A 57,671-nucleotide genomic window follows, 5' to 3' on the forward strand; every position below is an offset into this window, starting at 1 on the left:
ACCTGATTTCAGCGTCATAACAGCATCGCGGCTATCATTAAAAGAGCCCGAAAGCCTTGCAAACAAAGACTTTCGGGCTTTCTTCCATTTATTCCCACTCAATCGTTGCCGTTGGTTTGGGCGATAGATCAACGCAAACACGATTTACACCTTTCACCTCGTGCAGAATACGCGAAGTAATCGTCTGCAACAACGCCCAATCCAATTGCGGAACTTGTGCTGTCATTGCATCAATGGTATTTACTGCACGAATAATAACTGGCCAATCAAAACAACGCGCATTATCGCGTACACCCACTGATTTAAAGTCCGGAACAATTGTAAAATACTGCCAAACTTTTCCCTCCAAACCGGCTTTAGCAAATTCTTCCCGGAGGATGGCATCGGATTCGCGTACTGCCTCCAAGCGATCGCGCGTAATCGCCCCCAAACAACGCACCCCTAATCCAGGTCCTGGAAACGGCTGCCGATATACCATGCTAGCAGGCAATCCTAACGCCACCCCACAGGCACGAACTTCATCTTTAAACAACATTTTAAGTGGCTCTACAAGCTCAAACTGCAAATCCTCAGGCAAACCGCCCACATTGTGATGACTCTTAACCATTTTAGCAGTCTTTGTGCCGCTTTCCACGATGTCCGGATAAATCGTTCCTTGTGCAAGGAACTCTATACCATCCAGCTTACGAGCCTCTTCTTCAAAGACACGAATAAATTCTGCTCCAATAATTTTTCTCTTCTGCTCTGGATCGGCCACTCCTTCCAGCTTCCCCAAAAAACGATCGGTTGCATCTACATAGATCAAGTTGGCTGACAATTCGTCCTGAAATACACGAACAACTTGCTCCGGCTCTCCTTTCCGCAAAAGGCCGTGATTGACATGCACGCAAGTCAACTGACTACCAATTGCTTTTAACAAGAGCGCCGCAACTACAGACGAATCAACACCGCCGGACAATGCTAATAATACTTTTTTATTCCCCACCTGCTGGCGAATTAGATCAATTTGGTCAGCGATGAAATTATCCATGTTCCAATTGGCTTGGGCTTTGCAAGTATTAAAAACAAAGTCACGTAAAGCTTCTTGAATGGCTTGATCTTCTTCTGGCATCGGATTTAGGATTCCATTCCATTCATAATCAAATGTATAAATGGGTAGACCAGATTTTACAATCGCTTCGGAAAGCCCAATCTTTTCACCGTCTACCACATCATTTGGACCGCCATTTGCAACAATGCCCTTCACATTCGGCAACTTACAAATCTCTTCTATGGTTACATCGTAATTACAAATTTCGCTGTATACCCCCAGTGCACGAATTGCCCGTGCAACATCGGTATTTCGTGTACTACCCAGATCCAAAACTACAATCATATCTTGTCTCATCGTATACCCTCCTTTTTTAATCGATTTTATCGTAGCATATTCCCAATAATACCGTCAACTCTGATCGACAAATTTTTTCATATTCGCTCGAAATTTGTCGTTCCAACGGATACAAATATTCCGCTTGCATACCATTTTGTATCTGTCAGTTTATGTCTTTAAAAAAGTCGAATTCACGGCTTAGGTTGTGTTTTCTTACTCAATATCCGTGTATCCCTATTGATATCGTGGGTGACGCATTCTTTATATAGGTTCCCATCTGCTTTTAAAAAGAATTTTAATTCTTATACTATAATGCTATACAATTACTCTTTTAAACCACACAGAATTACAAAACTCACGTATTCTTTTACATATCCTACGGAAGTAGCTATTCCTTGGGCCACTTTCCTTCACTGACAAACTACTCACCCAAAGTATCCACTGGCCATCCCCATATTCTTACTAACTTCAACGATACAACGAACTAGATCGTAGAGCCGGACAGCGTGCTACCCTCTAGTATGTTTTACAACTGGATATACCTATCGACATCCTCAAAATAACTTCATCATTCAGCAAATGTATCGAATACATTCTTTTCAAAATGAAGATCTGTCATTCACCCTTCAAAATGCAAATTCTCTTTAGAATCCTGGTATAAACGCCAGCCAACTTTCTTCTGTCTGCAAACAGGTACAGTCTTCCAGGACACTCTCCCCAAAATCTTTCATCACATATCATCTAAGATCGTCTCGATAAACTGTTAGAAACTTTTTAATGAACTTCACAACTAATCGTAAATTATTGGATCGTATTTGCGATCATACCCTTTAAAATCGTATTTTTATTTAAGACCAATTAAATAAGGCCCCGCCAGTTAGCTAAGGGTATTCTATCTTTAGCTAACTGGCAGGGCTAAAAGGCATCATGCTAAAAATTCATTGACAACTCATTCATATTCAATCGTAGCTGGCGGCTTACTTGTAATATCATAAACCACCCGATTCACATTCTCAACTTCATTGACAATCCGGGTGCTGACAATCTCCAAAGTCTCGTACGGAATACGCGCCCAGTCCGCTGTCATAAAATCCGTTGTTGTTACTGCACGCAACGCAATGGTATTGTCATAGGTACGTCCATCACCCATAACACCGACACTCTTCATTCCAGTCAATACCGCAAAGTACTGATTGATTTGGCGGTCCAACCCTGCTTTTGCGATTTCTTCTCGGAAAATTGCATCAGCATCCTTCAAAATTTCCAATTTTTCCGGTGTAACTTCTCCCATGATCCGAATTCCGAGTCCCGGTCCGGGAAACGGCTGACGCCAAACCAGATGTGCTGGAATTCCCAACTCGATACCGACACGACGGACCTCATCCTTAAATAAATCACGCAAGGGCTCGATGATTCCTTCAAACCCTACATCTTCGGGCAAACCACCCACATTGTGGTGGCTTTTAATGGTCGCTGCATCTCCAGAACCGCTCTCAACCACATCCGGGTATATGGTTCCCTGACAAAGGAATTCCATCTTCCCAAGCTTACTGGATTCTTCTTCGAATACACGGATAAATTCTTCTCCGATAATCTTTCGTTTCTGCTCCGGCTCTACAGCGCCTGCCAATTTTTGCAAGAACCGATCCTGCGCATTGACACGAATTAAGTTCATATCGAACTGCTTACGGAATACGCGCTCTACCTCATCTCCCTCATTTTTCCGCAGCATTCCATGGTCTACAAAAATGCAGGTCAGATTTTTCCCAACCGCTTTGTGAACCAGCACCGCAGCCACTGAGGAATCCACTCCGCCGGATAGCGCACAAAGAACGCGCTTCCCACCTACTTTTTCTCGGATATGACGGATAGTTTCTTCCGCAAACGAATCCATCTTCCAACTGCCGGAACAACCACACACATCGTATAAAAAATTCTTTAACATTTCGGTACCATAGACAGTATGTTCCACCTCTGGATGGAACTGAAATGCATAGAGGCGGCGTATGTCATCTGCCATTGCTGCCACGGGACAGGCGTCACTTTCCGCTGTGACGGCAAAGCCAGCCGGAGGCTGAGCAATATAATCTGTATGACTCATCCAGCAGACGGACTCCGCTGGTAAATTATGAAACAATGCCGCATTTGCCTGCACCCGTATGGGCGTCTTTCCATATTCGCGCACCTCGGAACGGCTGACTGTTCCGCCCAACAAATGCGCCATCAATTGCGCCCCATAGCAAATTCCCAAAACGGGTATCCCCAAAGTAAATATTGCTTTGTCGCATACCGGGGCATCCTTTGTATAGACGGAATTTGGACCTCCGGAAAAGATAATCCCCTTATATCCCGCCTCGGCAATCTGATGCGCCGGGGTCTTACAAGATTTGATTTCACAGTACACATTGCAGTCGCGGACCCTGCGCGCAATCAATTGGCTGTACTGTCCGCCGAAGTCTAAGATTAAGACTGCCTCATTTTTCAGCATGATTTCTTTCCCTTCCTTGTCTTTTGAGAACTATTCTACAGTTACCGACTTTGCCAAATTCCGCGGCTTATCGATGTCGCATCCCTTCATGGACGCCACATAGTAGGCAAACAGCTGTAACGGAATCACGGTCAGAGAGGGCAGCATGACATCGCAGGTCTGAGGTATATAAAACACATCATCTGTCACTTGCTCAATCTGCGTATTGTTTTCTGTCGTCATGCCAAGCACTATGGCGCCGCGCGCTTTAACCTCCTTGACATTACTCACCATTTTGTCAAACAAATTTTGGTGGGTCGCCAACGCAATTACCAGGGTCCCATCCTCAACCAATGAAATGGTTCCATGCTTCAATTCGCCCGCTGCATAAGCATCCGAATGGATATAGGAGATCTCTTTGAGCTTCAGAGACCCCTCTAAAGACATTGCATAATCCAGATTCCGTCCGATGAAGAATACATCCTTCGCATTGAAATGTTGGGACGCTAAATACTGGATATTCTCACGATTCTGCAAAATTTTCTCAATCTTGTCCGGCAACGCCTGTAACTCTGTCAGATAGGCCGAATATTCTTTCACAGAAAGGCGTCCCAATTGATCCGCCATATAAATCGCCAACAGATAAACCACCGCCAGCTGGGTGCTGTACGCTTTTGTGGTCGCTACCGCAATTTCCGGTCCCGCCCATGTATAGATTACATCGTCAGATTCATTGGCGATCGAACTTCCAACCACATTGACAATCGAAAGCGTACGCGCTCCAAGCCGCTTTGCCTCACGCATAGCGGCCAATGTATCCGCTGTCTCGCCGGATTGGCTGATTACCAGAACCAGAACCTCTTCATCAATAATCGGCTCCCTGTATCGGAATTCAGACGCCAAATCCACCTCGACCGGAATCCGAGTCATCTTTTCCAATACATATTTTGCAACCATCCCCACATGATAAGCAGAACCGCACGCAACAATAAAAATCTTTTTAAACGTTTTTAGCTGTTCCGCTGTAAGTGTGATATTGTCCAAAACAATGCGTCCGTTTTGAATGCGCGGCGATAAGGTATCGCGCACTGCCTTCGGCTGCTCCATGATTTCTTTTGCCATAAAATGTTCATAGCCACCCTTTTCGGCAGCAGATACATCCCACTCTACATGAACCGGTTCTTTAGGAACCAGCTCTTTATCCATATCGTAGATACGCACGCCTTCCCGTCGAATGACGGCAATTTCATTGTCATTTAGGCGATAGATGTCACGCGTTTTGCTGAGAATCGCAGGGACATCGGAAGCAATAAAGTTCTCCCCATGCCCCAGACCGATAATCAACGGACTATCCTTACGCACCGCAACCAATTGGTCAGGTGCATCCGCACAGATAATTCCGAGCGCATAAGAGCCTTCTACCTTTTGCAGTACCTTGATGACTGCATCCATAATATCGCCTTTATAATAATGCTCCAATAGCTGCGCGATCACTTCTGTATCCGTTTCGGAGACAAAGGAGACCCCGCGGCGAATCAAATGTTGTTTCAATGCGAGATAATTTTCAATGATGCCGTTGTGTACCACCGCGAATTTCCCTGAATCGCTCACCTGGGGATGTGAATTGATGTCCGAAGGAGCGCCGTGCGTCGCCCAACGAGTGTGGCCGATGCCCACCGTTCCCGGGACGTCTTTTCCTCCATGAATCAAGTCTTTTAGGACCTGAAGACGGCCTTTCGCCTTGACTACGCGAAGCGAGGTCCCGTCATAAACAGCGACTCCGGCCGAATCATAGCCGCGGTATTCCAGTTTTTCCAAGCCCTGCAAAAGAATCGGCGCCGCTTGATCGTCACCGATATAGCCCACAATTCCACACATACTGTTACCCCCTTATGCGCGGGAATATCCCGCAGTCTGCGGAATTACCGATAAATAATGTCCTCGCGAGCCGGACCATTCGATACAATTTTGACCGGCACGCCGATTTCTTTTTCCGCAAACTCAATATATTTGCGGGTGTTTTCCGGGAGGTCCTCATACGTTTTGATGCCACGGATGTCACATTTCCAGCCGGGCAATGTTTCAAGAATTGGCTTACAACGCTTCAGCTGTGCAGTGGGCGGGAAGAAATCAATCCGCTTTCCATCCAACTCATAGGCCACACAGACCGGGATCTCATCCAAATATCCCAAAGCGTCCAAAACCGTAAATGCCACGCTGGTAGCGCCCTGTGCCTGGCAGCCATAGCGAGTAGCCACCAGGTCCAACCAACCCATTCTGCGCGGCCGGCCGGTGGTAGCGCCATATTCGCCGCCATCTCCGCCCCTACGGCGTAACTCATCAGCCTCTTCTCCAAAGATTTCGCTGACAAACTCTCCCGCGCCCACTGCGCTGGAATATGCTTTCACGACTGTAATGACTTCCTGAATTGCATACGGCGGCACTCCCGCGCCCACAGCACCGTAGCCTGCCAGCGTGGAACTGGAGGTTACCATCGGATAGATACCGAAATCCGGGTCCTTTAAGGCACCCAACTGGCCTTCCAGAAGGATGTGCTTTCCATCCCGTACTGCTTGATGCAAAAGCGTAAAGGTATCCGCCACATAAGGTGCCAGCAGTTCTTTATATTCCATCAACTTTTCGTAGACATCTTCCGCCTTCAACTCCGGCTGATGGTACAAATCTCTATATAATACGTTTTTCAGATCCAGAACATGCGCGATTTTCTCCATGATGCTTTCCTGATCGTCATAGAGCTCACTGACCTGAAATCCAATCTTGGCAAATTTATCGGAATAAAACGGTGCAATACCGGATTTTGTGGAACCAAAGGATTTGGAAGAAAGGCGTGCTTCCTCCAAAGAGTCCAGCTCCACATGGTATGGCATAACCACCTGCGCACGGTCAGAAACCAAGATCTTTGGCTTTGGTACCCCGCGCTCTTCCAGCGAATGCAACTCCTTGATAAAGTTCTCTACGCTCAGCGCAACGCCATTGCCAATGATATTGGTAATATGCTCGTAAAACACACCGGATGGCAGCTGATGCAGAGCAAATTTTCCATAGTTGTTGATAATGGTATGTCCCGCATTGCTTCCGCCCTGGAACCGGACAACGATATCCGATTCAGCAGCCTTTACATCGGTAATTTTCCCCTTGCCTTCGTCACCCCAGTTAGCACCCACAATTGCTGTTACCATTTAAAACACCTGCCTTTTCAATCTAAAAACCTCCGTGCAAAACCAAGTCCGCCGCCTCCCGGGAAGATCCCGCAAGGGGGCGGCGGCCATATTCCGCACATTGGTGGATTAAACGTTGATTTCCGCTTTCTCCGTTGGAACAAACGAATATTTATCCAAAAGCGGACGAACTGTATTCTGAATAAACTCCTCCGTCTGCATTGGCGCACAGCCCACATATTTCTCTGGGCTGACAATCGCATGCAATTCCTCCAGTGTAACGCCAAAGATCGAGTCTCCAGCAATACGCGCAAGCAAATCGTTCTCGCCGCCCTCTTCCTTAATCACCTTGGAAGCGGCCATGGAGTGCACACGGATGCGCTCATGCAGCTGCTGACGGTCGGCACCGCGCTTGACGGCGTCCATCATAATATTCTCCGTGGCCATGAAGGGCAATTCCCGACGCAGATGCTGCTCAATCACCTTAGGATATACCACCAAACCATCTGCAACATTGTTGTACAGATTCAAAATGCTATCCACCGCCAAGAAACCTTCTGGAACGCTCAGACGCTTATTTGCAGAATCGTCCAGAGTACGCTCAAACCACTGTGTCGCCTCTGTAATTGCCGGATTCAAGCTGTCTGCGATTACATAACGGGCCAAAGAGGCAATTCGTTCAGAGCGCATGGGATTGCGCTTATAAGCCATGGCCGAAGAACCAATCTGATTCTTTTCAAACGGTTCCTCCACCTCTTTTAAATGCTGCAACAAGCGGATATCATTGGAAAATTTAGCAGCGCTCTGTGCAATACCACTCAGGATGGACAAAATCTGACTATCCAGCTTACGGGAATAGGTTTGGCCAGAAACTGCAAAACAAGCGCGATAGCCCATCTTTTCTGCAATCTTTTGATCCAGCTGTTTGACTTTCTCATAGTCGCCATCAAAAAGCTCCAAGAAACTAGCCTGGGTACCTGTTGTTCCCTTAGAGCCCAACAGCTTTGCCTTGCTCAGCTGATATTCCACATCTTCAAGATCCATCATCAAATCCTGAATCCATAGAGTGGCACGCTTACCAACGGTCGTCGGCTGTGCGGGCTGAAAATGTGTAAACGCCAGTGTGGGCAGGTCTTTATATTCCATAGCAAAATCTGCTAGAACGCGAATAACCCCTACCAACTTTTGGCGTACCAACTGTAACGCTTCTGTCATCACAATGACATCGGTATTATCCCCTACATAACAGGAGGTTGCTCCCAAATGGATGATTGCACGCGCCTTGGGGCACTGTTCTCCATATGCGTAGACATGCGACATAACATCGTGACGGACCACCTTTTCGCGCGCCTCCGCCACCTCGTAGTTGATGTCCTCCGCATGTGCTTTCAGCTCGTCAATCTGCTCCTGCGTGATGGGAAGCCCCAGCTCCTTCTCCGTCTCCGCCAAGGCAATCCAGAGCTTGCGCCAAGTGCGGAACTTCTTGTCCGGTGAAAACAAAAACTTCATCTCAGCATCCGCATAGCGCGCAGAGAGGGGTGATTCATACGAATTTTTCACGTTGACAACCTCCATCAATCTCTTCTGATCGGCACACAATATTTGTTTTCTTTTGACGCCATCGAATGGCTGGGAACAGAAGCCGGATAGTTTCCAGAGAAGCAAGCATCACAATAATGACCGCAGGCACCCTCAACCCCCAACATCTTCGGGAGATTTTCCAGCGCAAGGAACTCGATCGAATCCGCAAAGCTCATCTTTCCGATCTCCTCCACAGTATGCTTACAGGCGATCAACTCATCCTTGGAAGGGATGTCCGTCCCATAGTAACAGGGCCACAGGAAAGGCGGAGAGCTGATACGCAGATGTACTTCTTTGGCGCCGGCATCTTTCAGCATGGACACAATCCGCGCACAGGTTGTGCCGCGCACAAGGGAGTCGTCCAACATAACAACGCGCTTGCCCTTCACCGCTGTCCCCAGGGCATTTAGTTTAATACGCACACTGCGCTCACGGGAGGCCTGATCCGGCTTGATAAACGTACGGCCAATGTAGCTATTCTTGACAATTCCCTTTTGGTACGGAATCCCGGATTCCTCACTGTATCCAATCGCCGCGTCGATCCCGGATTCCGGGACACCGATCACCATATCCGCGTCTACCGGATGCTGGCGCGCCAACAGGCGGCCGGCTTCTTTGCGCGCCTCATACACGCTGATACCGTCTATTACGCTGTCCGTACGGGCAAAATAAATATATTCAAACACGCAGAGGGACTTTTTGGCCGCGTTTGGCAGCATCATCGAACGCAGGCCGTTCTCATCCGCAACGACAATCTCTCCGGGCTCTACATCGCGCACATAGTCCGCACCGCACGCATCCAGAGCGCAGGTTTCGGATGCAAATACATAGCTGTCCCCGGCACGGCCAATGCAGAGCGGACGGAATCCATTGGGATCACGCACAGCAATTAACTTCTGCGGGCTCATCACAATCATGGAATAGGAGCCTTGGACCTTCGGCATTGCACGGTAAACCGCCTCCTCAATCGAGGCAGCGTCTACGCGCTCCCGAGCGATGATATAGGCGATTACTTCGGAATCAATCGTCGTCTGGAAAATGCAGCCGCGGTGCTCCAGCTCATGCCGCAGCTCATAGGCATTGCTCAGGTTTCCATTGTGCGCAATCGCTAATGTTCCCTTGATGTAGCGCATAACCAACGGCTGGGAATTCTCCCGAACGCTTGCGCCCGCCGTGGAATAGCGCACATGGCCCACGGCAATCTGGCCCTTCAATTCCCGCAAAATCTTGTCGTTGAAGGTTTCTGTCACCAGCCCCATGTCCTTGTAACAGGAAATGACGCCTTGATCGTTTACTGCGATTCCACAGCTCTCCTGGCCTCTGTGTTGCAGGGCCAACAGGCCGTTGTATGTAGCATATGCAGGGTTTAGCGTACCATCCATTGCATAGACGCCAAACACGCCGCACTCCTCATGTGGTTTTGCAAAATCAAACTCCATTACAGAACCGTTCAAAAGCTCACCATCCTAATCAAACTATGGATTGTCAAACGAATCGGTTGAAAAGGACTTTACAGTCCGATGCGCTTCATCATCTCGGCATAGGCCTCTTCTACACCGCCCAAGTCTCTGCGGAAGCGGTCCTTGTCCAACTTCTCATGGGTGTGAACATCCCAGAAGCGGCAGGTATCCGGCGAGATCTCATCAGCCAGGAGAATTTCGCCGTCCGGCGTTTTTCCGAACTCCAGCTTGAAGTCCACCAAAATAACATCGAGCTGCTTGAAGTATTCCTTCATCACCTCATTGACCTTGAACGCCATTGCCTTGATGGTATCAATCTCTTCCTGGGTTGCCAGGCCAAGCGCCATTGCATGATAGTCGTTAATCAACGGATCGCCAAGGTCGTCGTTCTTATAGGAAAACTCGATGGTCGGCTGTGCGAACTCGATGCCTTCCTCCACTCCGAAGCGCTTTGCAAAGGAACCAGCGGAAAGGTTGCGGATAATCACTTCCAGCGGGACAATCTCTACCTTTTTAACGACCGTTTCGCGGTCGCTCAGCTCCTCGACGAAGTGCGTCTTTACCCCGTGCTTCTCCAAAAGCTGGAACATAAAGTTGGACATACGGTTGTTCACAACGCCTTTCCCCGCAATGGTTCCCTTTTTCTGCCCATTAAATGCTGTCGCGTCGTCCTTATAGTCGACAATGCAGAGGTTCGGATCTTCTGTTGCAAATACCTTCTTGGCTTTTCCCTCATAGAGCTGTTCACATTTTTTCATGATTAAAATCCTCCTAATCGATTTCATCTGGCAAGGATGGGAAACAGGCATTGCCGGGGGCATACACCCCCGGCGCAGACCGGTTTAAATAAAGTTCAGGAAGCTGGATACCGTTGTGATGTCGATGACCGAAAGCTGTGTGGTTTCCACATGCTGTGCACAGGTCAAAAACGCATTGGCGGTGTCCAACGAAGTCAGACAGGGAATGCCTGCCTCAACCGCATTGCGGCGGATCAGATAGCCGTCGCGATTGTGCGACACGCCCTTGGACGGCGTGTTGATAACCAAGTCGATCTTCCCGGATAGGATCACATCGAGAATGTCCGGCTTGCCCGCGCCGATTTTATTTGTACGGATGGTGGGAATACCGTTGTCGTTCAGGAACGTAGACGTCCCGGCCGTGGCATAGATCGTCCATCCCAATTCGTACAAACCGCGTGCGATCGGCAGGACCTCCTGCTTGTCGCTGTTCTTAACTGTAATGATGACATGGCCCTTTTTAATCATATGGGTTCCCGCGCCATAGAACGCCTTAATCATCGCCTCGTCAAAGGTCCGGGCTACACCCAAAACTTCGCCGGTGGACTTCATCTCCGGTCCGAGGTTGACGTCGGCGCCATACAGCTTTTCAAAGGAGAATACCGGCATCTTAATGGCGATGAGCTCCTTTTCTGGCTGCAAACCATACTCATAACCCATCTCCGGCAAAGTCTTGCCAAAGAACGTTCCAACAGCCAACGGGACGATCGGAATATCCGTCACCTTGCTGATATATGGGACCGTACGGGATGAACGCGGGTTGGCCTCAATGACATAAACTTGATTGTCTTTCACAATAAACTGGATATTCAGCAGGCCCTTAACCTTGAGCGCCTTTGCCAAACGGCGGGTATATTCCACGATGATGTCCTGCATATCCTTGCTCACACCAACTGCTGGATAGACCGAAATACTGTCCCCGGAGTGAACGCCAGCGCGCTCAATATGCTGCATAATCCCCGGAATCACCGAATCAATCCCGTCACACACAGCGTCAACTTCGACCTCTGTACCCATGATGTATTTGTCCACCAGAATCGGATGTTCCTGTGCAATCTGGTTAATCACACCGATGTCCTCTATGACATCCTCATCGCTGTAGGCGATATGCATTCCCTGGCCGCCGAGCACATAGGACGGACGCACCAGAACTGGATAACCAAGCTCGTTCGCCGCAGCAAGCGCCTCCGCACAGGTGAACACCGTACGGCCTGCGGCGCGTGGGATTTCACATTCGTTCAAAATCGCGTCGAAACGTTCACGGTCCTCTGCGGCGTCGATGCTGTCAAAAGAGGTTCCCAAAATCGGAATTCCCATTTTTTCGATGGCACCGGCCAACTTAATCGCCGTCTGGCCGCCAAATTGTACCACTGCGCCATCGGGTTTTTCCAACTGAACAACATGGAGGACATCCTCCGGCGTAAGCGGTTCAAAGTAGAGCTTATCCGCAATATCAAAGTCCGTACTAACCGTCTCCGGATTGTTGTTCATGATGATGGTCTCGTATCCCAAATCCCGCAAGGCCCAAACACTGTGAACCGAGCAGAAATCGAATTCAATTCCCTGTCCAATGCGGATAGGACCGGACCCGATAACTAAAACCTTCTTGCGGTCCGTCTGGCAGACGGACTCATTTTCCGTGCCATAGCTGGAATAGTAGTATGGCGTCGCCGCATCAAATTCCGCTGCACAGGTGTCCACCATCTTATAGACGGGCCTGATATTCCACTCATCCTCCAGGCGGCGAATCTCCTCCACACTCTTTCCACTGAGTTCCGCGACGGTTTCATCCAGGAAGCCATAATCCTTCGCCTTAAGCAACAGTGCACGATCCAGCTCTTCGGTCGCAAGCGCTTTCTCCACATTGACGATGGAAACAAGCTTGTCCAAGAACCACAGATCGATTTTGGTGATGTCGTGGATTTCTTGCGCTGTAAATCCGCGGCGCAATGCCTCTGCCAGTACAAACAGACGGCGGTCATCGACCACATGCAGGCGCTCGCCGATTGCATCATCGCTGAGGCCTTTGAGATTCTTGTCGATCAGGCTCATCATATTGACTTCCAGGCAACGGACCGATTTCATCAACGCGCCCTCAAAGTTCGGCGCAATGCCCATGACCTCGCCGGTCGCTTTCATCTGGGTTCCCAGAAGCCGCTTGGCGTTCTGGAATTTATCAAACGGCCACTTCGGAATCTTCACAACACAATAGTCCAATGTCGGTTCAAAGCAGGCGTATGTCTTTTTCGTAATTGCATTTGGGATCTCATCCAACGTATATCCCAGTGCAATTTTTGAGGCTACTTTAGCAATCGGGTAACCGGTCGCCTTAGAAGCGAGCGCCGAAGAGCGGCTGACGCGCGGGTTCACCTCAATGACACAGTATTCAAAGCTGTTGGGGTTTAGTGCAAACTGTACATTGCAGCCGCCTTCCACCCCCAATTCCGTGATGATGTCCAATGCCGCACTGCGCAACATCTGCGTCTCTTTATCCGCCAATGTCTGACACGGCGCTACAACGATCGAGTCGCCGGTGTGTACGCCGACCGGGTCGAAGTTCTCCATATTACAGACGGTAATACAGTTGCCGTTCTTATCACGCATCACTTCGTATTCGATTTCCTTCCAGCCGGAGATGCAGCGCTCAATCAATACCTGGTGTACGCGGCTGCGGTGCAACCCGAGGGATGCGATCGAAAGCAAATGCTCGCGGTCATAGGCAATGCCACCGCCGCTGCCGCCCAAGGTATATGCCGGACGAACAACCACCGGGTAACCAATCCGTTCCGCCACCTGCAAAGCCCGGTCCAAGTCCTCGGCGATTTCGCTTTCCGCACAGGGCTGATGAATGCGCTCCATCGCCTCTTTAAAGAGCTCGCGGTCCTCCGCCATCCGGATTGTATCGGCGCTCGTGCCGATCATGGTAACATTGTGCTCCTTCAGGAAACCGGATTCCTCCAACTCCACCGCAAGATTCAAGGCATTCTGTCCGCCCAGAGTCGGCAAAATACTGTCCGGTTTTTCTTTGATGATGACCTTTTTGATGGTTTCCACGGTCAGCGGTTCGATATAAACCTTGTCCGCAATCTGCTTATCCGTCATAATTGTCGCCGGGTTGGAATTGATGAGGACGACTTCAACGCCCTCTTCGCGAATTGCACGACACGCTTGCGTTCCAGCATAGTCGAATTCTGCCGCCTGTCCGATGATGATCGGGCCGGAACCGATGATGACAACCTTTTTGATCTTTGGATTCTTGCTCATATGCGGCTCCCTCCCATCAAATTGATAAACTTATCAAACAGGAATCCAGTATCCAACGGGCCTGAGGAAGCCTCTGGATGGAACTGTACAGTAAAGACCCTGCCATTTTTATAGTTTAAACCTTCTACACTTCCGTCGTTCATGCTGACAAAACTGACGTCTGCAACCGAAGGATCGATCGTGTCCGCATTGACGACAAAACCATGGTTTTGAGAGGTAATATATACACGGTTGGCCGCAAGATCCTTGACCGGGTGGTTGATCCCTCTATGGCCATATTTCAACTTATAGGTATCAAATCCCTGGGCCAGTGCCATCAGCTGATGGCCCAGGCAAATGCCAAAGATCGGAAGTCCGTGGTCATAGAGACGTTTTAACTCTTGAATGGATTTTACACACGCCTGCGGGTCGCCCGGGCCGTTGCTCAACATGATGCCATCGGGGGAAAATGCCAAAAAGTCCTCCATCGAGGCGTCATACGGGAAACACTTGACCGTACAGCCACGCTTGACAAGGCAGCGGATGATATTGTGTTTGACGCCGTAGTCCGCCAGCGCCACGCGAATCGGTCCGTCGCCGTAGACTTTCCCTTCGCGGTCGCTAACCGTCGGCACATAGGACTTCAATACAAAGTCCTCTATCTGCTTTTTCATAGCCGCCGGGTCGATCGCCTCCCCATAGGAAATCATGCCGCGCATAGTGCCGCTTTCGCGCAGAACACGGGTGAGCGCGCGGGTGTCAATGCCGTACATACCGGGAACTTTGTTTTGTTTTAAATAGGTATCCAGATCCACGTCACAGCGAAAATTGCTCGGGATACCGGAGACAGACCGCACGATAAACGCGCCCAGCCACGGTTTTGTAGATTCCGCATCGTCGTAGCAGATGCCATAGTTTCCAATCAGCGGAAAGGTCATGACAACGCCTTGACCTGCGTAGGATGGGTCCGTGAGCAGCTCGGTGTAGCCGCACATGGCCGAATTGAACACGACTTCGCACAGCACATCGTGCTCATAGCCGAAACCCGTGCCCTCAAATGTCATGCCATTTTCGAGCATAAGGAGTGCTTTCATTCAATCACCAACCGTTTCTAAATAATAAAATTCCCAAATCCCTACATTTGTATGTTTACAGTCAAACGGCCCCGACTTAAAAAGGCGGGGCTATTGACCAGGAAACAACCATTCAACCGGCAAAGGCCTCTACAATTTTTGCAAGCGCCTTTTCCGTATTTTCTTTTGTATTGAAGGAGGTCAAGCGGAAGAAACCCTCTCCGCCAGCGCCAAATCCGGAGCCCGGCGTCCCAACTACCCCGCACTTTTCCAGCAACAGATCGAAAAATTCCCATGAGGAAACGCCTTGCGGTGTTTTGAGCCATACATAAGGGGAATTCTCACCGCCATAAACGGTAAAGCCCGCCTTCTTCAGCCCCTCACGGATGATTCTGGCATTGTTGAGGTAATAGGCAATATTGGCCCGAACCTCTTTTTTGCCTTCTTCCGAATAGACCGCCTCTGCGCCGCGCTGCACCACATAAGACACACCGTTCATCTTGGTGGATTGACGGCGGTCCCAAAGTCTATTCAGCGATACGCCATCGTATTCAAGTTCTTTCGGAATCACGCTAAACGCACAGCGAGTTCCGGTGAATCCAGCTGTCTTGGAGAAGCTGCGGAACTCAATCGCACACTTCTTAGCGCCTTCGATCTCAAAAATGCTGTGGGGCATGTCCGGATCGGTGATAAATGCTTCATATGCTGCGTCATAGAGAAGGATGGCTTTGTGTTCCAATGCATAATCCACCCACTTCTTCAATGCTTCCTTAGTGATTCCCACGCCGGATGGATTGTTTGGGAAGCACAGGTAGATCATGTCCACAGGCTGCTGGGGGAGCTCCGGCAAAAAGCCGTTTTCTTCTTTACAGGGCATATAAACGATTTTGCTCCAACCCTTGCCTTCCACATAATCGCCAGCGCGTCCTGCCATAACATTGGTATCAACATAGACTGGATAAACCGGGTCGCAGACGGCGACAACATTGTCCACGCCAAAAATATCGCCGATGCTGCCCGTGTCGCTTTTCGCGCCATCGCTTACGAAAATTTCGTCCGCAGAAATGTCAACTCCACGGTCCTGAAAATCATTCTTTGCAATCGCTTCGCGCAGGAACCCATACCCCGCTTCCGGTCCATACCCGTGGAAGCTTTCCGCCTGGCCCATTTCTTTTGCGGCCGCGCACATGGCGTCTACCACCGCTTTCGGCAGTGGGCGGGTCACATCCCCGATTCCCAGACGGATAATCTCCTGATCCGGGTGTTTTTTCATGAAGGCGTTTACCTTATTATTGATGTCCACAAACAGATAGCTGGCAGGAAGCTTCACAAAATTCTCATTGACTTTCAGCAAATCAAAAAACCTCCTTAAGTTTGTTTTTTATTCTGGAATGTCCAATACCATATTATATCAGATTTCGACGGTTCCGTCAAAAACAAAAGCAGCTGGCCCTTCCATAAAAACCTCGTCCGTATTCGGGTCCCAGAAAATATGCAGATCGCCGCCGCGTAGATGGACGGTCACATCTCGATCTGTTTTTGCATTCAGCACAGAGGCCACCGCACAGGCACACGCTCCCGTGCCGCAAGCCCAAGTTTCACCAGAACCACGTTCCCAGACACGCATCCGAATCTCATGCGGTCCAAGCACCTGAACGAATTCAATATTGGCGCGTTCTGGGAAGATCGGGAGATTCTCCATCTCCGGCCCGATCGCAGGCAAGTCCAGTCCGCCGACCTCATCCACAAACGCCACCGCATGGGGATTTCCAACGGAAACACATGTAATTCTCCATACTCTGCCTGAAGCGGTCTGAACTTCCTCGTCCACAATGCGCTCTTTGTTAAAATGCGCCGGAATCTCTTCCGGCTTGAGTGCCGGCCGCCCCATATTGACACGCACAGAGGAAACTTTTCCATCCTCGATACGCAGCTGTAGGGTCTTTATACCGCTGCGCGTTTCTACCCGCAGGACATCCTTTTGGACGATCCCGCGGTCATAGACGTATTTTGCGACACAACGAATGCCATTGCCGCACATCTTGCCGATCGAACCGTCCGCATTGAACATCTCCATGCGGCAATCCGCTACATCGGAGGGAAGAATTAAAATCAGGCCGTCCGCGCCAATGCCAAACCGCCGGTCGCTCAACCGGATTGCCACCTCCGAGGGATTTTGAACCGTCTCCTCAAACCCATTGACATAGATATAATCGTTGCCAATGCCATGCATTTTGGTAAATTTCATGAGGCCATCCTCCTTTACAAATCAAACGCCGCACGCACGGAGCCGCATCCCACCGATTGTACGGCTGCCTCTTTCCTGGAAGCGTCTCTCTTCTTTACTGAACAATAAACTTTCGTCCTTTATCATCTTTATGCCCTTTAGACGGTTCTATTCAAAGTATCCAGCACAAGTATTGCTATTTCGCACAGCCTTTTGCCGGAATCCATACTTCGCTTTTGCAAGAACCGGTGGGCGGACGGTTCACTCATATTGCATTGCACCATCAGCTGCTCTTTTGCGCGCACGAGAATTTCTTTCTCCTCCATTCCACTGTTGGCTATGCGCTGTTTCAAGGCTTGCCCAGAACTCTCCGAGATCTGGATCAGCATATGAACACAAGCGGCCAACCGCCCGCGGTTCAGCGGCATCACCAGACAGGGGTCGTCCAAGGCCTCCGGCGGCAGTCCTCTCACAATATAAAGAAACAGGTAGTCCGCCCGCATATTGCGCAACTGCTGAATGGCAGGCATTTCGGAGAGGGTAACGCCGCATACCACCACACCCCAACGGCTATATTCCATCAAGCGCAATAACTGTGCAGCCGTAGTGCACACAGCCGCCACCGGTATTCCTGCCGATCGTAGAACTGCGCTGATCTGTTTCGCATGATTTAGGTTCGTATTTGCAACAATTACATTGCCCACAATTCTCGTCCCTAACCTATCGACTAAAAGTGCATTTTAGAACTTATTTAAGTACCGTTCAATCTCCCATTGTGAGACGCGGGTGGTATATTCCTTCCACTCCTGACGCTTTGCTTCCACATATTTTGTATAAACATGCTCTCCCAGCGCTTTGCGGATAAACGGGTCAGCCTCCATACATTCCACCGCCTCGATCAGATCTGCCGGCAGATTTTCAATCCCCTGTTTCTCTCGTTCTGTTTCCTTCATATCGTAAATATTGGCGCTCACCGGCGGCGGTGGAGTCATCCCCTCTCGGATTCCTTCCAAGCCTGCTTGAAGCAACAGAGAAAAGACCAGATAAGGGTTACACGCTGGGTCTGGAGACCGCAATTCCACACGTGTTCCAACCCCGCGGGTGTCCGGTACACGGATCAGCGCGCTGCGGTTACAGGTTGTCCAAGCGATATAACACGGGGCTTCGTAACCGGGAACCAAGCGTTTGTAGGAGTTGACTAATGGATTGGTAATCGCACTGATGCTCTTGACATGCTTACAGATGCCTGCAATAAACTGATGAGCAATTTCGCTCAAGCCAGACTCGGAATCCGGGTCATAAAAAGCATTCTTACCATCTTTAAAGAGGGACATGTTGGTGTGCATCCCCGAGCCGCATTGCCCATAGACCGGTTTGGGCATGAATGTAGCGCACAGGCCGTGAGAATCCGCCGCAGATTTCACCACCATCTTAAAAGTGAGGATGTTGTCCGCTGCCGAAAGTGCTTCGCTGTATTTGAAATCGATCTCATGCTGCGCGATTGCCACCTCATGATGGGAAGCTTCTATCTCAAATCCCATATCTTCCAAGGTCAGGCAGATGTCGCGGCGGCAGCTTTCCCCCAAATCGGATGGGCCCATGTCAAAATATCCTGCCGTATCATGGGTAATGGTAGTGGGGTGGCCGTACTCATCGGTATTGAACAGGAAGAATTCACATTCCGGCCCCACATTGAAACTATACCCCATATCCGCCGCTTCCCGAAGCGCTTTTCGCAGGATATAGCGTGGGTCTCCTTCAAAGGGCGTGCCGTCCGGCTTATAGACATCGCAGATCAGCCTGGCAATTTTTCCATGCTGGGTATGCCAAGGTAAAATGACAAAGGTATCTAAATCCGGCCAAAGGTACATATCGGATTCCTCAATCCGCACAAAACCTTCAATGGAAGACCCGTCGAACATACACTTATTATCCAGCGCTTTTTCCACTTGGCTTGTCGTGATGGCCACATTCTTCAAAGTGCCGAAAATGTCCGTAAATTGCAGCCTGACAAACTTCACGTCATTTTCCCGGATAATCCGGATGATGTCCTCCTTGGTGTATTTGCTCAAAGCCATATCCCCCTAAAAATAAAAATAACAAGGCTGCCCCTGTTTACAGAACCTCCTTGTCCCTCTTTTTCAGCCGCAGTACAGCCGAACAATATTGTCTTTATTTTATTCGATTTGTAAAGTTGTGTCAATCCTTTTCGTCGTGATGGCTTCGATTCATATTTATGCACAAATTTCCAGATGGATTCGGACGCTTTCCGGTGAAACAGCATCGATTTTGCAATATTTTCTCCGACTTCCTGCAAAACCAGCAAAAAAATTTGATTTTTTCAGCGGTAAAATCTTGAAATGTCGGCATTCCTATGCTAAACTGTTGAAGTAAAAATTGTGCGTGCAGGCCAGTGCCGTTTTCTGTCATTCAAAACGGCTGGGGGTTCCCCTGTGCTCCGCCGCATGATCGCAAAAGCTTACAGATATTCTTAGTATAGGAGGCTTATGTATCATGTCCTATGTCAGTGAACAGTTGGAAAACGTCATCCGTCTCAACCAAAGCGAGCCGGAATTCATCCAGGCCGTTACAGAGGTTCTCAAATCCCTCGAGCCTGTGATTGAGCAAAATCCTCAGTATCAGAAGGCTGGCATTCTCGAGCGCATCACCGAGCCGGAGCGCCAGATCAAGTTCCGCGTGGCTTGGGTGGATGACAACGGCAAGGTGCAGGTCAACCGCGGCTATCGCGTACAGTTTAACTCCGCAATCGGACCCTACAAGGGTGGCCTGCGTTTCCATCCGTCCGTAAACCTCGGCATCATCAAGTTCCTTGGCTTTGAGCAGATCTTTAAGAATTCCCTGACGGGCCTGCCGATCGGCGGCGGCAAAGGCGGTTCCGACTTTGATCCGAAGGGCAAGTCCGACCGCGAGATCATGGCTTTCTGCCAGAGCTTCATGACAGAGTTGTACCGCCACATTGGTCCGGACACCGACGTGCCGGCCGGCGACATCGGCGTAGGCGGCCGTGAGATTGGTTATTTGTTTGGCCAGTATAAGAGAATTCGCAATGCCTATGAGGGTGTGCTCACCGGCAAGGGTCTGAACTTCGGCGGTTCTTTGGCCCGCACAGAGGCTACTGGTTACGGCCTTCTGTATTTCACAGACGCAATGTTAAAGGCCAACGGCAAGAGCATCGCTGGTTCTACCATCGCCATCTCCGGCGCTGGCAATGTCGCCATCTATGCCTGCCAGAAGGCACAGCAGCTCGGCGGCAAGGTAGTCACCATGAGCGATTCCACCGGCTGGATCTACGATCCGGAAGGCATTGATCTGGCTGCTATTAAGGAGATCAAAGAAGTGAAGCGCGCTCGTTTGACGGAATACAAGAATTATCGTCCGAACTCCGAGTATCATGAAGGGAAAGGTGTTTGGTCGGTCAAGTGTGACATCGCTCTTCCGTGCGCAACACAGAACGAGCTGCTGATCGACGACGCAAAGGCGCTTGTTGCAAACGGTGTCTTTGCGGTTGCGGAGGGTGCAAACATGCCGACCTCCATTGAAGCAACGGAATATTTGCAAGCAAACGGCGTTTTGTTTGCACCGGGCAAGGCCAGCAATGCCGGCGGCGTAGCGACCTCTGCGCTGGAAATGAGCCAGAACAGCATGCGTCTCTCCTGGAGCTTCGAAGAAGTCGATGCAAAGCTCAAGGGAATCATGGAGAACATCTTCAAGAATGCTGCCGATGCAGCTGAGAAGTACGGCTATCCGAAGAATTACGTGGTTGGCGCCAACATTGCAGGCTTTGTTAAGGTCGCAGATGCTATGATGGCAGAAGGCGTCATCTGATCAAATTCGGACAAGTTCTATTTGAACAGACAAGTGCCGTGTCGCTGGCGAGGCGGCATGGCTTGATCGGCCAACAATATCCGATATTGTAGAAGAAATAGCGGTATGTGGGTTAGGAAATAAGCGCTGAATATTTCAGCGTTACATCCCTCTCACAACCGCTATTTTTTGTCTATTTGGGGGATATCGCCCTAATCGGACCAAAAAGAAATGGAGTAGGTGTAGAAACATGGAAAATACAACGGACAACAAGGCGCGTACCCTGTTAAAGAGATTTTTTCAACGGTATTTTGTAGACGCCATGAGTGCGATGGCACTCGGCCTGTTCTCTTCTCTCATTATCGGCCTCATCATGTCTCAGCTGAGTATGGTTCCCTTTCTAACCTTTTTGGCCCCTTATTCGGAGATGGCAGCGGCTTCCTCTCCCGTGGTAGGTTCAGCGATTGGCGCTGCAATCGCCTGGGGACTGAAAGCGAAACCGCTGGTGGTATTCTCCTGTGTCGTCTGCGGCGCGTTCGGCTACCAGGCGGGTGGACCGGTGGGAGCTTATGTGGCTGCTGTTGTAGGCGCGGAACTCGGGCGTCTGGTCAGTGGAAAAACCAAGGTCGACATTGTGGTGACGCCGATGGTTACCATCATTACCGGCAGTATTGCCGGGCAGTTTGTCGGCCCCTATATCCAGAACTTTATGAATGGGATCGGCGCAGTAATCAATCAGGCGACGGAACTCTCCCCTCTCCCGATGGGGATTCTTGTATCCGTCATTGTCGGCATGGTGCTCACTGCGCCGATCAGTTCTGCGGCTCTTTGTATCATGTTGGACTTGAGTGGACTTGCTGCAGGCGCTGCGGTTGTGGGGTGCTCCGCCCAGATGGTCGGTTTTGCAGTGGCCAGCTTCCGCGACAACCGATGGGGCGGCCTTCTCTCTCAGGGAATCGGAACATCCATGCTGCAATTCAGTAATATTATGAAAAAACCACAGATCTGGATTGCTCCCACTTTAGCCAGCGCTGTGCTTGGTCCAATTTCCACCTGTGTCTTTAAAATGACCAATACGGCTACCGGCGCGGGTATGGGAACCAGCGGTTTGGTTGGCCAGTTTGGCGCTTTTGCCGCCATGTCCGGCGCCGTCCCTCAATGGCAGATCCTCGCAGAGGTTCTCCTCCTTCACTTTATCGCTCCTGCCATTCTTACCTTTCTGTTTGACTTTGCTCTGCGCAAGGCAGGATGGATTAAAGCCGGGGACATGAAAATCAGCATTTGATCCTGGCCGGCGGCATGTTTTTTCACCTCTTCTCATACACCTATTAGGAGGATTGACAAGGAAGCAAAAAAGAGATAGAATAGTCTAACTTATTGTCAAATTCCGTATTTTACATAGCGAGGGGTTGCGCATGGACGTTGTTTCTTTGATCGGTATTGCCATCGGTCTTTCCATGGATGCATTCGCCGTCTCGATTACGAATGGAGCCGTGACGCGCAATGTGACAGTCGGTTTTGCAACAAAACTTGCGGCGAGCTTTGGACTGTTTCAGGCGGCCATGCCCATGATCGGTTGGACCATTGGAAAAGCTGGGGAAGGCCTGATTAGCAGCATCGACCATTGGATTGCCTTGATCCTGTTGGGGTATATCGGTATTCAAATGCTCTGGGAATCTCACAAAAAGGGGCATAAGGATTCGATCGATTGTCAGAAAGAACAGCCGGGACTAAAAACGATCCTTGCATTTGCTGTAGCGACCAGCATCGATGCGCTGGCAACCGGTATTATTCTTCCTACTGCGGTCGGTGCATCCACTCTCGCTCTGATGTTAGTCTCGGTGGTTTCCATCGGCGTCATCACGTTCCTCCTCTCCCTGGTTGGGGTAGCGATTGGAAAAAAGTTCGGTTCTCTCTGCTGTGGGAAAGCAGAAATTGTTGGTGGCGTTGTGCTCATCGCCATTGGTTTAAAAATTTTCCTGGAACATACCCTTTTTTCTTAAACGGTTGGATTTTCGCAAAGAAGGCGGCGTTTCTCTGTTTTGACGGAAAAGCGCCGCCTTCTTTGTTTGCCATGGCTGGGATTGTCCCTTGAAATTTCCAATCGGTATGATATAATATTAACAATTCAGTATCATGTATATAAATTGGAGGATTGCTCATGTCTGTAAAAGTATTAACTGCAAGAGAGGCGGCGGATCTCATTCCGAACGGCGTCAACCTTGCAACAAATGGTTTCATTGGCGCTTCCTTTCCGGAAGAAATCGCAATTGCAATCGAGCAGCGTTTTTTAGAGACCGGCGCACCAAACGATTTGACCTTGCTCTTCTGCGCCGCACAGGGCGATTCGAAAGATAAAGGACTTAACCATTTTGCGCACGACGGTATGGTTCGCCGTGCAATCGGTGGACACTGGGGCCTTGCACCGAAACTTGGTAAGATGGTAGCTGATAATAAGATTATCGCCTATGATTTCCCGCAGGGCGTTACGGCACACATGTTCCGCGATGCGGCTGCCCACAAGCCAGGCACCCTGACCCATGTGGGTCTCGGCACTTTTGTGGACCCACGCCGTTTGGGCGGCAAGCTCAACGATTTGACCCGTGAGCAGGAAGACCTGGTCGAGTTGATGGAAATCGGAGGCAAGGAGTACCTTTTCTATAAAAACCAGCCGGTCAATTTTGCCATTATCTCCGGTACATATGCGGATGAGGATGGAAACATCTCTATGGAACACCTCGGCGTCAAGGCGGAAGCGCTGGTCGTAGCGCAGGCTTGCAAAAACTCCGGTGGTACGGTCGTTGCACAGGTAGAACGTGTTGTGAAGTCCGGTTCCCTCGACCCACAAAAGGTAGAGGTTCCTGGCATTTTGGTGGATGCCGTTGTCGTTGTCAGCGATATGAAGAACCACATGCAGACGTTTGGCACTCAGTACAATCCTGGTTTTTCCGGTGAACACCGTATGGGCGCAGCAGAGTTTACCCCCGCCCCTATGTCTCCCAAAAAGATCATTGCGCGCCGTGCGGCTATGGAATTGAAAAAGAATGGAATCGTTAATCTGGGAATTGGAATTCCCGAATACATTTCTTCCGTTGCTACAGAAGAGGGAATCTTGGATCGCTTTACTCTGACTGTAGAGTCTGGTTTAACGGGAGGCAGCCCGCAAAGCGGCTTAGATTTCGGTGCGAGTCTGAACCCTCAGTGCATCATGTCTCAACCCTCGATGTTTGACTTCTACCAAGGCGGTGGTTTGGACCAAGCATTCCTCGGCTTTGCAGAAGGCGATGAAGAGGGAAATGTCAATGTATCCAAGTTTGGTGTGAAGCTTCCTGGATGCGGCGGGTTTATCGATATTTCCCAAAACGCAAAGCAGGTGTTTTTCTGCGGTACATTTACAGCAAAGGGCCTAAAAACGGAAGTTTCCGATGGGAAGCTGCACATTCTCTCGGATGGCAGTATCAGTAAATTTAAAACCGGGTTGGAGCATATCACCTTCAGCGCCGAGACGGCCAAGAAAAATCAGCAGCCCGTTATGTACATCACAGAACGCGCTGTATTCCAGCTCACTGAAAAAGGCTTGATTTTGATCGAGTATGCTCCAGGAGTCGATCTTGAAAAGGACATCTTCGCGCATATGCCGAAGAGGCCTCTGGTCTCCCCTGACCTCAAAGAGATGGATGCACGCATCTTCCGGGAGGAAATCATGGGGTTGGCTAAAGAATAATCCCTAGAAAAAGACAAGCTCCTTGGCAGGTATTTTTCCTGACCAAGGAGCTTTTTCTGATGGTTGGTTCCGACCCTCAAACCGTTCTACCAAAACCGCTATTGGCAAACGGGGATGTAAGCCATTCGCCGGAAACCGAAGTGCGCTTCCAAAACCTTTTGTAATCGTCCAAAAATATTTTTCCATTTGCCCGCTAATGGGGAAACTCTACAGGCATTACAAAATGTTGTGCCCCTACTTCATTCAAATGCCTTTGCTTGGAAAAAGATCTGCACGTCTTTATGAAGGCTTATAAAGGTATTCAATCGCTTTCCTATTCATCACATTGACATAAGGAGAACCCATTATGAGAAGAAAAGACCGGGAGAGAAGTCCCGAATTTGCAAAAGAAGTCCTCGATCATTGTAGCTATGCGGTCTTGGCAATGGTCAATACCGACGGTACCCCCTATTGTATACCGATTAGTACTGTACGTGAAGACGATTATCTCTATTTTCACTGTGCACTCCGGGGACAAAAGATTGAAAACCTCCGCGCCAATCCCGCTGTCTGCCTGACCGCAGTGGGACGTATTCGTATTCCGGAGGATGAATTCAGCGTTCAATACGAATCCGCTGTTGTCCATGGAACCGCACAGGAAGTTATCGAAGATGCTGAAAAGCTCCATGCCCTGCGTCTACTTTGTGAACATTATGTCCCTACAAATATGGCCCATTTTGATGCGGAGATCGCCAAGGATTTTCCTTATACAGGCGTCTGGAAAATCCATATAGAGCACATAACAGGCAAATCAAAGCCCATTACGGATGAATCGTAATGGGAACCATCCGATTCATCCTTCGGGAATTCACACCAGAAGATGTACAAAGGGTGTCCTCCCTGATATGCCGAAATTTACGGGAGATCAATTGTCACGATTATCCTCCCATAATAATTGAACAGCTTGTTCAGGAGCATACTCCAGAAAGAATTCTCCGCATGTCCACAGAAGGAAAAACGTTTCTCGCAGATGTAGCAGGGAATCCAGCTGGTATTCTTCGAGTTCTTCCATCTTGGAATGTAAGCGCAGAGTACTGGCTGCGTACAGTCTTTGTTCTACCCGATTACCACGGTTGCGGAATTGGCCGCCAATTGGTGGAGGCAGGCGAACGGTTCATCCAACAACAAGGGGGATTTTCTGTACGTCTTTGTGCTTCTCGGACAGCTCATCTATTCTATCAAAGACTCGGCTACTGCGACCTAGAGAAGTTTCCCGATCGCGAAGGCCTGTATCCAATGCAAAAACTGTTGTAAGTACAGTCATTTTTTGCCTATGACATCGAATGATAATTGTGAAACTTCCCCCTGCGAATTGTATGATATGTAATTAGAGTCTGTGGGAGATCACAACGCTCTTAAATCGCTCGCTGACAGCCGCAAAAGCAATTGAACCTTTCCGAATAATAAGAGGACTTCCGAAAGGCTCTTGTAGCTGCGAAGAATCTTTTAATCAATCGGAAATACCAGCCCAGCAAAAGTTCCGTACACAAAAAACGTTCTAAATCAAGGGATGATTGCTCTTCGCGAACTTCTTTCCAGAGACGTATTAAACAAATGGGTTGCCAAGATGGAGCAGATGGATTAGAAGAGCTATACCTGCCGAAGTATTGTAGAGCTGAGCCTTTCTATAGCTTGCAAAGGCCGTAGCAGCGCCCCAATACCACCTGCTCAGAAATACATTCTAACGCGCGCAAGGAACCATCGCAAACGGCAGAGCGCCCCTCCAAAAAATCCAAAGTCAGGCGTCAAAAAGGCTCCACTTCTTTCAATCCTATCAGCGTCTATGGTGCAGAGGGCAGAGCTTTTCCAGTCCTCATTTATAGCAGTAAACAACGTCACGACACAGGCATATGTGTGCAGCGATACCTGGTACCATTTTCTTTCACTTTATGCTACGGCGGTGTCTACTAATCCAGAGAACTGTAGTCCATAGGACAGGAGTAACTTCAGCAGTTGCTATTGGCCATAGCATTGTACTCCAGACACAATTTGTCGCAGAGATTGATTGGCAATGGCTGATGATAGAACCTATACGATGAAAAAGCTGCGTGATAGGCTCTGTATTTGCACACACCTCTATGATGAAGGAAGCTCTCGGAACCAATGTGTTGCAACCGTGGGAATAAAGTGTTTACTGCTCTCATTGCATAAGTTCTCATGAAAATATGCAACACTGTCATGCGTACCGCCCTGCACCGAAAGACAATTGTTTCCAAGGCTAAAAAGGCTGTCCCGAACCGCAGATATTCTGCTGAATTCGAGGCAGCCTTTTTGTTCCATTACAACTGTAACGATTTGGCCCCGCATCCGCTTTCATCCCGATGGAAAGCTCTTTTTCCTCACCCTTTTCCGGTTGGTCCGAAAAATAAGCGTAGCAACCTTTGAAGGAAAAAGTTCTATCATCCAATCTTTGTCCCTCTTTTGCACACAAGATAAACCGCATATAAGAAAGGCTATGGACGGTTCTTCCATAGCCTTTTTGCTGTTTGATGCTCTCACCTATGTAGAATTTCGTCAAACGTTTTCTCCTAGGGGAAAGCGTTGACCGCCGTCCCATGATCCCCAACGAGAATACAAACGTTATTCCACTCTTTACCGTGTGACACTCCATCTGTAGACTGGATTTCTACTTCGGTTCTTTTTACTGAAAAGAACCGTTTTATGCATAGGAACAACATCAACCGCCTATGCCAAGCCATGTCTGGAATTTCGGTAGGTATCCCATCACAAAGATAATCAGGATCAAAACTGGCAGAACATATTTTAAATAGACACGCGCCCACTTTGGAAACTTAACGCCACGGCCTGTGTCCGCTTCTTTGACAAAATTGTCCCAACCCCAGCCCCGCTTACAAACGCAGAAAAGCAGATAAATCAAACTGCCAATTGGTAAGATGTTATTGGAAACCACGAAATCCTCGATGGTCTGAATATCCCCAATTCCCGGCAATGTGACACCGCTCCAGATATTAAAGCCCAACGCACAAGGCAGAGACAGAACTGTAACGGCAATTCCGTTGACAATAACAGCCTTTTTGCGGTTCCAGCCCCAACGATCCATGCAGAAGCTGATGAGATTTTCAAACACAGCAATGATCGTGGATAACGCCGCAAAACTCATAAACAGGAAGAACAGCGTCCCCCACAGACGACCGCCCCACATCTGCCCAAAGACGCTTGGCAGAGTAACAAATACCAATCCTGGCCCCTCGCCCGGATTTACATTGAAAGCAAAGCACGCCGGGAAAATAATCAATCCCGCCATCAGGGCTACAATCGTATCAAGGATTCCAATATTCAGAGCCTCTCCAGTCAATGCACGGTCTTTGCCAATATAGGACCCAAAGATCGCCATAGCTGAAATTCCCAGGCTCAGAGTAAAGAACGATTGCCCCATTGCAGCATATACTGCCTCACCAAAACTGGACCAACCATTTTCAAACATTTTTCCAAAATCCGGAACAAGATAGAATTTCAAGCCCTCTGCTGCACCGTCCAGGGTAACGCTTCGCACACACAGGACAATCATAATGAGGAATAAACAGCTCATCATGACTTTGGTAATGCGCTCAACGCCTTTCTGCAATCCCATGCTGCACACCAAAAATCCCAAAATAATGGTCACCAGCATCCAACCGATCAACTCTCCAGGATTTGCAAGCATGTTGGAAAAAACGATGTCAGGGGTTGCCGTATCAAACACACCCGTCGCACTCTTGACAATATAACTGAGCATCCAACCGCCGACAGTTGTATAGAACATCATTAACAGATAACAGCCGCCAAACCCAAGCCAGCTGTACCAGTGCCATTTGGTTCCCTTAGGCTCCAAAATGTGAAAACTTTTCGCACAGCTCTTTTGACTGGCACGTCCCACTGCAAATTCCATCACCATGACTGGCAATCCTAAAATCACAAGAAATAGCAGATACAGAATGACAAACGCTGCACCGCCATATTTTCCTGTGATGTAGGGGAACCTCCAAACATTTCCGAGGCCGATGGCGCATCCAGCCGAAATCAGAATAAATCCCAGGCGAGATGCAAATTTTTCTCTTTGTTGCATGTAAACTCTCCTCTTTCTCAGCTGCACGCAAGGCCCCCTCAGCCCAAACCACAGCTTTTTTACTACTATTTTATCAAAAAGTGCTTATTTGGACAAGATCAACGTTCCAGAAAATGTGAAAAAAGCGGATATTTGGCCTAAAAAAATGAGGATGCTCCTAAACTACAACCCTTTCGATTCGTAGGAATGGGGCACCCTCTTTCTGTTTGGAAAAACATCTGCGTTTCTAAAAAAACGAGGGTATCCTTCAAGTCATTTCATGACTTTGAGGACACCCTTTTGGTTTCTTATTATTTTATAGCTCCGCGATGGAAACCTCACCCTGGATCTTGACCCAATCCGCATGAAAATCGTCCACAGCCTTTTTAATGGCAGCCATTCCAAATGCCTCATGCAGCAGGGAGGGTTGCAGGGTAGCTGTATGGGCACCCGCCATTAAAGCGTTTGTCACCTGTGCGATGTTCTTAAAGCTAGCGGCCAAAATCTTAGTTTCAGAGTCATTTTCATCGATCATCTGGCGGAATGCCGCTATGGTATCGCAGGAATCAATATCCAAATTTTCCATCCGGTTGTAATAAGGGGCAATAAAATCGGCACCGCACGCAATCGCCATAAATCCTTGGATTTTGCTATAGATGGCTGTCGCTGTCACATGAACTCCTTCGGCCTTAAGGGCACGCATCGCTTTAAGTCCCTCTTCCGTTGTGGGGACCTTGATATAGACCAAATCATCTACATTTTTCAATATCGCGCGTGCTTCCTTGAGAATTCCCTCGCAATCCTCCGCGATCACCTGCATGTGCAGCGTTTTCTCTGGACCAATGATCTGGCGGATCTTTCGCATGTGTGAAAATAGATCAATCTTTCCTTCTGCCTTTAAAATGCTCGGATTGCTCGTCACGCCGGTAATCGGAAAATAAGCGCTGTATTTTTCAATGGCCTCCAGATTCGCACTATCAAATAAAAATTCCATGACAACCGATTCCTTTCCTTTCAATTTTCACCACATTCAGATCACTTGCTCCGTGCGTTCGATGATGTCATCCTGCGTTTGACGGGACAGAACATTGAAGAAGGCACTATAGCCTGCCACACGCACAATCAGATCCCGATGGTTTTCCGGATGTACCTGGGCATCCTTTAAAGTCTCGCGCGAAACAACATTAAACTGCACATGGAACCCATGCAGGGTGTCAAAGAACACGCGCAGCATAGCAATCAACTTTTGCCGGTTCTCTTCTTTCTCCAACATCTGCGGGTTGACCTTTTGGTTCAGCAAAACGCCGCCGGTAATCTTATCGGTTGGCAGCTTAGAGATGGATTTAAATACCGCGGTAGGTCCGTGCTTATCCGCCGCATGGGACGGCGAGCATCCCTCCGCCAGTGGCTCTCCCGCTTTACGTCCATCCGGGGTTGCTGTGGTACCAGCTCCCTGAGGGACATTGGCAGAGATCGAAGAAGTCCCTGCATAGTATACCCCTCCGATAGGACCACGTCCATACCGAGTATTGTGATAATGGGACAGCTCATCGATGTAGATGTCATAAGAAGCGCGAGTCAGTGAATCCACATAGTCGTCATCGTTGCCATACTTCGGAGCAGCAATCAACAATTTGCGAATGTGTTCCCCCTCTTCCCCGGCAAAATTGTTCATCAGAGCGTCCCAAAGTTGTGCTGGAGTCATCGCGTGATCTTCAAACACACATTTCTTAATCGCCGCCAGGGAATCTCCCTGATTGGCGATTCCTACCTGCAGGTCGCTGATAAAATCGTAGACTGCACCGCCTTCTTTGAGATTCAGTCCACGTTCGATACAATCGTCACATAGGGCAGAACAAAGAATATCCGCTGTATCTTTCTCTAAAACCGTATCACAGCAGTTGTCGATGATCACGCACTGACGGGTGAACTCGCGGATGATTTTATCCCAAGCCGCCATGACCTGGTCAAAAGAGGTCATATCCTTGAAATGTCCCACACCCTCGCATACTTTGATTCCCGACTCAATGTCAACGCCATCATTCAACGCGATCATCAGGGATTTGGGGAAATTCAGAAAACTCATACCTGTACAGCGGTATCCCCACTTGCCCGGGACCGCCACTTCCACACAGCCAATCGCGCTGTAATCATACGCATCTTCCGGCTTCACGCCCTTCGCTATAAAAGACGGAATGATGATTTCATCGTTGTTAAACGCCGGCATGCCAAACCCCAAGCGCATAACCTCGATGGCTTCCTGCATAAAGTCTGCTGGCAGATTCTTGTGATAACGTACAGTTAAATTCGGTTGAGTCAGGCGGGTTTGAGCTACACTGCGCAAAATCAAGAAACTCAACGGATTGACTGCGTCTTTACCATCCGGCGTCTGTCCACCAACCGTAACATTCTGGTAGAGCGGGCTTCCAGCAGAAAAACGGGTGTGACTCCATGAACGAATCTTGTTGATTGTATAGGTCTTTAACCACAGATTGGCCAATAATTCACAGGCAGTTTCCTCTGTAATACGGCCTTCCTGTAAATCTTTTTCATAATATGGATCAAGATACTGGTCCATCCGGCCATAGGAGAGCGAATGGCCGTTGCTCTCAATTTGTAAACAGAGATGCACCAACCACAGAGCCTGCACCGCCTCATAAAAGGTTTCTGCGGGTTCATAAGGAACTTTATTGAGCACACGGCTCATTTCAAGTAGTTCTGCCCGGCGCCCCTCATCCGACTCCTCTTGCGCCATTTTAAACGCCAAATTCGCATACCGCTTCGCAAAAGCGACCGTCGCATCCACCACAATCAGAACGGCGCGATAAAAATACGATTTATGCAGGTTTTCCGCTTCCGTCAAGTCGAGTTCCCGGAGTTTTTGCTCGGCACGGGCGCGGTATTCCTTTAAACCCTTTTGCAGCATCCGGCGGTAATTGACCGCAACATGCGCATCGCCAGAAGTGATATTCCCTTCTGCCTTAATAATTCCCAAATCGTAGAATACCTTTGCCGATTCCGGCATCGCCGCTAGGCCGCGCTCTTTGGTGGTATTATGTTCCCAGAAAGGAGCGATGTCGCGCAATACCTGCTTATTCTCCTCTGTAATATAGAAACGGTCGCCATCACGCTGATCAAACTGGTCTAGCTCGTCGATCACCCAGTCCATTGCGTATTCTGGAAAAATGGGAGCAGCGCGGTTGCTGGACGCCTGATTTCCAGCCAGCAAGGTCTGCGGCTCGATAAAAATACTCATCCCGTTTAGGACGTTGCGATACATCAAGGCGCGACGAATAGCCAACGGCTGATCCATATTTTCGCGATAAGTCTGCGTGGTAATCTTTGCTCGCTCTACACAAACCATGGGCTTGGCATTTAAAAGCTCCTCACGGAAATCATGCATCCGGGTGGTCAATTCTCCAAAATGGCTCATAAGAAGTCCTCCTATATCATCCATATAAATCTAGATGGAACAACTGATAAAAATCATTAAGAAAACAGCAGCTCTGCTGCGCCAATGATTCCAAAATTGTCCCCCAACTCGGCGAATTTGAAATATACTGGCAAATCATTGCCGTTATATTGATCAAACAACTCCCGAATGCGTGGGAACAAGCGGTCTCCAAAATGGACCAGGCCGCCTCCAAAGACAAAACAATTGATGTTTAGCACCTGGTATAGATTATAAAGCCAAACTGCTAAATATTGTGCCATCTGTTCTACGGCCCATTTCGCCATGGAGTCCCCAAGATCGAAAGCCTGCTGGATATGTACAGCGGTGATCTGCTCAGGGCTACCCGCTAATTCCGTCATCAACGTCTGTTCTCCCGCGGCAATTCGATTGCGGATGTGTTTGACAATCATCGACCCTGAACAGTACGACATGAAGCATCCTTTGTTCCGGCAACCACACTCAATACCTTTTCCAGGTGTAATCAGCATATGGCCCGTCTCTCCAGCCCAACCATACCGGCCGCGGAAGAGCTGATTATTGATGATAATACCGCTGGCAATTCCAGTGCTAACTGCACAATACACCATGTGCTGAAAACCCCGTCCAGCCCCTTTTTTATGCTCTGCCAATGCTGCAACATGCGTATCGTTATCCAGAATAACCCGCATCCCATTGAGTTGCTTCATTAGGTATTCACGGGCCGGAAAATCGTGGATTTTTGTCAAATTGGTTGTTTTGATAATTTTTCCTTCTTCAAACAAGATGTAGGATGGCATCCCAATTCCGATTCCCCTCATCTGTTCCGCTTTTAGATTGTGTTCCTGTATAAGAGCCCAAATGTCCTTTGCCAGTGCATCAAAAAACGGCCCCGCTTCCAACTCTGGGTCCGATGGGACCTTTTTTCGAGCCACCAAGTTTTGCTCTCCATCGAATAAACCGTACGCAATTTTCGTCCCGCCAACATCCACGCCGATTGTGTACTGTTCCATTTCGAATGCCCCTTTCTGCCACAGAATGCATCTGCGGCCATTCCGTTTTTGTTACACCTATATTATAACACTGCGCCTTCAAATGTCAATACATAATTTACATTCGTAAGTGCTTTTGATTCAAACAGTTCTGTTTTTCTTTACAAATTGTCCTTGATTTGCTATAATCAAGAGGACAAAGGGGGAACTTTTATGGAAAGTAAAGGCTGTATTTTTAATATTCAGAAATTCAGCACCAACGATGGGCCCGGCATCCGCACGACGGTTTTTTTTAAGGGTTGCCCGCTGCACTGCGGCTGGTGTTCCAATCCCGAATCACAAGCTCAGAAGCCGCAAATTCTTTGGGATCTATCAAAATGTATACGTTGCCAACAATGTATTCAGGCATGCCCACAGGGCGCCATCCAATTTCATTCGGAAAAGAATTGTATCCATTTTGATCTTAAACGCTGCATCGGTTGTGGCACTTGTGTGGCTAAGTGTCCCCAGGAAGCTCTCACCCTGGAGGGGGAATGGAAAAGCGTCGACGAGGTGACCCGTATCTGTCTACAGGACCGTGTTTTTTATGAAGGTTCCGGTGGAGGAGTCACTCTTTCGGGCGGGGAACCAATGATGCAGGCCGACTTTGCCGCTGAATTGTTACACCGCCTCAAACAAGAAGGGATTTCCACGGCCATCGAAACGACTGGTTTTGCTCCTGCCTCTGTATTTCATCGGCTGATGCCGGATATCGATCTCTATTTATTTGATTGCAAACAGTATGACTGTCAAAAGCATCTCGCGGCAACCGGGGTTCCCAACGATCAAATTCTTCAGAATTTGAAAACAGCTCTACAAGCGGGAAAGGATGTAATCGTTCGAATTCCGGTGATTCCAGGCGTCAATAGTTCGTTAGAAGATGCAGAAGGTTTTTGTGCAGTTCTCAGACCCCTTGGCGCCAAACGGATCAACCTTTTGCCATTCCATCAATTTGGAGAGCGAAAGTATGACTTTTTAAATAGGAATTATCAGCTACGTGGAATTTCTGCGCTACATGAATCTGATTTAACAGCATTTCGCGATATTTTTGTGAAGAATGGCTTTGACTGTTATTTCTGACTTTCAGGTTTTGCATCCTATGTAGGTCTTACAGTCCCCTTCCCATACAGCTTTCTTTTCTATAAATTACAGAGAAGCGCCCCCAACATGGCACGAGCCATATTGGGGGCGCATTTTTCAGTTATTCTCCTCATTCGACTCTTCTCCAGGAACCTTACGAACTTCAATTCTTTGGAGCTGGAGAAAATCCTCTGCGTCTTTTGGGATTGCGTCATCCGTCTGAACCATTGCAACTTGTTTGGTTGGCAAAAGTGTGACTACCCCCTGCCTCGAAAACTTACTGGATTCCGTCAACACAATCACCTTGTCCGCCTGTCCAGCCATATCCCGCACGGTCTCTGCACGCAAAAGATCGTTACCTGTGAAACCGCTCTCCTTTCGGAAACCATCCGCCCCGATAAAAAGCTTCTCAACAAAAAAGTTCCGTGCACATTGGCGGGCAACCGGCCCCACCATCACCTGGGATTCATTTTGGTAGTCTCCCCCCAAAAGAATGATCTTTGCTGTGGGCAATCGCCGGACATATCCCGCAATAAAAGCGGAATTGGTCACAATGGTCACATCGCGCTTGCGTGTACAAAGCTCATCCGCAAGCAAGGCGCAACAAGAGCCAGACTCGATCATCACCGTTTCTCCGTCTCGGACGAGGCTAGCAGCGGCCTGTGCAATCCGGCGCTTTAACTCGTAGTGATAGGCAAGACGGTTATTGATGTCATCGTTCGAACATAGAAGCGCGTAACCATGTTCCCGTTTAATCAGGCCTTTGGCCTCCAGTTGATCCAAATCCTTGCGGGTGGTGACCTGGGATACTTGCAAAAGCTGTGCCAGTTTTGCCACCTCAATGCGGTTGTGCTCTGTTACGATCTCCAAAATTTTTGTCTGCCGGTTCGTCATGTGCCTCATCCTCTCTGAAAGAGATTTTAACACAAATTGATTACGAATACCAGATATATCTTTTCATTTGCAAGTCTATCAACCGTTTTTTAACTGCCAAAAAACAATGTGGCCCCGACAAACGTCGGGACCTACACCCATTATAAATATAACATCTTAAACCGCTATGATTGCGCTGTCTCATCGGCAGGGGATTCTTCGCTGATACGAAGCATCCGGTATCCCACTCCGATATGCGTCTGGATATACTTCGGCTGTGAAGGGTCACGTTCGATTTTCTTTCGCAAGGTTGCCATGAACACACGAAGGGAAGGCGTGTCGGTTTCGAGGGCGCTGCCCCAAATTTCCCGAAGGATAAAGTTATGGGTCAGTACTTTCCCAACATTCTTTGCCAACAGGCACAGTAGCTTATATTCAATGGGCGTCAAGTGTACCGTTTTTCCATCTACATTCGCACAGCCGGCTGCATAATCGATCTCCAATCCTCCGTTGCGAAAAACCGCCTCCTCCGGTTGGTGCATTCGCTCATAATTCACCCTCCGAAGAGAGACACGCAAACGTGCCAATAATTCCTCCACACTAAACGGTTTTGTCAGATAATCGTCTGCCCCGGCATCCAACGCGCCGATCTTATCCTGATCCTCACTGCGTGCACTGACCACTATAATCGGCAGATTGGACCATTCGCGCACCTTACGGATGATGTCCACTCCATCCATGTCTGGGAGCCCCAAGTCCAAAATCATCACATCCGGTCTTTGGGATACAGCCTCTAAAATAGAAGCTGCGCCCGTCTCTACCGCATGATAGCGGTATCCCTGGGTATCCAGCGTCGTAGTAATCAAGCTTCGAATGGCCCGGTCATCCTCGACCACCAATATTAAAGGTTGATTTTTCATGGCATCATCTCCTTTTTATCATTCAAGGTGAAATTCTTTTTCTGCATGCAATGTAAAACGGAACACCGTTCCACGTGGGATATTATCCTGTACAGAAATTGTTCCTCCATGCGCGTTGATAATTGACTTACAAAGGGAAAGGCCCAAACCTAATCCGCGCCGGCCTTCCCCGTGGGTATGATCCGTAGTAAAAAACATATCGAACAAACGCTTTTTCACATCATCGGCAATTCCAGGACCATCGTCGGCAATGGTCACAACTGCCCACTCTCCCTCGCGCTTCGTCTGAATATCAATGTGAGAACCTGGAGGCGTATATTTGATTGCATTGTCCACAATATTGATAATCACTTGGATCACAAGACGTGAATCCATACGCGCCATGAGTAAATCGTCTTCCTGCTCAAAGGTAATTCTATGTTCTGCTTTCTTTCGATTGATATGGCGCAGGGCTTCCTGGACAACCTCTTCCAACAATTCCGGAGTTTCATGAATGTTCATAGAGCCATTTTCGATTCGCGTAACCGATAAGAGGTTCTCCACTAGATTAATCAACCACATGGAATCATCATAGATATCCGTATAGAGTTGCCGCTTCTTTTTCCGATCTAAAACGCTTTCATTTTCCATCAGGATTCCAGCGTTCCCGGAAATGCTGGTCAATGGTGTACGCAGATCGTGTGAAATTGCGCGCAACAAATTGGCACGAAGTTGTTCCTGCTGCGCCTGTAGGGATATTTGATTTTTTGTTTCGTTGATATGATCCTTTTCCAATGCAAGCGCAAATTCTCCCAACAGTGCAATCAATAGGTTCTTTTCGAAAGCGTCCAATTCGTCGTCACGGGGGATTACGATTCCGACTACAGCGAATACTTCGTCGTGACTGCGGACAGCCAAATAGAGGCATCGAGCCCCGGGAAGGGTATCCGTCGTTGCTCCGGCATGTTTGCTATTCCGAAACGCCCACTCCGCTACCGCGCGCTCGTCTTGGGCTAAATAGGGGGAAACATCTGTATTTCCAAGCGGAAAAGGCATCGGTTGCCCAAGACGCCGTCCTCCCTTTGTTTGTATCTCAATCGGATAAAGAATAATGGTACGATTCAACAAACGAAGCAACTGACCTGCCATGGCCTCATATATTTCCTGCCGGCTCATAGCGCGCTGCAATTTCTGGCTGGTTTCTAGCAGAACCTCTGTCCGCTGCGCCTGAAATGCAGACAATGCTGCCTGCTTTTTCACACGCATGGTCAAGGTGCTGGTCAAAAAAGAGACAATAAACATTACAACAAAGGTAATTGGATACTCTGCATCATATGCTTGCAATGTAAAACGTGGGTCCGTAAAGAAGTAATTAAACGCCAATACGCTGACCACCGAAGCCGACGCGCCATAGACCCAGCCATTGGTGACCGATGAGATCAACAATACCCCCAAGATATAAAACGCAATGATGCTTGCTTCACTAAATCCCAATAGAAACAACCACAAGCCTAACAGCGAAACCGCTCCCAAAATCCCTACGGTTTTCATAAAATCCACCACAGAGAACTTTGGCGGTTTCCGAAAAGAACGAGGCGATGGGGGAACATATTTTACCGGTGTATCTGGAATCACATAAATATCCACCGAAGGTGCTAATTTCGTCAACCGGTCTACCAAACTCTGAGGATTGCGAATCCAGCTAAACAGAGTCCGTTTATTGTTGGAACGGCCTATTACAATTTTCGATATACCGCTCGCTTTGGCGTATTCTGCGATCTGTGCCGGCACATCCTCTCCATAGACTGTTGAAATACGGGCTCCCAGCTGCTCCGCCAACTTCAAATTTCGGCGCAAACGCATTCGGTTTTCGCCGGAAAGCTCCCGCGTTCCAGGTGTCTCCACAAAAAGAGCGGTGAACATTCCATGAAACGCCTCTGCCATCCGCGCCCCTGTACGGATTACCTTTGCATTGGATGGGGAACTTGACAGACAGATCAAGATGTGTTCTTCTGTGGGAAGTTTTTCTTTGGCTGCTGCCTTGCGTTCCCGTTCTGCTGTTCGATTGACTCGATCCGCAGTTCGACGAAGGGCAATCTCTCGTAAAGCCACCAGATTATCGCGTGTAAAAAAGTGTCCCAGTGCGCGCTGTGCTTGATTTTGCTGATAGATTTTCCCTCGCTCTAAACGTTCGATCAAATCATCCGGCTCAATGTCCACGAGTTCCACTTGGTCAGCCTGATCGAATACATCGTCCGGAATCCGTTCTCGGACGGTAATTCCTGTGATCGAAGCTACAATGTCGTTTAAGCTTTCAATATGCTGGACATTTACCGTTGTAAATACATCGATTCCGGCCCGCAAAACCTCTTGAATATCCTGATAACGTTTTCGGTGGCGGCATCCCTCCGCATTGGTATGAGCCAGCTCATCGACCAATACAAGCTGCGGCTTTCGTTTTAATGTCGCATCCAAGTCGAATTCCCGCAGGGTGATTCCCCGATGTGCAACAAGTAGAGGTGGCAAACTCTCCAAGCCATTCAAAAGCGCCAACGTTTCCGGACGTGTATGCGGCTCAATATACCCTGCTACAACGTCAATTCCCTCTGTTTTGGCTGCATGTGCCGCTTCCAACATCGCATAGGTTTTTCCCACACCGGCTGCATACCCAAAGAAAATTTTTAGTTTTCCGATCTTTCGGGCGGCCTCCGCTTCTTCCGTCTGAATCTGCTTGAGCAACAGATCTGGATTAGGCCGTTCTTCCTCCATTCGATTCACCGTCCTCTTTTTTGACTAAGCTCACCAGAACAACTCTGCCCATAAAGGCCATCTCCTACGGGGCTCCATTCCTATGTTCCGGCTCCATTCAATGATAATGCACGCTTTCAGTTTTTCTCCTGTAGGGACTATTTTCTTTGGATGTTGTTTCTTGGCTTCTCACCACAGCACAAATCGAAACGCTATTTTTTAGTATACCATAGATGCATCTATATTCGAAGAGGTGACATTCATAAAATTTTGCTACACAAAACCCGATATTCTTGTGCTCCGACTATGGATCACCTTTTTATGTTTCAGTAAATGTGTAATGCAGGCGCTGGATGGCCTATTCAATGGAAGGAATCTTCGGGTCCAATCAAAATATGTTTTGACTGTACCGTTCCATACTTTCTTATGGCTAGCTTGTAGAATTCCTCTTTATCATGATAAAAAGGGAAACGCCTTATACTACCGTATAAGGCGCTCTCGAAAAAGTAGTCTGGGGCTTTTACAGGTATGAACCTTGGCAGAATTTCTATTTTCTTTATCTCTAGGGCTTCTTAAAAGTTACGCCTGTATAATACCACGCAACACATATGGAAGTCCTCGCTCCGTTCTGAGAAGCAAATGTCCTTACTTCACACATAGACCACAAACCTGTATCCGGATCTTGTTCCCGAATCCGTGTCCAATGCATTTCCTGCGATTGGCTATAAACAATATCATCTATTACAATCGTTGTAGAAATAGTGGTGTTATTAAAGGTCTGTGAATCAATTGAAAGGCCATCATAGATACTTGTTCGGCGAATATCTGCCAAAACAGGTTTCGCAGCATTTTTTGCTCGAATAGAGAGACGGATTGCGCCAGCCGCTGCATATTGTGCTGTTAAATATAAACTTTGAAGAGGAACATCAATGGAGCTACCCGATGTAGACAAATCCACATTATAGCATTCCATTGTGGAGTGTAGATTTGGACTTACAAACTCCTGATCGGCCGTTTTAAAACGTACTTTATAGCTTGTTGTCGTGTTTTCTTCTACAGTAATTGTTGGGGAAATGCCATCTTTTCCTGTAGCACCCGTTTCACCTATTGGCCCCTGTGGCACAACAAAATCGAGTTGGACACCAGTTTCCGTATCAGAAGCCGATACACTCCCTTTTCCATCCGTACTAGTAGTAACATTTCCAACGATGATCGTAGGAGTAGAACCGGTTGCACCAGTTGGACCGATGGCCCCTTGTTCTCCGGTTGGACCAGTTGCACCAACTGGTCCCTGTTCACCTGTTGCTCCCGTTGCGCCAACCGGCACTACAAAGTCCAGGCTAACCCCAGTTTCTGTGGCATTCGCTGTTACCGACGCTTCTTCTCCGGAACTTACACTTCCCACTTCAACAGTGGGGCTTGCTCCGGTTGCACCGGTGGCTCCTATGGGTCCTTGTTCTCCCGTAGCTCCCGTTGCACCTGTTGCTCCTGTGGCTCCAACTGGTACTACAAAGTCCAGGCTAACCCCAGTTTCTGTGGCGTTCGCTGTTACCGACGCTTCTTCTCCAGAACTTACGCTTCCCACTTCGACAGTGGGACTTACTCCGGTTGCACCGGTGGCTCCTATGGGTCCCTGTTCTCCTGTAGCTCCCGTCGCACCCGTCGCCCCTGTTGCGCCAACCGGCACTACAAAGTCCAGGCTAACCCCAGTTTCTGTGGCATTCGCGGTTACCGACGCTTCTTCTCCAGAACTTACGCTTCCCACTTCGACAGTGGGACTTACTCCGGTTGCACCGGTAGCTCCTATGGGGCCTTGTTCTCCCGTAGCTCCCGTCGCTCCTGTGGCTCCAACTGGCACTACAAAGTCCAGGCTAACCCCAGTTTCTGTGGTATTCGCGGTTACCGATGCTTCTTCTCCGGAACTTACACTTCCCACTTCAACAGTGGGACTTACTCCAGTTGGACCGGTGGCTCCTATGGGTCCCTGTTCTCCTGTAGCTCCCGTCGCTCCTGTGGCTCCAACTGGCACTACAAAGTCCAGGCTAATCCCAGTTTCTGTGGTATTCGCTGTTACCGACGCTTCTTCTCCAGAACTTACGCTTCCCACTTCGACAGTGGGGCTTGTTCCGGTTGCACCGGTGACTCCTATGGGCCCCTGTTCTCCCGTAGCTCCCGTCGCTCCCGTTGCACCCGTCGCCCCTGTTGCGCCAACCGGCACTACAAAGTCCAGGCTAACCCCAGTTTCTGTGGCATTCGCTGTTACCAACGCTTCTTCTCCAGAACTTACGTTTCCCACTTCGACAGTGGGACTTACTCCGGTTGCACCGGTGGCTCCTATGGGACCTTGTTCTCCCGTAGCTCCCGTTGCACCTGTCGCCCCTGTTGCGCCAACCGGCACTACAAAGTCCAGGCTAACCCCAGTTTCTGTGGCATTCGCTGTTACCGACGCTTCTTCTCCAGAACTTACGCTTCCCACTTCAACAGTGGGACTTACTCCAGTTGGACCGGTGGCTCCTATGGGTCCCTGTTCTCCCGTAGCTCCCGTCGCTCCTGTGGCTCCAACTGGCACTACAAAGTCCAGGCTAATCCCAGTTTCTGTGGTATTCGCGGTTACCGACGCTTCTTCTCCTGAACTTACACTTCCCACTTCGACAGTGGGGCTTACTCCAGTTGGACCGGTGGCTCCTATGGGACCTTGTTCTCCTGTAGCTCCCGTTGCACCTGTTGCTCCTGTGGCTCCAACTGGCACTACAAAGTCCAGGCTAATCCCGGTTTCTGTGGCATTCGCTGTTATCGATGCTTCTTCTCCGGAACTTACGTTTCCCACTTCAACGGTAGGGCTTGCTCCAGTCGCACCGGTGGCTCCTATGGGTCCCTGCTCTCCTGTAGCTCCCGTTGCACCTGTTGCCCCCGTTGCTCCAGTATCTCCTTTTGGGCCAATCGGCCCCATCGGGCCTTGTTCTCCCTGTTCTCCTTGCGGGCCCTGGCACCCACGATCACCTTGTGGGCCTTGTGGACCAGTTTCTCCCTGCGGCCCCTGCTCTCCTTGTGGACCCTGTGCTCCTATAGGTCCTCGTTCTCCCATATCACCTTTATCACCTTTTGGACCAGCGGGTCCAACCATGCCGGAGTCACCCTTTGGTCCAACTGGTCCTCTGTCGCCTTGCGGACCCATAGGTCCTGGATTTCCCCGAACACCTTGGGGGCCCATCTCTCCCGGGTCTCCTTTGGGGCCGGCATCTCCACGGACACCTTGCGGGCCACGTGGCCCCATGGGGCCAACCATTCCACGAGGGCCAATCGGACCAGGACACCCTGGTTCCCCCTTTGGGCCTTGGGGGCCTTGTGAGCCACGTTCTCCTTTGGGACCTTGTGGACCTTGAGGACCAGGAATTCCTTGTGGGCCCTGAACAACATAGTTATCGTCTACTGGATAACATGGGCAATTTCGGTTTGAGAAATTACACCCATAACAGTTCATTGGATTCATCCTCCTTATACACCTTCGACGGTTACCCCGTCCTACACTAAAATATGTAACAGGCCCCACAAATGCTTGTAATAATCGAAAGAATAAGGCCCCGTATATTCTTTTTTGTAAGGAAACAATTCCATATATAAGCGCCTGAATAAATATTCTCGCACAAAAAGGGCCAGGCGGTTTTCCATATGGAACCGCCTGGCCTCTTTATATAAAGATTCTCAATTTTTCTGATGATGCATGGACTCATTAATCCATGTCCTTTTCATAGTCAAGAATTTCTCCTGTACTCGCATCAATTTCATAGGAGTATTCTGTTCTTCCAATGTCCCACTCCACCTCATACTTTATTCGACCATGGTCATGATCGAATTCTACTTTCATCCGTTGTACATCGCCTTCAGTAACACCCGCATGTTTCAATGCAATTTGCTTGGCTTCATCTGCCGTCAATGACACTTCGCCGGAAGATCCCGAATTACTGGGAGCGGAATAGTATTCTGCATCATGGTCATACGAAAGAATATCCCCAGAAATTGCATCGATGTCATAATCATATTCGGTATTGTCCTTATAGAACTCTACCTCATATTTCCAGCGTCCATCATCCCTTTCCAATTGGGTGTAGACAAACTTCACGCTGTCCTTGCTGACACCTGCATGATCTAAAGCGATTTTCTGTGCAGCATCTTCGCCAATATATGAATCTGTAGCGGATGAAGAACTCGTTTTGGCAGGCGTACTACTTGAGGTAAATGATTGATTACCCGATTTCTCCGGAGCAGTTTCTTTGCCCGAGGTTACAGGTGCTTGTGAGGCAACCTGCGATGACGAATTATAATGTTCAATATCTCGATCCATAGAGAGGATTTCTCCTGTTACTGCATCGATGTCATAATCATATTCTTCATTGCCAACCACAAATTCAATGTCATATTCTGCGCGATTGTCATCATAATCTAGGCGTGCCCGAATGAACTGCACTTCGTCTTCAGCAAAACCAGCGTTCTTCAATGCAAGATCCTTTGCCTCTTGTTCCGTGATATAGTCGCCTGAAGCATTACCCGCAATTCCTGCCGAAACATTGCTTGAGGGCGAAGCCACTGGTGCGACCGTCGTTCCCGCGCCAGAAGCATTGGACGCTGTATCTGACACAGGCGACCCACACCCGGTAAAAAGTGCCAAACTAAGAATCACGGCAGAAGTTGCAATCCATAAATTCTTTCTATTCATACATCATACATCCTTTCCAAAATGTATTTCATTTGCTTTTGTGTCTTCAGTATATCCAGCAAAGATTAAAGCTTCATTAAAAGATGTATGTTTTTTTAATTTTTCTAAGCATGAAACGAAAATGTAAAAGCCGAGCCTTGGCCGAGAACACTCTCCACCTGGATATTCCCTCCATGTGCCTGAACAATCCATTTTACCATAGAAAGGCCCAGTCCTGCGCCGCTGGCACTGCGCGCGGAATCCGCCTGCCAAAACCGCTCCCAAACTTTTTCCAAGTTTTCTGGAGCAATTCCGATACCATTATCTTGTACACAACCGATGATGAGCCCTTGTTTTTTTTGCAAAGTTATCTGCAACCATCCGCCTTCTCTACCATATTTCACTCCATTTTCAATCAAATTAATCCACACACGCATCAACATGGTTTCATCGCCCTGCATCTCAACATCGGGCTCAATATGTGTCTCCAATTGGATATGCCGCATACTGGCGTTCTCCTGTTGTTGCTCCACAACCATCATGGCTAAGTCACTGAGGTTAACTGTTTCAAACTGCATCTTACCATGAGCTTTATCTGCACGTGCAAGCATTAATAGCTGAGAAATCATGACAGCCATTTTTTCTGCTTGATTTAAAATTGCATGCAACGCCTCCCTTGCTTCATCCAATGTTTTTGCACGCTCAAGAGCATATTCACACTGAGAAATAATCACTGTTGTTGGCGTTCGCAATTCATGTGAAGCATCGGAGGTAAACTGCTTTTCCCTCTCAAAAGCCTTTTCCAACCGCGCAAACATACTGTCAAACTCCGCGGCCAAGGTATAAACTTCATCCCGTCCTTGGCCGAGTGCAATACGGCGAGATAGGTCGTTCCCTTCTCCGATTTCACGCGCGGTCTGAATGATTCGCCGCACTGGCTGAAAAGCACGGCGTGTGATGAAATAGCCGCCTACTGCCGCAAACAACACAAAAAACGGCAGGACAATCAGCGCCAGACGGTAGAGTGTCGAAATCGTTGAATCTACTTGATTCGCTGCCGACACGCTGCGTATCCATACAGTGCCATATCCATAAATCGTGTTCTGTTCATCATATACATACCAGCTTTTTTGCATACTGGGAATGGTTCGCAATTGACCGGGAGCAAATACTGCCGAATTGTCAAAGTCCCTTGGAACAGAACCGTAAAGCGGTACACCACCGGCATCGTACACCGAAAGATAGATACCGTCCTTAAAATATTCCAAATCATCATCGATTTCTATTTCCCCGTCGTCTGCGTCAATCTCCCGCCATCCTGCGGCCACCATATCCATCATCTGGCTCTTTGTTTCTTCCAGTGCCGACTGAGCACCCGTATAAAACAAAAAAGCCAAGACGATGCTGACCAGCAACACCATAAGCAGCGTAAACCACAGGGTCACCTTCAAATGGATTGATAAGCGCTTCATTTGTCCTCCCGCAAAACATATCCCGCTCCACGTACCGTATGAATCAACTTGGGCTCGTAGCCATCGTCCAATTTTTTACGCAAATACCGAATATAGACATCCACCACATTAGAACCGCCTTCATAATCGTAATTCCAAATATGATGACTGATCTTCTCCCTGGAAAGTACAATCCCGCTATTGCGAATCATATATTCTAATATAGCAAATTCTTTGCTGGACAATGACACCACTTGTCCGTTTCGCTGAACAGTACGGGCCGTACAGTCCACCGTCAAGTCTGCCACAGAAAACACATCGCTTGTGCTGTCTGACAACCGGCGAATCATTACACGAAGACGAGCCAAAAGCTCATCAAAAGCAAATGGCTTTACCAAATAATCGTCTGCCCCAGCATCCAACCCAGTGACACGGTCTTCAATTCCGTCCCTAGCCGTCAGCAAAAGTACGGGTGTCTTGTCGCCGCCACTGCGTAACTCTCGAAGCACTTCCAGCCCGCTAATTCCTGGCAACATAATATCCAGGACAATCGCATCATATTCCGCACAGCGTAAATAATCCAGAGCATCCGTCCCATTAAAACAGCTGTCTACGCTATAATGTGCGGCCTGTAGCTGTTTTACAAGCAGATGATTCAGTTCGGGTTCATCCTCCACCACAAAAATTCTCATATAATTCCCTCCAATTTACGACTATTATGATACATTCTGCGTATCCAATCAAGCCCTAATTTTATTTATCCAGAGTTTCACACAATAAAAAAGGATTTGACTAGCGGACCATAATCTACCCGGACCATCATTTGGGATGATTTGAGATGGAACCAGCCTCGGCACGGATGACACCATTTGGGGTGGAGAATTTTTGATTGGAGATTATCAAACATTTTCCCATTGTGGCTCAATTCGTCCAATTTTTCTTCCCTGGGGCGATGCAACCGTTCGGGAGATTGGCAGGATCGCGTTCTCGCTTCTATGGAATGCAGACCTTTCCCTCAAAGGCACATCCTGCTCACCACAAAGCCAAACAGCTTTTTTCGCCATTTTGAATAAACGCCAGCATATCCAGAAGCTAGCAGCATCGGGCGGCTATTCGATGGAATTCTATAGCTCTTGGCCAGTCCACAATATGTCCATCATGAGGGACAGGAAGCCTCTCTTTTGAAAACGTTGGCTCAAAACGATATTCCTGGTCGATGGTATCCAGTGGAGTTCTATGAAAAAATGGACTTCGCCTATTTTACACGCGTCCCCTACTCCGTGCAATTGTGGGGGACATTGTGATTCAAACAAATCCTGCTGCGATTGTCCGCGGTTTTATGGATGCCTTGCGCCGGATGGCATTGAGCAGTGCCGCATTCTAAACCCGGATAGACTACCGATAGTCCTCTCCGGCGGCGTGTTTTTCAAAAAGATTTCAAAGAAATTGTACAATCCATTACAGGCATTGCAAAGCAGGTAAGCGTACAAATCGTCACTGCGATACAAAGGTGGTTGAATGTAGAAAAGGGGACGGCCTTTATGCCAACACTGCTGGAATCGGTTCACCGTGCGTGTCCGGTTTATCCTATCAATCAATTCGTGCGGAAGATGTCGTTTTAATCAATGGAAGTGTGGGATGCTATGGTGCAGCTGTACGGCAAGGGGAGAAATCCCCTTTGAGGGCAAGCTGTATTCCGACGGTTCTCCACTCCATCCGCTCAGTGCTGCGGCATTACAAATTGGTGGTGTGCGTATTTTACGCGACCCTACTCGTGGCGGGAGCGCTACAACACTCAATGAATTTGTTGAGAACCGTCCACGGACGATCGAATTAGAAGAAGAATCTATTCCTGTTGATCCCGGCGTTGCTGCATCTTGTGAGCTTTTGGGGTTAGACCCGCTTTACAACGCCTGCGAGGGACGTATGCTGGCTGTCGTTTCCCCGGAACATGCTGCCACCGTATTGGATGCCATGCATCATACTCCTGGAGAAGATGGTGCTACTGTCATTGGCCGTGTGACAGAAAGTCGGCCTGGCCGCGTTATCCTTCATACCACATTCGGTGGAAGCCGCATCCTCGGGAAACTTACCGGAGCACAATTGCCTCGAATTGCGGAAAGGCATAGGGACATATTCCAAATCAGACGAAAGGTGTACTGCATAGTATCATGGAATGCAGTACACCTTTCAATTTGCCACTTATAAAATTAGTTTTGGATACATAAGGAACAAAAAGCAACTACTGTCTTATGACTATCCTGAATAGATTCTTCATAAATTATTAGAAAAACAGTTGCTTTGCTGCAGTCCGATGCACTTCATAATTTCTTAGGCCTTATCCTGTAGTTCTTTAAGTTCCAATATGATTAACAGACACAATTTTTACAAGAAAAGAGCCTTCGAATTCGAATTGCAGAGATCTGAGGTGGGAGACTTTTGGTCATCACACCATTGTACCAAATCCCCACTCGATCCCCCGCCGAGAGGCACTTCGTGCAATCAGTATTTACCATCACTTCCTGACCCGTAGCATGATCTCTTACCAAAAGACGGTTAGCCCAAACTTCACGTATTGTTGCAATCATAATCATCTGTTTCACCTCTGTAATAGCATATGCTCAAGAGTACGAACAGGCTAAACACGAGGATTCCGTGAGTGATACTTGATATTTCTAATTCTTTTCTTCTTGTATCTAGCGTCCATAGATAAAACATTTTTTAATTGTTCAATGCTTTCTAAAACCATCTCACACGGGAACTCTATAATATACACGGTAAGTGTACGAAGATATTATAAATTTCAATGCTGGATTCCATGAAAAAACCCTGAACGCAAATTGCGTTCAGGGTTCAGTTGGTGCCGGTGGCCGGACTCGAACCGGCACGTCATTGCTGACAACAGATTTTGAGTCTGTCACGTCTGCCAATTCCATCACACCGGCATGTAACGTTAAAGATTATACAACATTGCTCGCAAAAAAGCAACAGTTTTTTCATATAAATTTTAAAAAAACTCCGATTCTCTTTTTTGTCCATCTTTTAGAAAAAGAGAATCGGAGTCTATACTTATGCCTGCAAATGTTCCATCATCGTTAAGCAATGGCGAGGACATGCCTCCACACACTTTCCACAGCCAATACATTTCTCCGGGTCGACCGTGGCGTGGAAATGTTCCACTTTGACGGCCCCAGCTTCACAGACTTTTTGACACTTCATGCAACCAATACAACCCACTTTACAGACCTTATTGGTCATTGCTCCCTTATCGCAATTATCACAACGCACAACTGCCTGTTTTTTCAAGGGCACTAGGGAAATCAGCTGTTTTGGGCAAGCTTTCACACACATAGAACATCCTTTACAACGCGACGGTTCCACATGGGCAACGCCATTGCAGACATCAATCGCACCGTAAGCACAGGAACGAACACAATCTCCCAGTCCCATACAACCGTAATGGCAGCTGGAAACGCCCCCTGCCAGTTGTGCGGCAGCGGCACAGGTTTGAATCCCCTCATACTCCATTTTGTCGCTGGTGTTGTCATAACTGCCCAGGCAATGGACTACTGCCACCTTGGCCTCTACATCCACATCTGCCAACCCCAGGTACTGGGAAACCATCTTGGCCACTTCCGCCCCTCCAGGTGCACACAGGCCGGGCTGCGCCTCACCATGTGCCAGTGCCTTTGCATAGCCAGAACAGCCGGAGTACCCACAAGCGCCGCAATTGGCTCCTGGCAACATGGCTTCTATGTCCTCTGCTTTCTCATCCTTTGGCACCGCCATCAGAATCGAGGCAATTGCAAGCCCTAACCCTGCAATCAGTCCGATTACCGCTACAATGACAATTGGAATCCACAATTGATTCATTCTCTACTCCCTCCTATCAACCCAACAGGCCATCAACAAGGCCCTGGAACCCAAGGAAGGACACCGCCACGAGCGACGCCGCAATCAGGGTGATCGGGAGGCCCTTCAGGAATTTTGGAATATCATTTGTTTCCAGTCGCTCACGGACACCTGCAAAAAGCACCATTGCAACCATGAAACCAATACCGGAACCAAATGCATTGACCAGGGATTGTACATATCCAAAGGTCGGATCTGCAGCGCCTTTTTCGATCACCAACATAGTGACGCCTAAAACCGCGCAGTTCGTAGTAATCAGCGGCAAGTAAATTCCCAGCGCATTGTAAAGCGGCGGCATGAACTTGCGCAAAGCAATTTCAATCAGCTGTACCAAAGCAGCTATAATCAAAATAAAGACGATGGTCTGTAGGTATTCCAGCTGATTGGGTACCAACAGATACATGTAAATCGGCCACGTCACAGCTGTGGCAATCACCATAACAAAGGTCACCGCCACGCTCATTCCCGTCGCAGTATTCAGCTTTTTGGATACACCGAGAAATGGGCAGATGCCAAGAAATTTATTGAGCACATAGTTCTCTGTAAGGATTGCCGCCAAAAAGATCGCTACCAAATTTTTAATCATTTCTTAGCAGCCTCCTTTTCCTGAATCTTCGAACAGTTCTCTGCAAGAGGGCACCCATGGCAGCCGAGTTCTGCCGGGCGAGATCCCTCACCTGCCAGCCGGTTTGCCACTGCGATCAGAATTCCAAACACAAAGAAACCTCCTGGCGGCAAAATAAATACAATGATTGGATCGACAACGCCCGCCGTAATCGGGATACCAAACAAGCTTCCCGCGCCAAAAAATTCACGGATCATCCCCATCACCAACAGTGTGGCTGTGAATCCCACGCCCATTCCCAGCCCATCAATGATGGATGGTACAATCTTGTTTTTGCTGGCAAACATCTCTGCACGGCCCAAAATAATGCAATTCACCACAATCAGAGGCAAATATATTCCCAGAGCCTCATCAAGTGCTGGAGAATAGGCCTGAATAAACATCTGTACAACGGACACAAAGCCTGCAATGACTGTGATAAATGCAGGTATGCGTACTTTATCCGGAATGATCTTGCGCAGAATGGAAATCACCGCATTGGAACACACCAGAACAAACGTCGTCGCTAAACCCATACCAATGGCATTGCTCGCAGAGGTGCTGACCGCTAGTGTTGCGCAGCATCCAAGCACTAGGCGCAAAACAGGGTTTTCTTTGACAATGCCCTTGGAGAACTCCTTCCAAAGGGATTTCTTCTTATCCATTCTTAGGCGCCTCCTTTCACTGTCTCGTACAAGGCCAACGCCTCGTTGACCGCATCGGTCACGCCCTGGGTCGTGATGGTAGCGCCCGTCATCGCCATGATTTGACCATCCTGCTTTTCGCCGGACTTAATCACTTCAAATTCACCAGATTCTGGAACTGCCTGGTGGAACTGAGCGCGAAAGTCCTCTTTTTCTGCATTCATACCGAGGCCCGGCGTGTCATCAATGCTGAGCAGTTCCACGCCGGACACCGATCCATCCACCTGAATACCGGTCATCACCTGAACCGGGCCGCCATACGAGCTGGCAGAGGTCGTAAATACATATCCGGCCGTTTCTCCGTTCTCCTTGCCAACATAGTAAATAACATTTGCGCCCTCCGCATCTGTGACCTGCGCTTCTTCAAAGTCTTTAATTCCGGGAAGCACTAACTCACGCGCTTCTCGGGCAGCTTCCTCCTCCTGCTCTGCGATCTTGTCCTTCGTCAGCAGATTTGTTCCCGCCAACAAGGCCGCAATTACCAAACAAATCAAGGTCAGTGTGACCGTGGGGCGAAGGACCTCTTTTGCCTGAATTTTCATTCCTGTGCCCCCTCCTTCTTTGCTTTCTCCTTTTTGACCCCAAACGGACGCGGGCGCGTCATACGCTCAATGTGCGGCACCAGGATGTTCATGAGGATAATGGAGAAGGATACCCCCTCTGGCAAAGAACCAAACATCCGAATCAACATAGTCAAAATTCCACAACCGACGGCAAATACAATTCGCCCGTTCCGGTTGATCGGAGAAGTTGTATAATCCGTCGCCATGAAAATGGAGCCGAGCAGCAATCCGCCGGACAAGAGCTCAAAGATCACATCGCGGCCAGCAAGCAACGAGATTACCGCCACGGTTCCCAAATAACAAAGCGGTATCACGGGGCTAATTACCTTGCGGACGATCAAATAGATGCCCCCTAAAAGCAAAGCGATCGCGCAAGTTTCCCCTAAACAACCGGCACGTGCGCCAAGCAGCATATCCAAATGATTCGGAAGCTGGTCCGCCGCCCCCTGCTTGAGCAGTCCGAGCGGCGAAGCGGTCGTAATTGCATCTGGGTTCCCGATGCGATACCAGAACGGCACCACCCAATTGCTCATCTTCGCTGGAAAGGAAGCCATCAGTACAATACGTGCCGTCAAAGCTGGATTGACAAAGTTCTGTCCAATACCGCCAAACATTTGCTTTACTACAACAATCGCTACCACACTGCCAAAAATTGCGATCAGCGGGCTGATGGTAACCGGCAAATTAAAAGCGAGCAAAATTCCTGTGACAACCGCGCTCAGATCAAAAATGGTGTTGTCACGCTTCATCACTCGGCGGCTAAGATATTCTGCAAGTACACAGGACCCTACACAGGTAAGAATCAAAATCAATGCCTGAACGCCGAATAATATACAGGAAGCAATGGCCGCGGGGGTCAACGCAATGATGACATCCAGCATAATTTTCTGAGTAGTTGCCCCACTCCGCAGATGGGGCGAAGGAGATACGATCAATTTTTGCTCCATTATTTCTTCCCTCCCGCGCTTTTTACCAAGGCTTTTCCTAGTCGAATTGCCTGCACCAAAGGCCGGTGCGCCGGGCAATTATAGGCGCAAGTGCCACATTCCATGCAGTCCATCACACTGTATTCCTGCAATTCCTCTACACGCTTAGCCTCCGCATATTTCTCCAACATCGTAGGTATCAGATGCATCGGACAGCCACTGACACAGCGGCCGCATCGAATACATGCGGTCGGTTCGTGTAAACGGGCTTCTTCCTCATCCAAGCAAATAATCCCGTTGTTTTGCTTGACGATTGGAAGACTGTCGTCTGTAATGGCAATACCCATCATGGGGCCACCCATCAAAATCTTTTTCGGTGGGGCTTTATACCCGCCGCAGAAACGGATAACCTCCTCAATCGGCGTGCCAATTGGAACGATGACATTCTGTGGATATTGGATTGCTGAGCCATCGATGGTAACACGCTTTTTTATCAGAGGCATCCCTGTCTTGAGATAATTGGCCAGGAATGCAATAGAGGTGATATTCATCACGATACATCCCACATCCGCAGGCAGTTTTCCCATGGGAACCTCCCGGTCTGTGCAGGATTTGATGAGCACTTTCTCCGCCCCCTGCGGATAGGAGGCATGGAGCGCCAAGACCCGCACGTGATTCCCCGGGTCCAACTTCTCGTTGTCTGCCATTTTTCGCAGCGTTTCAATCACGTCGGGCTTGTTGTCCTCGACTGCAATAATGACTCGTTCGATTTCCAGCATATCCTTCACAGCATAAATTCCAGAAAGGACCGCCCAGGAGTTTTCCAACGCTTCCCGGTGATCTGCTGTTATGTAGGGCTCGCACTCTGCGGCATTGATAATCAGCGTGTCAATCCTTTTATCTGGTGAAACCTTCAATTTCACATGTGCTGGAAACCCCGCGCCACCCAGTCCAACCAGTCCGGATTCGCGCACTGCTTGAAGAAACGATTCCCGCGTATCCGCTTTTGGCGGCTGTACCTCCGGCGAGATCTTCATCTCTCCATCGGAATCGATGACAAGTGCATCCACATATTGACCCCCAGAGAGCATCACCTGGGTAACTGCACGCACCTTGCCGGAGACACTGGCGTGAATCGGTGCACTGACAAAAGCCGTACTGTCGGCGATTTTTTGGCCCACCAGAACCTCATCCCCCACCTTCACCAGGGGCGTACAGGGAGCTCCCACATGCTGCTGCATGGGAATGATCACTTGCGTGGGCGGCGGCATGACAGCCGATTCCATCTGTGCCGTATTCTTTCGATGCGGCACATGTGCTCCGCCATGTGTTTTGAATGGCTTTTCCGGAAATGCAAGTTCCATTCTTTTCCCTCCATTTTCAAACATACTTTCTTCCTAAGCATCCCGTTCAATGGGACGCCATTTATCGAGTAACGGCATTACTGCACGAAGCACCAACCCCGTGAGAATACCGGAACACACACCAAATAAAAGCAACCATGGAATATACCAGACGATTGCAGGCGTTGTAAGCAACGCCGCCACACACAACTGCGCTGCATTGTGTGAAAGCGCTCCCGCCACGCCAAGGCCGATCATTCCGAACGGATTCCCTTTTAATCGCAGGAAAAACCACATTACCAGCGTACTGGCCACTCCTCCCGAAAGGCTCATCAGCATCGCCACAAATCCACGTGTTATTCCAGCGAATAATCCTTTTAAAATTGCAATACACAATGCCGGGCCAAGTCCCACCGTCCCTGCGGCATACATGGTCACCAAATTGGACAGCCCTAACTTTGCTCCAGGTGGCAATACCGGAATGGGAGGAAGCATCCCCTCCCATGCAGACAGCACCAATGCTAGCGTCCCTAATAGGCCGTTAAACGCAATGCGCTGCGTTCTAGGCGATAGATTTAAATATCCCTGCTGTCTCATCGTCCATCCCTTTCCCAATCGAAACGCACATAATGACCTCAACCGGTCACCCCGTCAAATCCGGAAGTTCCACCGGATTCTAGCCGTACAGAAACACGCGCAGGCAGACACACAGCCGACTGTCCCGGCCGTGTCAATTTCCCTGTGCGTATACAGGTTTTGTCCGGGCATGCAGACGAAAAGAAGGAAATCGCTCCCGGTTCCACCAACAGCTTGACCTGATATGGACCGCCAAGGGCCAGTTCTTCCGTTTGAGTCTGTCTGTCTAAATCTATGCGGCGGATAACCTGTCCATTCTGTTCCACCACCGCGATACATTCCTCCACCGGACGTAGCTGGAACCACGCGGCTAAACATCCAGCAAGTGCCAGTAGGATGGCGATCAACACGACATCCTGCTTCTTCAGCAAGCGCATCCAATTTTCCCGCCCGTTCATGATACAAGCGTGTAGGCGTCCGACGTAAGTTGAAAGGCATCTTCTAAGGAATCGGATACCCAAACACGTCCATCCTCTGCAATAAAAACGCCGCCTGCATCATAGTGCTCAAGTAGGCTCATTCCCCTCTCTTCTCCGAGTACAAAAGCCGCCGTGGATAGCGCGTCGCTTAACGCACCACTGTCGGAAACCACGGTGACGGAAACGAGTCCACTTTCTGCCGGATATCCGGTTTTCGGGTCGAGAATATGATGATAGGTCTTGCCATTCTCCGTAAAATTCTTTTCGTACGATCCGGAAGTGGAAACAAAACCGGATGCCAAATCCAACAACCCCATCTCTTCCGCTTTGTCATCGCCGCTTCGAGGATCGCGGACAGCCAACCGCCAAAGGCTTCCATCGGGTTTTTCCCCATATAAGCCAATACTGCCGCCCACTGCGATAATCCCAGCTTTCACCCCTGCCTCCTGGTAGGCCTGCACCGCCGTATCACACGCTGCACCCTTTCCAATACCACCGAGGTCGAGAGCGGCCCCATGGATCTTTAAAGAAGCCTCGGAAGTTTCTTTGTCCACTCGAAGGTTGTGATAATCCACAAAAGTCCGGTATGTCTCGATCTCTTCTTCGTCCGGCAAGTGTTGGTTTTCTCCTCCAAAATCCCATAGGGAACTGACCGGCAAGATCGTCGGGTCGTAAGCCCCTTCCGATTGCTCTGCCACATGGAGAGCCATTTCCAATAAATCCGCTGTCTGGGGTTCAATCGCAATCCAATCCGTTCCTGCCGCTGCATTCAAACGCGCAATGTCGGAATCCTCTATCCGCCAGGAAATCTGATTTTCTAAACGCTGTACCGCATTGGCCGCCTCGGATGCAGCATCCTCTCCCATACGGCCATAAACCGTCTGCTGGACATAGCTTCCCATTGCATATTCTGTGCTGGTAAACGGTTGCCGGTCACGTTGCTGTATGTACCATTGGCGGCCGGCAAATACCAACACCAAAACAACTGCAAAAAACGCCAACGCCCGGCCGATTTTCCATTTTTTCTGATTCTTCATGGGTTCCTCCAAAGCGGCTCACATGCCTCTATACAAAATATAGTATACCATACTCTTGATAGAGCAAGCAAACGATCGGGACATTTTTCAACTGGTTATTTGTAAGAAATTGAAGCAAAAAAAGTGTTGAATTTCTCTCTCCCTGCACATTCCACAAAATCACACCAGAAAGGCGAAAATTACCAAACTTTTTTGTCGTATTCAACAAATTCCTTTTGAACTGCTTTCCAACGTCTATTCTTATGCTATACTTTGTTAGAATTATGTTATGGAAAGAGCCGCAACAACCCAGCCGGTTGAGTAGCGGTATGGAGGGACGTATTCATGTCAGGAATTGAAACCGTAAAACGGTATTTAGAACCCTATGGGGTAGCCGATCGCGTACAGGAATTTTCCGTTTCCAGCGCCACAGTGGAGTTAGCCGCACAGGCGCTCGGCGTGGAACCTGCACGTATTGCCAAGACGATTTCTCTGCAAGCGGATAACGGCTGCATCTTAGTCGTCGCCGCTGGCGATGCCAAGATTGACAACGGTAAATTTAAAGCAGAATTTCATCGGAAAGCCAAAATGTTGAATGCGGAGGAAGTGTTGCCCCTTACGGGCCATCCAGTAGGAGGCGTATGCCCCTTTGCCAATCCAAATACCGCAGCAGTGTATTGTGACGTCTCTTTAAAACGCTTTGCAACGGTTTTTCCTGCCTGCGGTACGGCAAACTCTGCCATTGAATTGAATTGTGAGGAACTCTTCCGGTATTCTCACAGTCTAAAGTGGGTGGATGTGTGTAAAAACTGGGAGACGGAGGGAATTGCAAATGCGGATGCGCAATAAACCATGGGCGACTCCGGAATTAAACGCCTGCCCCTTTTTTGTCCGCGGTCCAGAGCGCATGGCTGGCAAATGGCAGGATTGGTTTTCTCAAAAGCAGCCGATTCACTTGGAGCTTGGCTGTGGAAAAGGTTGGTACATCGCCGGATTGGCTCCCAAAAATCCAAACATCAACTACCTTGGAGTGGACCTAAAAGATATTGTTTTGGCGCCCGCCAAGCGCATTGTGGAGTCTGCATTTGCTGAAATCGGACAGCCCGTTGACAATGTCGGGTTAACCGCCTATAATGTGGAACAAATCTGCAATATTCTTCGCCCAGAAGATGGTGTGGAGCGCATTTGCATCAATTTTTGCAATCCCTGGCCGCGCGCAAAGCACAACAAGCGCCGCTTGACCCATCCGCGCCGTTTAAACGATTATAAGCAATTCCTCAAGCCGGGTGGTGAACTTTGGTTCAAAACAGACGATGATGGCCTTTTCTCCGATACGCTGGCATATGTAAAGGAAAGTGGATTTGCACTTTTATCTCAGACAATGGATTTACATAAAAGTCCAGATTTTTTTGAGCAGGATGCCCCGACCGAACATGAAAAGATGTTCACCGAACAGGGGATTCCCATCAAAGCGTTGATCGCACGTTGGGAGCCGCCTGTCGAATGAACGTATCTCATATGTATTTTGCTTGACAGGCGTCGTTTTGTGCCGTATAATTCCTATTAAATCAGTAATAATTAAGGGATACTCTGCGGCTCGGTATCCCACCAAAAGATGGAAAGAGGGGTGCAGTGTGGAAGGTAAACCGATGATCGAAATTCGCTCCTTGAGCAAAACCTTCCGGGGAAAGAACACGGAAGTCCATGCGCTGCGGGACATCAACCTGAAAATCGAAGAAGGCGACATCTTCGGAATTATCGGTATGAGCGGTGCAGGAAAAAGTACGCTGGTGCGCTGTATGAACATGCTGGAGGTTCCTACGGAGGGGACTGTATTCTTCAATGGTATGGATCTTTCCAAGCTAAATCGCAAACAACTGCGTGAAGCACGTCGCTCGATGGGCATGATTTTCCAACAGTTCAATCTGCTGATGCAGCGGACAGCAGAAGCAAACATCTGCTTTCCATTGGAGATCTCCGGAGTAGATAAGATCACCGCCAGAAAACGCGCGAAAGAACTTTTAGAGCTTGTCGGGTTAGCCGATAAGGCAAAGGCCTACCCCTCTCAGCTTTCAGGTGGACAGAAACAGCGCATCGCCATCGCCCGTGCGCTTGCAACCAATCCGAAGGTACTTCTATGCGATGAAGCGACTTCCGCCCTAGACCCAAATACAACGGCTTCTATCCTTTCGTTATTAAAGGATATCAACCGCCGTCTGGGAATCACCATTGTAATTATCACGCATGAAATGAGCGTGATCGAAGAAATCTGTAACCGGGTGGCCATCATCAGTGAGAGCAAAATTGCCGAGTG

45 protein-coding genes, 1 tRNA gene and 1 pseudogene (2 of these 47 only partly in view) are annotated in these 57,671 nt (G+C 48.8%); 13 read left to right on the forward strand and 34 right to left on the reverse strand.

Annotated features, from left to right (window positions below; genetic code table 11):
- Nucleotides 1–6 carry the 3' portion of a site-specific integrase gene (locus tag B9Y59_RS09470; RefSeq protein ID WP_066864974.1) on the forward strand. 1,044 nt of this gene lie to the left of the window's left edge, so the window shows 6 of its 1,050 coding nt (coding positions 1,045–1,050); its start codon lies beyond the left edge, outside the window; it ends in the stop codon at nt 4–6.
- Nucleotides 7–88: 82 nt separating this feature from the next.
- On the opposite strand, the gene guaA (B9Y59_RS09475) is transcribed toward B9Y59_RS09470, so the two are convergent.
- The 13 genes from guaA (B9Y59_RS09475) to B9Y59_RS09535 all read right to left on the reverse strand — a co-directional run bounded on the left by guaA (B9Y59_RS09475) (nt 89) and on the right by B9Y59_RS09535 (nt 19,468).
- Nucleotides 89–1,387, reverse strand: coding sequence for a glutamine-hydrolyzing GMP synthase (guaA, locus tag B9Y59_RS09475; protein ID WP_085533111.1), 1,299 nt, complete (start codon nt 1,385–1,387; stop codon nt 89–91).
- A 931-nt stretch (nt 1,388–2,318) separates the two neighbouring features.
- Entirely contained in the window at nt 2,319–3,854 is a 1,536-nt protein-coding gene (gene guaA, locus B9Y59_RS09480) for a glutamine-hydrolyzing GMP synthase (protein WP_175055210.1), read from the reverse strand.
- A 33-nt stretch (nt 3,855–3,887) separates the two neighbouring features.
- Nucleotides 3,888–5,714, reverse strand: a complete 1,827-nt coding sequence (gene glmS / locus B9Y59_RS09485) for a glutamine--fructose-6-phosphate transaminase (isomerizing) (RefSeq protein ID WP_085533113.1) — start codon at nt 5,712–5,714, stop codon at nt 3,888–3,890.
- Nucleotides 5,715–5,758: 44 nt separating this feature from the next.
- Nucleotides 5,759–7,036: an adenylosuccinate synthase gene (locus B9Y59_RS09490; protein WP_085533115.1), complete on the reverse strand. Its 1,278-nt coding sequence runs from the start codon at nt 7,034–7,036 to the stop codon at nt 5,759–5,761.
- 108 nt (nt 7,037–7,144) lie between these two features.
- Complete coding sequence (gene purB, locus B9Y59_RS09495) at nt 7,145–8,575, reverse strand: adenylosuccinate lyase (protein ID WP_085534594.1); 1,431 nt, start codon at nt 8,573–8,575, stop codon at nt 7,145–7,147.
- Between the two features lie 14 nt (nt 8,576–8,589).
- Nucleotides 8,590–10,035 (reverse strand): amidophosphoribosyltransferase, encoded by a 1,446-nt coding sequence (purF, locus tag B9Y59_RS09500; RefSeq protein ID WP_085534596.1) that lies wholly within the window; start codon nt 10,033–10,035, stop codon nt 8,590–8,592.
- Between the two features lie 71 nt (nt 10,036–10,106).
- Complete coding sequence (gene purC / locus B9Y59_RS09505; RefSeq protein WP_085533117.1) at nt 10,107–10,814, reverse strand: phosphoribosylaminoimidazolesuccinocarboxamide synthase; 708 nt, start codon at nt 10,812–10,814, stop codon at nt 10,107–10,109.
- A gap of 84 nt (nt 10,815–10,898) precedes the next feature.
- Nucleotides 10,899–14,117 (reverse strand): carbamoyl-phosphate synthase large subunit, encoded by a 3,219-nt coding sequence (carB, locus tag B9Y59_RS09510; protein WP_085533119.1) that lies wholly within the window; start codon nt 14,115–14,117, stop codon nt 10,899–10,901.
- Entirely contained in the window at nt 14,114–15,190 is a 1,077-nt protein-coding gene (locus tag B9Y59_RS09515; RefSeq protein WP_085533121.1) for a carbamoyl phosphate synthase small subunit, read from the reverse strand. The genes carB and B9Y59_RS09515 overlap by 4 nt, the downstream gene beginning before the upstream one ends.
- Nucleotides 15,191–15,302: 112 nt before the next feature.
- The gene (locus tag B9Y59_RS09520) at nt 15,303–16,523 is read right to left on the reverse strand and encodes an LL-diaminopimelate aminotransferase (protein WP_054324271.1); all 1,221 of its coding nucleotides are present in this window, start codon (nt 16,521–16,523) and stop codon (nt 15,303–15,305) included.
- A 57-nt stretch (nt 16,524–16,580) separates the two neighbouring features.
- A complete protein-coding gene (gene dapF / locus B9Y59_RS09525) occupies nt 16,581–17,417 on the reverse strand; it encodes a diaminopimelate epimerase (protein WP_085533123.1) in 837 nt (278 codons plus the stop codon).
- 137 nt (nt 17,418–17,554) lie between these two features.
- Nucleotides 17,555–18,100, reverse strand: coding sequence for an ANTAR domain-containing response regulator (locus tag B9Y59_RS09530; protein WP_054324269.1), 546 nt, complete (start codon nt 18,098–18,100; stop codon nt 17,555–17,557).
- 36 nt (nt 18,101–18,136) lie between these two features.
- Nucleotides 18,137–19,468: a glutamine synthetase family protein gene (locus B9Y59_RS09535; protein ID WP_054324268.1), complete on the reverse strand. Its 1,332-nt coding sequence runs from the start codon at nt 19,466–19,468 to the stop codon at nt 18,137–18,139.
- A gap of 442 nt (nt 19,469–19,910) precedes the next feature.
- On the opposite strand from B9Y59_RS09535, the gene gdhA reads away from it, so the two are divergent.
- The 6 genes from gdhA (at nt 19,911) to B9Y59_RS09570 (ending at nt 26,238) form a co-directional block, all read left to right on the forward strand.
- On the forward strand, nt 19,911–21,242 hold the full coding sequence (gdhA, locus tag B9Y59_RS09545; RefSeq protein WP_054324266.1) for an NADP-specific glutamate dehydrogenase: 1,332 nt from the start codon (nt 19,911–19,913) through the stop codon (nt 21,240–21,242).
- A 229-nt stretch (nt 21,243–21,471) separates the two neighbouring features.
- A complete protein-coding gene (locus B9Y59_RS09550; RefSeq protein ID WP_085533125.1) occupies nt 21,472–22,506 on the forward strand; it encodes a PTS sugar transporter subunit IIC in 1,035 nt (344 codons plus the stop codon).
- A gap of 130 nt (nt 22,507–22,636) precedes the next feature.
- Nucleotides 22,637–23,224 (forward strand): manganese efflux pump MntP, encoded by a 588-nt coding sequence (locus tag B9Y59_RS09555; protein WP_085533127.1) that lies wholly within the window; start codon nt 22,637–22,639, stop codon nt 23,222–23,224.
- Between the two features lie 158 nt (nt 23,225–23,382).
- Complete coding sequence (locus B9Y59_RS09560; protein WP_085533129.1) at nt 23,383–24,945, forward strand: acyl CoA:acetate/3-ketoacid CoA transferase; 1,563 nt, start codon at nt 23,383–23,385, stop codon at nt 24,943–24,945.
- 346 nt (nt 24,946–25,291) lie between these two features.
- Nucleotides 25,292–25,762, forward strand: a complete 471-nt coding sequence (locus B9Y59_RS09565) for a pyridoxamine 5'-phosphate oxidase family protein (protein ID WP_085533131.1) — start codon at nt 25,292–25,294, stop codon at nt 25,760–25,762.
- On the forward strand, nt 25,762–26,238 hold the full coding sequence (locus B9Y59_RS09570; RefSeq protein WP_085533133.1) for a GNAT family N-acetyltransferase: 477 nt from the start codon (nt 25,762–25,764) through the stop codon (nt 26,236–26,238). The genes B9Y59_RS09565 and B9Y59_RS09570 overlap by 1 nt, the downstream gene beginning before the upstream one ends.
- A 1,423-nt stretch (nt 26,239–27,661) precedes the next feature.
- Here B9Y59_RS09570 and B9Y59_RS09580 read toward each other — a convergent pair.
- The 4 genes from B9Y59_RS09580 to B9Y59_RS09595 form a co-directional block, all read right to left on the reverse strand.
- Nucleotides 27,662–29,050 (reverse strand): sodium-dependent transporter, encoded by a 1,389-nt coding sequence (locus B9Y59_RS09580; RefSeq protein WP_054324261.1) that lies wholly within the window; start codon nt 29,048–29,050, stop codon nt 27,662–27,664.
- Nucleotides 29,051–29,345: 295 nt separating this feature from the next.
- Nucleotides 29,346–30,023, reverse strand: a complete 678-nt coding sequence (locus B9Y59_RS09585) for a fructose-6-phosphate aldolase (RefSeq protein ID WP_054324260.1) — start codon at nt 30,021–30,023, stop codon at nt 29,346–29,348.
- A 36-nt stretch (nt 30,024–30,059) separates the two neighbouring features.
- Entirely contained in the window at nt 30,060–32,462 is a 2,403-nt protein-coding gene (locus tag B9Y59_RS09590) for a glycyl radical protein (protein ID WP_085533135.1), read from the reverse strand.
- A gap of 56 nt (nt 32,463–32,518) precedes the next feature.
- Complete coding sequence (locus B9Y59_RS09595) at nt 32,519–33,472, reverse strand: ROK family protein (RefSeq protein WP_085533137.1); 954 nt, start codon at nt 33,470–33,472, stop codon at nt 32,519–32,521.
- Nucleotides 33,473–33,664: 192 nt separating this feature from the next.
- Here B9Y59_RS09595 and B9Y59_RS09600 point away from each other — a divergent pair, with 192 nt between their 5' ends.
- Nucleotides 33,665–34,570: a glycyl-radical enzyme activating protein gene (locus B9Y59_RS09600; protein ID WP_085533139.1), complete on the forward strand. Its 906-nt coding sequence runs from the start codon at nt 33,665–33,667 to the stop codon at nt 34,568–34,570.
- A gap of 117 nt (nt 34,571–34,687) precedes the next feature.
- On the opposite strand, the gene B9Y59_RS09605 is transcribed toward B9Y59_RS09600, so the two are convergent.
- The 7 genes from B9Y59_RS09605 to B9Y59_RS09635 all read right to left on the reverse strand — a co-directional run bounded on the left by B9Y59_RS09605 (nt 34,688) and on the right by B9Y59_RS09635 (nt 45,926).
- On the reverse strand, nt 34,688–35,464 hold the full coding sequence (locus tag B9Y59_RS09605; RefSeq protein WP_085533141.1) for a DeoR/GlpR family DNA-binding transcription regulator: 777 nt from the start codon (nt 35,462–35,464) through the stop codon (nt 34,688–34,690).
- 164 nt (nt 35,465–35,628) lie between these two features.
- Complete coding sequence (locus B9Y59_RS09610) at nt 35,629–36,363, reverse strand: response regulator (protein WP_085533143.1); 735 nt, start codon at nt 36,361–36,363, stop codon at nt 35,629–35,631.
- A gap of 18 nt (nt 36,364–36,381) precedes the next feature.
- Nucleotides 36,382–39,111, reverse strand: a complete 2,730-nt coding sequence (locus tag B9Y59_RS09615; protein WP_085533145.1) for a sensor histidine kinase — start codon at nt 39,109–39,111, stop codon at nt 36,382–36,384.
- Between the two features lie 541 nt (nt 39,112–39,652).
- Nucleotides 39,653–42,040 carry a collagen-like domain-containing protein gene (locus tag B9Y59_RS09620; RefSeq protein WP_242967394.1) on the reverse strand — a complete coding sequence of 796 codons (2,388 nt, stop codon included), beginning with the start codon at nt 42,038–42,040 and terminating at the stop codon, nt 39,653–39,655.
- 780 nt (nt 42,041–42,820) lie between these two features.
- Complete coding sequence (locus tag B9Y59_RS09625; protein ID WP_085533149.1) at nt 42,821–43,804, reverse strand: PepSY domain-containing protein; 984 nt, start codon at nt 43,802–43,804, stop codon at nt 42,821–42,823.
- Between the two features lie 104 nt (nt 43,805–43,908).
- Entirely contained in the window at nt 43,909–45,255 is a 1,347-nt protein-coding gene (locus B9Y59_RS09630; RefSeq protein ID WP_085533151.1) for a sensor histidine kinase, read from the reverse strand.
- On the reverse strand, nt 45,252–45,926 hold the full coding sequence (locus B9Y59_RS09635; RefSeq protein WP_054324320.1) for a response regulator transcription factor: 675 nt from the start codon (nt 45,924–45,926) through the stop codon (nt 45,252–45,254). The genes B9Y59_RS09630 and B9Y59_RS09635 overlap by 4 nt, the downstream gene beginning before the upstream one ends.
- Before the next feature lie 157 nt (nt 45,927–46,083).
- Here B9Y59_RS09635 and B9Y59_RS15280 point away from each other — a divergent pair.
- Nucleotides 46,084–46,419 (forward strand): annotated as a pseudogene (locus tag B9Y59_RS15280) (Kae1-like domain-containing protein); the annotation flags it as partial.
- Nucleotides 46,420–46,872: 453 nt separating this feature from the next.
- A complete protein-coding gene (locus B9Y59_RS09645; RefSeq protein ID WP_085533155.1) occupies nt 46,873–47,442 on the forward strand; it encodes a HypE family hydrogenase expression/formation protein in 570 nt (189 codons plus the stop codon).
- 650 nt (nt 47,443–48,092) lie between these two features.
- Here the strand turns inward: B9Y59_RS09645 and B9Y59_RS09650 are convergent.
- The 10 genes from B9Y59_RS09650 to B9Y59_RS09695 all read right to left on the reverse strand — a co-directional run bounded on the left by B9Y59_RS09650 (nt 48,093) and on the right by B9Y59_RS09695 (nt 55,378).
- Nucleotides 48,093–48,179 (reverse strand) — tRNA-Leu (locus B9Y59_RS09650).
- A gap of 124 nt (nt 48,180–48,303) precedes the next feature.
- Nucleotides 48,304–49,107 carry an RnfABCDGE type electron transport complex subunit B gene (locus B9Y59_RS09655; protein WP_085533158.1) on the reverse strand — a complete coding sequence of 268 codons (804 nt, stop codon included), beginning with the start codon at nt 49,105–49,107 and terminating at the stop codon, nt 48,304–48,306.
- A 16-nt stretch (nt 49,108–49,123) separates the two neighbouring features.
- A complete protein-coding gene (locus B9Y59_RS09660) occupies nt 49,124–49,732 on the reverse strand; it encodes an electron transport complex protein RnfA (protein WP_198945609.1) in 609 nt (202 codons plus the stop codon).
- Nucleotides 49,729–50,415: an electron transport complex subunit RsxE gene (gene rsxE, locus B9Y59_RS09665; protein WP_085533160.1), complete on the reverse strand. Its 687-nt coding sequence runs from the start codon at nt 50,413–50,415 to the stop codon at nt 49,729–49,731. Before rsxE ends, B9Y59_RS09660 begins: the two co-directional genes overlap by 4 nt.
- A 2-nt stretch (nt 50,416–50,417) precedes the next feature.
- Nucleotides 50,418–50,996, reverse strand: coding sequence for an RnfABCDGE type electron transport complex subunit G (locus B9Y59_RS09670; protein ID WP_054324325.1), 579 nt, complete (start codon nt 50,994–50,996; stop codon nt 50,418–50,420).
- Nucleotides 50,993–51,964 carry an RnfABCDGE type electron transport complex subunit D gene (locus B9Y59_RS09675; protein WP_054324326.1) on the reverse strand — a complete coding sequence of 324 codons (972 nt, stop codon included), beginning with the start codon at nt 51,962–51,964 and terminating at the stop codon, nt 50,993–50,995. Before B9Y59_RS09675 ends, B9Y59_RS09670 begins: the two co-directional genes overlap by 4 nt.
- The gene (gene rsxC, locus B9Y59_RS09680; protein WP_085533162.1) at nt 51,964–53,307 is read right to left on the reverse strand and encodes an electron transport complex subunit RsxC; all 1,344 of its coding nucleotides are present in this window, start codon (nt 53,305–53,307) and stop codon (nt 51,964–51,966) included. Before rsxC ends, B9Y59_RS09675 begins: the two co-directional genes overlap by 1 nt.
- A gap of 33 nt (nt 53,308–53,340) precedes the next feature.
- Nucleotides 53,341–53,883 (reverse strand): Gx transporter family protein, encoded by a 543-nt coding sequence (locus tag B9Y59_RS09685; RefSeq protein ID WP_082402230.1) that lies wholly within the window; start codon nt 53,881–53,883, stop codon nt 53,341–53,343.
- Between the two features lie 38 nt (nt 53,884–53,921).
- Nucleotides 53,922–54,299 (reverse strand): NusG domain II-containing protein, encoded by a 378-nt coding sequence (locus tag B9Y59_RS09690; RefSeq protein ID WP_158088992.1) that lies wholly within the window; start codon nt 54,297–54,299, stop codon nt 53,922–53,924.
- A gap of 17 nt (nt 54,300–54,316) precedes the next feature.
- Complete coding sequence (locus B9Y59_RS09695) at nt 54,317–55,378, reverse strand: FAD:protein FMN transferase (RefSeq protein WP_085533167.1); 1,062 nt, start codon at nt 55,376–55,378, stop codon at nt 54,317–54,319.
- Nucleotides 55,379–55,702: 324 nt separating this feature from the next.
- On the opposite strand from B9Y59_RS09695, the gene B9Y59_RS09700 reads away from it, so the two are divergent.
- The 3 genes from B9Y59_RS09700 to B9Y59_RS09710 form a co-directional block, all read left to right on the forward strand.
- Nucleotides 55,703–56,206 carry a YbaK/EbsC family protein gene (locus tag B9Y59_RS09700; RefSeq protein ID WP_054324330.1) on the forward strand — a complete coding sequence of 168 codons (504 nt, stop codon included), beginning with the start codon at nt 55,703–55,705 and terminating at the stop codon, nt 56,204–56,206.
- Nucleotides 56,190–56,864 carry a tRNA (guanosine(46)-N7)-methyltransferase TrmB gene (trmB, locus tag B9Y59_RS09705; RefSeq protein WP_085533169.1) on the forward strand — a complete coding sequence of 225 codons (675 nt, stop codon included), beginning with the start codon at nt 56,190–56,192 and terminating at the stop codon, nt 56,862–56,864. Before B9Y59_RS09700 ends, trmB begins: the two co-directional genes overlap by 17 nt.
- Nucleotides 56,865–57,006: 142 nt before the next feature.
- Nucleotides 57,007–57,671: the 5' portion of a methionine ABC transporter ATP-binding protein gene (locus B9Y59_RS09710; protein WP_054324331.1), read on the forward strand. 340 nt of this gene lie beyond the right edge of the window; the window shows 665 of its 1,005 coding nt (coding positions 1–665); the start codon lies at nt 57,007–57,009; its stop codon lies beyond the right edge, outside the window.

The sequence above is a fragment of the Anaeromassilibacillus sp. Marseille-P3371 genome, assembly GCF_900169665.1.
Taxonomy (GTDB): domain Bacteria; phylum Bacillota; class Clostridia; order Oscillospirales; family Acutalibacteraceae; genus Anaeromassilibacillus.

Coding starts and splice junctions, on each gene's coding strand:
- guaA (WP_085533111.1), bottom strand. CDS start 1,387: ATGAGACAAGATATGATTGTAGTTTTGGATCTGGGTAGTACACGAAAT.
- glmS (WP_085533113.1), bottom strand. CDS start 5,714: ATGTGTGGAATTGTGGGCTATATCGGTGACGATCAAGCGGCGCCGATT.
- B9Y59_RS09490 (WP_085533115.1), bottom strand. CDS start 7,036: ATGGTAACAGCAATTGTGGGTGCTAACTGGGGTGACGAAGGCAAGGGG.
- purF (WP_085534596.1), bottom strand. CDS start 10,035: ATGGAGTTTGATTTTGCAAAACCACATGAGGAGTGCGGCGTGTTTGGC.
- purC (WP_085533117.1), bottom strand. CDS start 10,814: ATGAAAAAATGTGAACAGCTCTATGAGGGAAAAGCCAAGAAGGTATTT.
- carB (WP_085533119.1), bottom strand. CDS start 14,117: ATGAGCAAGAATCCAAAGATCAAAAAGGTTGTCATCATCGGTTCCGGC.
- B9Y59_RS09515 (WP_085533121.1), bottom strand. CDS start 15,190: ATGAAAGCACTCCTTATGCTCGAAAATGGCATGACATTTGAGGGCACG.
- dapF (WP_085533123.1), bottom strand. CDS start 17,417: ATGAAATTTACCAAAATGCATGGCATTGGCAACGATTATATCTATGTC.
- gdhA (WP_054324266.1), top strand. CDS start 19,911: ATGTCCTATGTCAGTGAACAGTTGGAAAACGTCATCCGTCTCAACCAA.
- B9Y59_RS09550 (WP_085533125.1), top strand. CDS start 21,472: ATGGAAAATACAACGGACAACAAGGCGCGTACCCTGTTAAAGAGATTT.
- B9Y59_RS09555 (WP_085533127.1), top strand. CDS start 22,637: ATGGACGTTGTTTCTTTGATCGGTATTGCCATCGGTCTTTCCATGGAT.
- B9Y59_RS09560 (WP_085533129.1), top strand. CDS start 23,383: ATGTCTGTAAAAGTATTAACTGCAAGAGAGGCGGCGGATCTCATTCCG.
- B9Y59_RS09565 (WP_085533131.1), top strand. CDS start 25,292: ATGAGAAGAAAAGACCGGGAGAGAAGTCCCGAATTTGCAAAAGAAGTC.
- B9Y59_RS09570 (WP_085533133.1), top strand. CDS start 25,762: ATGGGAACCATCCGATTCATCCTTCGGGAATTCACACCAGAAGATGTA.
- B9Y59_RS09580 (WP_054324261.1), bottom strand. CDS start 29,050: ATGCAACAAAGAGAAAAATTTGCATCTCGCCTGGGATTTATTCTGATT.
- B9Y59_RS09585 (WP_054324260.1), bottom strand. CDS start 30,023: ATGGAATTTTTATTTGATAGTGCGAATCTGGAGGCCATTGAAAAATAC.
- B9Y59_RS09590 (WP_085533135.1), bottom strand. CDS start 32,462: ATGAGCCATTTTGGAGAATTGACCACCCGGATGCATGATTTCCGTGAG.
- B9Y59_RS09595 (WP_085533137.1), bottom strand. CDS start 33,472: ATGGAACAGTACACAATCGGCGTGGATGTTGGCGGGACGAAAATTGCG.
- B9Y59_RS09600 (WP_085533139.1), top strand. CDS start 33,665: ATGGAAAGTAAAGGCTGTATTTTTAATATTCAGAAATTCAGCACCAAC.
- B9Y59_RS09605 (WP_085533141.1), bottom strand. CDS start 35,464: ATGACGAACCGGCAGACAAAAATTTTGGAGATCGTAACAGAGCACAAC.
- B9Y59_RS09610 (WP_085533143.1), bottom strand. CDS start 36,363: ATGAAAAATCAACCTTTAATATTGGTGGTCGAGGATGACCGGGCCATT.
- B9Y59_RS09615 (WP_085533145.1), bottom strand. CDS start 39,111: ATGGAGGAAGAACGGCCTAATCCAGATCTGTTGCTCAAGCAGATTCAG.
- B9Y59_RS09620 (WP_242967394.1), bottom strand. CDS start 42,040: ATGGGGCCGATTGGCCCAAAAGGAGATACTGGAGCAACGGGGGCAACA.
- B9Y59_RS09625 (WP_085533149.1), bottom strand. CDS start 43,804: ATGAATAGAAAGAATTTATGGATTGCAACTTCTGCCGTGATTCTTAGT.
- B9Y59_RS09630 (WP_085533151.1), bottom strand. CDS start 45,255: ATGAAGCGCTTATCAATCCATTTGAAGGTGACCCTGTGGTTTACGCTG.
- B9Y59_RS09635 (WP_054324320.1), bottom strand. CDS start 45,926: ATGAGAATTTTTGTGGTGGAGGATGAACCCGAACTGAATCATCTGCTT.
- B9Y59_RS09645 (WP_085533155.1), top strand. CDS start 46,873: ATGCTATGGTGCAGCTGTACGGCAAGGGGAGAAATCCCCTTTGAGGGC.
- B9Y59_RS09655 (WP_085533158.1), bottom strand. CDS start 49,107: ATGAATCAATTGTGGATTCCAATTGTCATTGTAGCGGTAATCGGACTG.
- B9Y59_RS09660 (WP_198945609.1), bottom strand. CDS start 49,732: ATGATTAAAAATTTGGTAGCGATCTTTTTGGCGGCAATCCTTACAGAG.
- rsxE (WP_085533160.1), bottom strand. CDS start 50,415: ATGGATAAGAAGAAATCCCTTTGGAAGGAGTTCTCCAAGGGCATTGTC.
- B9Y59_RS09670 (WP_054324325.1), bottom strand. CDS start 50,996: ATGAAAATTCAGGCAAAAGAGGTCCTTCGCCCCACGGTCACACTGACC.
- B9Y59_RS09675 (WP_054324326.1), bottom strand. CDS start 51,964: ATGGAGCAAAAATTGATCGTATCTCCTTCGCCCCATCTGCGGAGTGGG.
- rsxC (WP_085533162.1), bottom strand. CDS start 53,307: ATGGAACTTGCATTTCCGGAAAAGCCATTCAAAACACATGGCGGAGCA.
- B9Y59_RS09685 (WP_082402230.1), bottom strand. CDS start 53,883: ATGAGACAGCAGGGATATTTAAATCTATCGCCTAGAACGCAGCGCATT.
- B9Y59_RS09690 (WP_158088992.1), bottom strand. CDS start 54,299: ATGCGCTTGCTGAAGAAGCAGGATGTCGTGTTGATCGCCATCCTACTG.
- B9Y59_RS09695 (WP_085533167.1), bottom strand. CDS start 55,378: ATGAAGAATCAGAAAAAATGGAAAATCGGCCGGGCGTTGGCGTTTTTT.
- B9Y59_RS09700 (WP_054324330.1), top strand. CDS start 55,703: ATGTCAGGAATTGAAACCGTAAAACGGTATTTAGAACCCTATGGGGTA.
- trmB (WP_085533169.1), top strand. CDS start 56,190: ATGCGGATGCGCAATAAACCATGGGCGACTCCGGAATTAAACGCCTGC.